This window comes from Nocardia sp. NPDC003183 (genome assembly GCF_053590715.1).
The window spans coordinates 230687-288357 of the sequence record NZ_JBSFTG010000005.1 but is presented as its reverse complement, the minus strand read 5'-3'; the positions used below and the strand labels follow the sequence as shown (position 1 = coordinate 288357).

Sequence of the window (57671 nt, the reverse complement as noted above, 5' to 3'; positions counted from 1 at the left end):
TCTACCGCCGTGGCCTCGGCTTCGAACAGCTCGGCACCGGCGCCGACGGCGAACAGCGCTGGGCATTCCTCGGCCGGGGCGGTGCGCTGGTGCTCACGCTGTGGCAGCAGAGCAGCGGCGAGTTCTCCACCAGCACGCCGGGCCTGCATCACCTGTCGTTCCAGGTCGACGACGTCGACACAGTGCGGGCCGTCGAGTCGGCGCTGCGCGCGGTCGATGCCGAGTTCTTTCACGACGGGGTGGTCGCCCACGGTGAGGGCGCGTCCTCCGGTGGCATCTTCTTCGCCGATCCCGATGGCATTCGCCTCGAGGTGTTCGCGCCGCTGGGCGCCGATACCGCTCCCGCGCCGGCCGGACCCGCCCCGACGTGCGGATTCTTCTGACCCACGGGCAATTCACGTCGTAGACAGGGAGGGTGAGGATGTTTCACTCCGGAGAACTGGCTGTGCAGCAACGCCTGGGGCAGGCCGACGCGGCTGCTCGCGTCGGCCGTTCGATCCGAACCGGGATTCCGGCGGTCGCCGCGTCCTTCCTGGCCGAGCAGCCGATGGTGGTGCTCGGTGCCGCCGATCCGGCGGGGCGGCTGTGGGCGAGCCCGCTCACCGGTCCCGCCGGGTTCGTGCACGCGATCGATGACGCGACCATCGACATCGACACGCTGCCCGAGACGTCGGATCCGCTCTCGGCGGCGATGGCGGGTGACGTCGACGTCGGGCTGATCGCCCTGCAGCCGCAGCGCCGCAGGCGGATGCGCGTCAACGGCACATCGGTGGTGCGCGACGGTGGACTGCGGATCACCACCGAGCAGGTCTACGCGAACTGCCCGAAGTACATCTCGCGCAGGCAGATTCGGGAGGTGTCCGCCGCCGGGGAGCCCGGCCCGGTGTGGCGTGGCACGGCGCTCACGCCCACCGCGGTCGAGATGGTGGGGGCCGCCGACACCTTCTTCGTCGCCACCGCCGACAGCGACGGGCACGCCGACGCCTCACACCGCGGTGGCAATCCCGGTTTTCTGCAGGTGCTGTCGCCGACCCGGTTGCGCTGGCCGGACTATCGCGGCAACTCGATGTTCATGACGCTGGGCAACCTCGCCGTGCAACCGCGCTGTGGGTTGCTCGTCGCCGACTGGTCGACCGGCGCGCTGCTGCAGCTCACCGGCCGCGCCGAATTAGTCTGGGACAGCGCGGCATTCACTACCGGCGCGCAGTGTGCTGTCGACTTCACCGTCGAGGAGGCGATCGAACGGCCCGGTGCGCTCGCTGTGCGCTGGGGGCCGCCCGAGCTCTCCCCGAACAACCCCTGATCACATCGAAAGGTCTTCCATGCGTCCGCCATTGCCACCCTTTGATCTCGACTCCGCGCGCGCGAAGGTGCTCGCCGCCGAAAATGCCTGGAACACCAGGGATCCCGAACGCGTCGCCGCCGCGTACACCGAGGATTCGGTCTGGCGCAACCGCGACGAGTTCTTCACCGGCCATGCCGCGATCGTCGACTTCCTCACCCGTAAATGGTCGGCCGAGAACGGCTACGCGCTGCGCAAGGATCTGTGGGCTTTCCACGACAACCGCATCGCCGTGCGCTTCCAGTACGAATGGCACGACGAATCGGGGCAGTGGTGGCGCAGCTACGGCAACGAGCAGTGGGAGTTCGCGGCGGACGGGCGGATGGCACGGCGCGAGGCCAGCATCAACGACGTGCGCATCGAACAGTCGCAGCGGCGGATCTTCGGGCCACGCGCCGAGGGCGACGACTCGGTGCTGCCGCAGCGCTGACGACCGGTATCGCTCCCGGATTGCTGGTCGGAGCGGCTGCTTCGCGTGTTGCCGGGCGCGTCGCTTGACTCGAATGGGTGTTCGACTAACCTGGGCGCCAGAACTTGTCGGTGCCGGCCTCTACTGTGGGCGCCAACCAGAGAGACACTCACCTCGAGAAGGGGCACACATCATGGCACCGCAGGCCTACGATCGCGACAAAGCGCTGGAACTGGCACTGGCGCAGGTGGAGAAGAGCTTCGGTAAGGGCGCGGTCATGCGCCTGGGCGAAGAGACCCGCCAGCCGATCGCGGTCATCCCGACCGGCTCCATCGCGCTCGACGTCGCGCTCGGTATCGGTGGGTTGCCGCGCGGTCGCGTCGTGGAGATCTACGGCCCGGAATCCTCGGGTAAGACCACCGTCGCGCTGCACGCCGTCGCCAACGCCCAGGCCGCGGGCGGTGTCGCCGCCTTCATCGACGCCGAGCACGCCCTCGACCCCGACTACGCCCGCAAGCTGGGCGTCGACACCGACGCGCTGCTGGTCTCCCAGCCCGATACCGGTGAGCAGGCCCTGGAGATCGCCGACATGCTGGTGCGCTCCGGCGCCATCGACATCCTCGTCATCGACTCCGTCGCCGCCCTGGTGCCGCGCGCGGAAATCGAAGGCGAGATGGGCGACAGCCACGTCGGCCTGCAGGCCCGCCTCATGAGCCAGGCGCTGCGCAAGATGACCGGTGCGCTCAGCAACTCCGGCACCACCGCCATCTTCATCAACCAGCTGCGCGAGAAGATCGGCGTCATGTTCGGCTCCCCGGAGACCACCACCGGTGGTAAAGCGCTGAAGTTCTACGCCTCGGTCCGCCTGGACGTGCGCCGCATCGAGACCCTCAAGGACGGCAGCGACGCGGTCGGCAACCGCACCCGCGTGAAGGTGGTCAAGAACAAGGTCGCCCCGCCGTTCAAGCAGGCCGAGTTCGACATCCTCTACGGCCAGGGCATCTCCAAGGAGGGCTCGCTCATCGACATGGGTGTCGAGCACGGCTTCATCCGCAAGTCCGGCTCCTGGTACACCTACGAGGGCGACCAGCTGGGCCAGGGCAAGGAGAACGCCCGCAAGTTCCTGCTGGAGAACACCGACGTGCGCGACGAGGTCGAGAAGAAGATCAAGGAGAAGCTGGGCATCGGCGCCGTCCTGACCGCCGAGGCCGACGCGCCCGCCGACTTCTGAGCCGATGACCACGCCGAGCCCCGGCGGCCACCGCGATTCGGCCGACCCGGTCGAACAGATGCGCAGGCAGCTGGCTCGCCTCGGTATCGAGGTCGAGCCGGAGCCGGTCATACCGCCCGCGGTAAGGCGCGGCAGGGGCACGGCCGATGAACTCGTCCGGTCGGCTCGTGACACACGAGCCGACCCGGACGCGGAGAGGATTCGGTCGGGTGCGGGCGATCCGCAGCGCGCGCACCCGACCGGATTCACCGATGGTGACAAACCACCGCGTTTCGCTGCGCGGGTTGGTGATGATCATGAAGAGTGGGGGAGCGAGGGTCGGCGACGACCCCGCGGCGCACGACGCGAACGCAAGTCCGCGCGGCGCGACGAAGTCTCCCTGTCGACCGTCGTCGGTGGTGACGACGGACGGCAGGCGGATCCGGTGGCGGCCGGATCCCAGCCGGGAGAGCCCGACAGGCGGGCCGGCGCACGCCGGCTCGCCCCGGGCGACCGTCCCGATGCGACCTTGGAGCAGGCCAAGGACGTGTGTCTGCGATTGCTCTCGGTACGTGCTCGCAGCCGCGCGGAATTGGAGAAACGACTCGGCGAGAAGGGCTTCCGTATCGAGGTGACCGAGGCCGCTCTCGAGCGGTTCACCGAGATCGGCCTGATCAACGACGCCTCGTTCGCTGAACAGTGGGTCCACGAACGGCACACCTACTCCGGCCGGGGCAAGAAGGCTCTCCACCGTGAATTGCGCGAGAAGGGCGTCGCCCCGAGCGACGCGGAAGAGGCGTTGTCGATGGTCACCGACGACGCCGAAAACGCTCGCGCCGCCGACCTGGTCCGCCGAAAACTACGCACCCTTCCCCGGGAGATAGAACGCGACAAGGCAGTCCGCCGACTCGTCGGCATGCTGGCCCGCCGCGGCTACGACCAATCCACCGCCTTCGCCGTCGTCACCGCCGAGTTGGACGAAGCGGGGTTCGAACGTACCGCGCCCCGCCTCCCTCGTGCTGCCGGCGAGGGGGAGCAGGCGCCGCCGGCCGACGCGGCAGGTGGCTCGTGGCAGACACGCCGTTCGCTGTCGCGCGGTGCTGGTTTTTCGGACGCCGACGAAACCGCCGGTGAGACGGACGAAGCGGATAGCGCCCGCCCCTCGCGCCCGGCTCCCGGCGACGAACAGGCCGCGATCGACCTGGTTCGGCGCAAACTCCGTTCCATGCCCGCCGATCTGGACCGAACCAAGGCGACACGACGCCTGGTCGACATGCTCGCCCGCCGCGGCTACAGCTCGTCAACGGCCTTCGCGGTGGTGAAAGCGGAACTGTCGCAGGCGGATCGGTGAGGTCCGCGGAGACAAGCGCCGAACTGCCGCGAGGGCGGTACGCGGCGCGTAAGATGATCACGCTTGGCGAAACCTGTTTCAGCGCAGGCTGATTCGCCGCGTCGGTGACGATGCGGATGTGGGGAAGGGATGTTTCACCCGGTTCGGGGTGGGAAATCCGGGGAGCAGGGCCGTAGGCGGCCGCCGAACGACGGGGAGGTGGACCCTGGACGCGTTGTGGTCGTTCGTGGTGAACCGGCGGGAGCAATTGCTGGTCGATTCCTATCTGCATGTGTCGGCGGTGGTGCAGTCGCTGGTGCTGGCGACTGTGATCGCGGTGGCACTCGGGATACTCGTGTATCGAAGTCCGCTCGGGTCAGCTGCCGCTACCGCAATGGCGGGGGCGATTCTGACGGTGCCCTCGTTCGCGTTGCTCGGGTTGCTGATTCCGTTTCTCGGGCTCGGCGTCGGGCCCACGATCGTGGCCCTGGTGCTCTACGCGCTGTTGCCGATCCTGCGGAACACGGTGCTCGGGTTGTCGTCGGTGGATCCGGCGGTGACCGATGCCGCGCGCGGTGTCGGGATGAACCGGTTGCGCCTGCTGACCAAGATCGAACTGCCGCTGGCATGGCCGTCCATTCTCACCGGAATGCGGGTCAGCACCCAGATGATCATGGGCATCCTGGCACTGGCGGCCTACGCGAAGGGGCCCGGCCTCGGCAATCTCATCATCGCCGGGCTCGGTCGCCTCGGTAGCCCGAACGCGGTGCCGCAGGCACTCACCGGCACCGTCCTCATCGTCGTGCTCGCACTCGCACTCGACGGCGTCCTGGTTCTGCTCGGACGGCTCACTATTCCGAGGGGAATTCGTGACTGACATCGAAACCACCAACGCGGCACGCGCTTCCGCGGTCTCCGGGGTCGAGATCGTCCTCGACCGGGTCACCAAACGCTATCCCGAACAGCCCGAACCCGCGGTCGAGGAGGTCTCCATGACCATCCCGGCCGGGGAGATCGTGGTGCTGGTCGGCCCGTCCGGCTGCGGCAAGACCACCACCATGCGGATGATCAACCGGCTGATCGAACCCACCTCGGGCACCGTCACCATCGGCGGCCGCGACGCGGGCGCGATCGACGCCGACGAATTGCGCCGCGGCATCGGCTATTCGATTCAGCAGGCCGGACTGTTCCCGCACATGACCGTCGCCAAGAACATCGCCACGGTGCCCGGCCTGCTCGGCTGGGACCGCCGCCGCACCGCCGAGCGCACCGACGAGATGCTCACCCTCGTCGGCCTCGACCCCGGCACCTACCGCAACCGCTACCCCCGCCAACTCTCCGGTGGACAGCAGCAGCGCGTCGGTGTGGCCAGGGCACTGGCGGCCGACCCGCCGGTCCTGCTGATGGACGAGCCGTTCGGCGCGGTCGACCCGATCACCCGTGGGCTGCTGCAGGACGAATTGCTCCGGCTGCAAAGCGAACTCGGCAAGACCATCGTCTTCGTCACCCACGACTTCGGGGAAGCGGTGAAGCTGGGCGATCGTATCGCCGTCCTCGGCGACCGCTCCCGCATCCTGCAGTACGACACCCCCGCCGCGATCCTGGCGGCCCCCGCCGACGAGACGGTCGCCGGGTTCGTCGGCGCGACAGCCACCATCGACCGCCTCGGCCTCACCGTCCTCGCCGACCTCGACCTGGACCAGGGCATCACCGCCACCGACGACACCACCCCCGCGGCCTTCACCGCCGCCCTGCGGGACGCGGACCGCACCTGGGGCATCGTCCTCGACGCCCAGCGCCGCCCGCTCCGGCGAGTGACGACCGATGAACTCGCCCACGCGGATTCGTCGCGCGACCTCGGCACCCCGATCGGCGCCACCCTCCCCGCCGACGCCACGCTGCAAGACGCGCTGGCCGCGCTGCTCACCGAACGCACCGCTTCCGCCGTCGTCGTCGACAACACCGGGACCTACGCCGGAACCGTCACCGTCGACACCCTCATCAACCACCTCGCCGCCACCGAATCGGCGCCGGCATGACGACCGAATCGCATCGATGGCCGGCCTCCTACGAACCTGCGGTGCCCGCAGGCTGTGCCGCGCATGATCGTGGTCCACACAGGGTGTGCCTGGTTCTCGATGGTTCGGTGTCGGCGGGCCGAACCAACCAGATCCCGGGTGTCCGTGGTGTCGGAGCACAGTGGTCAGCGCTACGGTCACCGGTCGAATCGGACCGGGTGAGGAGATCGATATCGTGACGAATTCTGTTGCCACCTCTTCGCGTTCGATCGTCGACGTCCCCGCCGCGACCGCTGCCCCCGCCACCCAGCGTCGCGCGGAATACCTCCGCCTGCTGGCTCAGCCGGTGATCGTGCTGATCCTCACCGTCGGGGTGCTGGTCTGGGCGTTCCGGCGCGATCTCACCGTCACCCAGCAGGCCAGCATCAGCGTGCGCAATGTCGCCCAGGTGACCTGGCAGCACATCTTGATCACGGCGGCGGTCGTGCTCATCGTCGTGGTGCTGGCCGTGCCGCTCGGGACATTGCTCACCAGGCACCGATTCCGCCGTCTGGCCCCGATATTCGTCGGCATCGCCAATATCGGGGCATCGGCGCCGGCGATCGGCCTGATCGTGCTGTGCTACCTGGTCACCCGCACCACCGGGTTCTGGGTGGGTGTCGCGCCGATCGCGTTCTGCTCGCTGCTGCCGGTGCTGCGCAATACGATCCTGGGCTACCAGGAGGTCGACCCCGCCCTGATAGACGCGGGCCGGGGACAGGGCATGTCGGCGGGACTCGTGTTGCGCCGCATCGAGTTCCCACTCGCGGTGCCCTACATCCTGGCCGGCCTGCGGACTTCGTTGGTGCTGGCCGTCGGCACCGCCACCCTGTCGTTCATGGTGAGTGCGGGTGGACTCGGCATTCTCATCGACACCGGTTACAAACTGCGCGACACCGTGACTCTGACGCTCGGCGCGGTGCTCGCCGTCGCGCTGGCGCTGTTCGTCGACTGGCTGGGCGCGCTGGCCGAACAGTTTCTCGGTCCGAGGGGGTTGCGGTGAGATTCACCGGATTGTTGCGCGGACTGGTCCCGGTGCTGAGCGTCGTGGTGCTCGCGAGTTGCGGTCTGCAGTCGGGCGGTTCGGTGCCGCTGCCCGTGGGACCGGGCAGTATCGAGCAGGTGCCGGAACTCGACGGTGTCGCGGTCACGGTGGGCTCCAAGGACTTCACCGAGGCCAACATCCTCGGCTACATGATCGAATTCGCCTTGACGGCCGCGGGCGCGAATGTGCGTGACCTGACCAATATCCAAGGCTCCAACAGCCTGCGCGACGCGCAACTGAACGGCCAGATCGACATCGCCTACGACTACACCGGCACCGGCTGGATCAACTACCTCGGCAAGGAGAAGCCGATCCCCACCGAGGCGGCGCAGTTCGACGCGGTCCGCGACGCCGACCTGGCCGAACACAACATGGTCTGGGCGGCGATGGCGCCGATGAACAACACCTACGCCCTGGTCACGAGCAAGGGCACCGCCGAGGAAACCGGCGTGCGCACGCTGTCGGACTACGCGAAACTCCTCGCGAAAGATCCCGCTGCGGCGGCCACCTGCGTCGGCACCGAGTTCAACGTCCGCCCGGACGGCTATCCCGGTCTGGCTGCCGCCTACGGGATCGACCCGGGCAAGGCCCAGCGCCAGATCGTCCAGGACGCGCTCGTCTACCAGGCCACCGCCGACGCGAAGCAGTGCCGCTTCGGCTCGGTCGCCGCCACCGACGGCCGCATCCCCGCGCTCGAACTGGTGCTCCTCGAAGACGACAAGGCCTTTTTCCCGAAGTACAACGCGTCGCTGGTCATGCACCGCGATTTCGCCGACGCGCACCCCGAGGCCGTGCAGGTGATGGCACCGATCTCCGCCCGTCTCACCAACGAGGTGATCACCGAACTCAACCGTCAGGTCGACATCGACGGTCGCGAACCCGCCGATGTCGCCCGTGACTGGATGGTCGCCGAGGGCCTCGTCACCGCCGGCTGACCCACTGTGCCGGTTTGCCGAACTGTTACCAGTATCTGCCCGAGATGTCCGGAACGCGTGGGTCGCTCACACCAACGCCTCAGCTTCTCGGTCCATGATGGACGGCGGTAGAGACACCGGAAACCAGGACGCGCAGCGGTGGGGGTGCCCGCGTCCAGACTGGGAGGCTGACGCATGACCATCGAATTCCGCAAGGTGACAGTCCTCGGGACGGGGGTGCTCGGATCCCAGATCGCCTTCCAGACCGCCTTCCACGGGTTCGACGTCACCGCCTACGACATCGACGACGCGGCGCTCACCGCCGCACGCACCCGATTCGATGGACTCGCCGCGGTGTATCAGCAGGACGTGGCAGGCGCCGATGCGAGCAACACCGCGGCGACCGCGGCGCGCATCACCCTGACCACCGATCTGGCCACCGCGGCGGCCGAGGCGGACCTCATCATCGAGGCGGTGCCGGAGGTACTCGAGATCAAGCGCGACCTGTACGGCAAGCTCGGTGCGCTCGCGCCCGAACGCACCGTGTTCGCGACGAATTCCTCGACGCTGCTGCCCAGCGACATCGTCGACTACACCGGGCGCCCCGATCGGTTCCTGGCGCTGCACTTCGCCAACCACGTCTGGAAGTTCAACACCGCCGAGGTGATGGGCACCGAGCAGACCGATCCGGCGGTGTTCGCCGCCGTGGTGGAGTTCGCGAAAGCGATCGGCATGGTGCCGATCGAATTGCACAAGGAGAAGGCGGGTTACGTCCTCAACTCGCTGCTGGTGCCGTTCCTGAATTCCGGAATCGAGCTCGCCGCGGGCGGATATGCCGAGCCCGCCGCGGTCGACGAGACCTGGCGCATCGCCACCGGCGCACCCATGGGCCCGTTCCAGATCCTCGACATCGTCGGCCTGACCACTCCGTACAACATCCTGATCAACGGCAGCGCCGCCCACAAGAAGCTCGCGGCCTGGCTCAAGGAGAACTACATCGACAAGGGCAAGCTCGGTGCCGCCACCGGAGAGGGGTTCTACCGCTACAGCGCATAGTCCCGCTCGACTTTCCGGAACGGACAGAGGAGACGGATGTACTACAGCAGTGGCAATTACGAAGCGTTCGCCCGGCCGCGCAAACCCGAAGGGGTGGACGCCAAATCGGCCTGGTTCGTCGGTGCCGGGCTGGCCTCGCTCTCCGGCGCGGCGTTCCTCATCAGGGACGGGCAGCTGGCGGCCGACAAGATCACCGTGCTGGAGCGGCTGGCTCTGCCCGGCGGCGCGCTCGACGGCATCAGGGAACCGAAGAAGGGGTTCGTCATTCGCGGCGGGCGCGAGATGGAGAACCACTTCGAATGCCTGTGGGACCTCTATCGTTCGGTGCCGTCGATGGAGATCGAGGGCGCCAGCGTGCTCGACGAGTTCTACTGGCTCAACAAGGACGACCCGAACTTCTCCCTGCAGCGGGCCACCGTGCAACGGGGCCAGGACGCGCACACCGACGGCTTGTTCACGCTCACCGATCGTGCGCAGAAGGACATCGTGAAGGTGTTCCTCGCCACCCGCGAGCAGATGGAGAACAAGCGCATCGACGAGGTGTTCGGCCCGGACTTCCTGGCCAGCAACTTCTGGCTGTACTGGCGCACCATGTTCGCGTTCGAGGAATGGCACAGCGCGCTGGAGATGAAGCTGTACCTGCACCGGTTCATCCACCACATCGGTGGCCTGCCCGACTTCTCCGCGTTGAAGTTCACCAAATACAACCAGTACGAGTCGCTGGTGCTGCCGCTGTACCGGTGGCTGCTCGACCAGGGTGTGCGATTCCGCTTCGACACCGAGGTCACCGACGTCGACTTCGACATCAGCGGGCCGCGCAAGCAGGCCACCCGGCTGCACTGGGTGTCCGAGGGTGTCGAGGGCGGGGTCGACCTGACCGCGGACGACCTGCTGTTCGTCACCATCGGCTCGCTCACCGAGAACTCGAACGAGGGCGATCAGCACACTCCCGCCCGGCTCGACGAGGGACCTGCCCCGGCCTGGGATCTGTGGCGGCGCATCGCCGCCAAGGACCCCGCGTTCGGCCATCCGGAGGTCTTCGGCGGCCACATCCCGGAGACCAAATGGGAGTCGGCCACGGTCACCACCCTCGACGAGCGCATTCCCCGCTACATCCAGAAGATCTGCAAGCGAGACCCGTTCAGCGGCAAAGTGGTCACCGGCGGCATCGTGACGGCGAAGGACTCGTCCTGGCTGATGAGCTGGACGGTGAACCGGCAGCCGCACTTCAAGCAGCAGCCCGCCGATCAGATCGTGGTGTGGGTGTACGCGCTGTTCGTCGATCGGCCAGGCGATTTCGTGAAGAAGTCGATGCAGGACTGTACGGGTGCGGAGATCACCCAGGAATGGCTGTACCACCTGGGTGTTCCCGAAGCCGAGATCCCGGAGATGGCCGCGGACGCCGCGACGTGCGTCCCGGTGATGATGCCGTATGTCACCGCGTTCTTCATGCCGCGCCAGGCCGGTGACCGCCCCGACGTGGTGCCCGCGGGCGCGGTGAACTTCGCCTTCATCGGCCAGTTCGCGGAGACCACCCGCGACTGCATCTTCACCACCGAGTACTCGGTGCGCACCGGTATGGAAGCGGCCTACACGTTGCTCGGTGTCGAGCGGGGAGTGCCGGAGGTCTTCGGCTCCACCTACGACATCCGGTCGCTGCTCGCGGCGACCAGCAAGTTGCGCGACGGCGAGGAGATGAGCCTGCCCGGACCTGAGTTCGTCCGCAATCGACTGCTGAAGAAGCTCGACGACACCGAGATCGGGCCGCTGCTGCGCGAATTCGGCCTCATCGGCGAGGACTAGGTAACAACGATCGGGGCCCGATCCGGACGGATCGGGCCCCGATCGTCGTGGGTGGGACTACTTCTTGGTGATGTCCACGCCGGGCGCGGCGTCGGCGAGGATCGAGTCGGCAGCCAGCACCGCGCCACCGCTCTTCTTCCGCGACCGCAACCGCTTTTCCAGGGTGGTGGCCAGGAAGCTCAGCGCCATGTTGAGCGAGATCATGATCAGCGCGATGACGATCAGCGCGGGGATCGTGTTCTGCAACGACGCGCCTTCTTGCTGACCCGACCGCACCAGCTCCACGTAGGTGATCTGGTAGCCCAGCGCGGTGTCCTTGAGGACAACGACCATCTGCGAGACCAGTGCGGGCAGCATGGCCGTGATGGCCTGCGGCAGCAGGATCAACCGCATGAGCTGGTTCTTGCGCAGCCCCAGCGCCACGGCGGCTTCGGTCTGTCCCTTGGGCAGCGACTTGATGCCCGCGCGCACGATCTCGGCGATGACCGCGGAGTTGTAGATGATCAGCGCGATGACCACCGCGGCCAGCGCGAGCTGATCGGACGGGAACAGGTCGTAGTCGCCGAACACCGCGAACAGGAAGATCATCAGGATCAGCACCGGGATCGCCCTGGCGAACTCGACGATCGTGCCCGCGACCCAGCGCACCCACGCGTGGTCCGACAGGCGCAGGATCCCGAAGATCATGCCGAAGAACACCGAGCCGATGATCGAGATCACGGCGGCGGTGAGGGTGCCTTCCAGACCGGGCAGGAGATAGGTTTCCCAGATCTCGGACTCGAGGAACGGCTTCCACTTGGCCGCGGTGAACTGGCCCTTGTCGGCGAACGCGTCGTAGAGCCACCAGCCCGCGCCGACCAGCACGACGACGACCAGAACCGAGTACAGGTTGTGACGCAGCCGCGCGCGGGGCCCCGGAGCGTCGAACAGAACCGAAGCGCCGCTCATCGTGCCACCTCGTATCGCTTGGCCAGCCAGCCGAACAACAGCCCGGTCGGCAGGGTGAGGACGACGAAGCCGAGCGCGAAGATCGCACCGATGGTGAGAATGGCGGCTTCGTTCTCGATCATCGCGCCCATCAGGTACGCGGCTTCGGCGACGCCGATGACGGAGGCGACCGTCGAATTCTTGGTCAGCGCGATCAGCACACTGCCCAGGGGCGCGATCACGGCCCGGAAGGCTTGGGGCAGCACGATCAATCGCAGGTTCTGGGCGAATCCGAAGCCCAGCGACCGGCCCGCTTCGGACTGGCCGAGCGCGACGGTATTGATGCCCGAACGCAGCGATTCGCAGACGAAGGCGGCGGTGTAGACGCTCAGGCCGATGATCGCCCAGCGATAGTTGATGACCTTGATCTCGTCACTGCCGAGTTTCCACCCGAGGGTGCTGTACAGGCCGAGCGAGGTGAATACCAGGATCAGGGTGAGCGGAGTGTTGCGGAAGACCGCTACATACGCCGCGCCGACCCAGCGCGCGACCGGAATCGGGGATACGCGCATGCCGGCGACGACGGTACCGATGACGAGCGCACCGATCGCCGAGAAGAAGGTGAGTTTGATGGTTACCCAGAACGCATCGAGGATTTGGTTGTCATACCTCGAGATCAGGTCGAACACGGACGCGCGTCCTCCGATCGGTGTGAAAGCCAGCAGGACAACACCGCATCGGTGACCCGGGAAACCCCGGGCCACCGATGGTCAGTGGTTGATCAGTAGCGGTCGACGGTCGGCGGTGCCGGCACCGCGATACCGGTACCCGCGAAGTTCTTCTCCTGCGAGGCCTTCCACGAACCGTCATCGATCATCGCCTGGATGGCGTCGTTGACCTTGCCGCGCAGCTCCGAATCGCCCTTCTTCAGGCCGATGCCGTACTTCTCGGTGGTGAAGGGCTTGTTCACCAGCTTGAAGGTGCCCGGCGACTGCGCGGCGTAACCGGCCAGGATGACGTTGTCGGTGGTGACCGCGTCGATCGCGCCGCTACGCATCGCCTCGATGCACAGCGAGTAGGTGTCGTAGGTCTGCAGCTGCGCCTGCGGGTAGTTCTTCTCGATGTTCTGGGCCGGGGTGGAGCCCTTCACCGAGCAGACCTTCTTGCCCGAGAGGGAATCGGGGCCGGTGATGTCGGTGTTGGCGGCCGGGACGAGCAGGTCCTGGCCCGCGATGTAGTAGGGGCCGCCGAAATCGACCTTCTCCTTGCGCTTGTCGTTGATCGAGTAGGTGGCCACGACGAGGTCGACCTGACCGTTCTCGATCAGCGTCTCGCGCTGCGCCGACGGCGATTCCTTGAAGGTGAGGTTCTCCGGCTTCACGCCGAGCTTGTCGGCGACGTACTTGGCGACGTCGACGTCGAAGCCGCTGTAGGTGCCGTCGGTATTGCGCAGGCCCAGACCCGGCTGGTCGAACTTGATGCCGATGGTGAGCTTGCCGTCCTTGGCGTTGTCCAGCGCCGACTTGTTGTCACCGCCACCACAGGCCGCGGTGACGGTGGCTGCCAATACCAGTGCCGCTGCGCCGATTCCGACGCGCATCGCACGATTGATCCTCATGGGTTTCCTTCTCCTTGTGACAATGGTGCTGCGACTCAGTGACTGAGAATTTTGCCGAGGAAGTCCCTGGCGCGTTCGGATTTCGGTGCGGTGAAGAACGTTTCGGGCGCGGCGTCTTCGACGATCTCGCCGTCGGCCATGAACAGCACGCGGTCGCCCGCACGGCGGGCGAAGCCCATCTCGTGGGTGACCACGAGCATGGTCATGCCTTCCTTGGCCAGCGCCACCATCACGTCGAGCACCTCGTTGACCATCTCGGGGTCGAGCGCCGAGGTCGGCTCGTCGAACAGCATGACTTTGGGATCCATGGCCAGTGAGCGGGCGATCGCCACGCGCTGCTGCTGGCCGCCCGAGAGCTGGGCCGGGTACTTGTCGGCCTGGTTGGCGATGCCGACCCGCTCGAGCAGGGCGAGGGCGTGCTTGCGCGCCTCGTCCTTCTTCTTCCCGCGGACCTTCGTCGGCGCCAGCATCACGTTCTCGAGGATGGTCTTGTGCGCGAACAGGTTGAACGACTGGAACACCATGCCCACCTCGGCGCGCAGCGCGGCGAGAGCCTTGCCCTCGTCGGGCAGTGCGACGCCGTCGATGGCGATGTCACCGGAGTCGATCGGTTCGAGGCGATTGATCGTGCGGCACAGGGTGGATTTCCCCGAACCCGACGGGCCCAGGACGATCACGACCTGCCCACGGGGCACTTCGAGGTGGATATCGCGCAGGACATGGAGCTCACCGAAGTGTTTGTCCACGTTGCGCATCGAGATCATCGGCGGAGCAGCGGTGGTGGCTGCGGCGTCGGCGTTCCCGTTCGCGGGTGCGGCGTCGTCGGTCATGGTCAGAAACCTTATGTCCATTCTGGAGAATTGCCCGGCTTTCGAAGACATGCCGTGACGGCACGCCGAAACGACACCTGCTGGTAACCCGGCGGCTGCCCGTTACCTTTGCGTATTATCGCGCGAACGCAACCGTGACGCGCATCACATTCAGGGCTGCCCGTACCCTGGACAGGTGGATTCGACGGTTCAGGACGCGACTGAGGGCGCGACGCAGCACAGCTCTGTGGCGCAGCGCAGCTATGAGGTTCGCACATTCGGCTGCCAGATGAACGTGCACGACTCCGAACGCCTGTCCGGGCTGCTCGAGGACGCGGGCTATGTCAAGGCCGCCACCGGAGAGACGCCCGATCTGATGGTGTTCAACACCTGCGCGGTGCGCGAGAACGCCGACAACAAGCTCTACGGCACACTCGGTCAGCTGGTCCCGGTCAAGCAGGGGCGCCCCGGTATGCAGATCGCCGTCGGCGGCTGCCTGGCGCAGAAGGATCGCGAGACCGTGGTGCGCAAGGCGCCGTGGGTCGACGTGGTGTTCGGCACCCACAACATCGGTTCGCTGCCGGTGCTGCTCGAGCGGGCCCGTCACAACGAGCAGGCGCAGGTGGAGATCCTCGAATCGCTCGAGGCTTTCCCGTCGACGCTGCCCGCCAAGCGGGAGTCGGCCTACGCGGGCTGGGTGTCGATCTCGGTGGGCTGCAACAACACCTGCACGTTCTGCATCGTGCCCGCACTGCGTGGCAAGGAAGTGGATCGTCGTCCCGGAGACGTGCTCGCCGAGGTGCAGGCGCTGGTCGACCAGGGCGTGCTGGAAGTGACCCTGCTCGGACAGAACGTCAACTCCTACGGCGTGAACTTCGTCGATCCCGAGCAGCCGCGCGACCGTGGCGCGTTCGCGCAGCTGCTGCGCGCGACCGGACAGATCGAGGGCCTCGAACGCGTGCGGTTCACCTCCCCGCATCCCGCGGAGTTCACCGACGACGTGATCGAGGCGATGGCGGCCACCCCGAACGTCTGCCCGCAGCTGCACATGCCGCTGCAATCGGGTTCGGATCGGGTGCTGAAAGCGATGCGCCGTTCTTACCGCAAGGAGCGTTTCCTCGGCATCATCGACAAGGTGCGCGCCGCGATGCCGCACGCGTCGATCACCACCGACATCATCGTGGGCTTCCCCGGCGAGACCGAGGAGGACTTCCTCGAGACCCTCGACGTGGTCCGGCGCGCCCGCTTCACCAGCGCCTACACCTTCCAGTACTCCAAGCGTCCCGGAACTCCGGCCGCCGACCTGCCCGATCAGCTGCCCAAGCAGGTCGTGCAGGAACGCTTCGAACGCCTGATCGCCTTGCAGGACCAGGTCTCCTGGGAGAACAACCAGGCGCTCATCGGCACCGAGGTGGAACTGCTCGTCGCCGAGGGTGCGGGCAAGAAGAACGCGGTGACCGCGCGGATGAGCGGTCGTGCGCGCGACGGCAGGCTGGTGCACTTCCGGCCCGGCGACGTGACCGGCATCCGGCCGGGCGACATCGTCACCGTCGACATCACCGAGGCGGCGCCGCACCATCTCATCGCCGACAGCGCGGTGAAATCGCATCGACGTACCGCCGCCGGTGACGCGCACGAACGCGGCATCACGCCCAAAACGGCGCCGATCGGTGTCGGTCTCGGGTTGCCCCGGATCGGCGCGCCGATCATCGAGACGGTCGAGAGCGGCTGTTCGACGGGGTGCTCGTCGTGAGCGACGACAAATCTACTACCGGTCGTAGTGGGTCGGATGCGAACGGCGCGTCCGGTGATGGCACAGTGGGACCCGCCAACGACCAGCCTGTGGACAGGAGCGGACACGCGGTGAACCCGGCGCGCAACGACGAGGATTTCGAACAATTCCGCGGTGAGCTCGACGCGGTCGAGCGCCGCATCGCCGGTGAGATCGACCCCGGCGCGCGAGCGCTGGTGGTGGCGGGCGCGGTCTTCGCGCTGCTGATCTCGCTGGTCCTGCCGACCGCCGGTACGGCGCGCGGCTTCGACGTGCTGCTCGCCACCGATGCGGCGGGGGTCGAACACATCGGCCTGCCGTCGCGGATCTTCGTGTGGCTGGTCATCGTCTTCGGTGTCGGCTTCTCGCTGCTGGCGCTGACCACCCGTCGCTGGGTTCTGGCCTGGATCGCCTGCGCGGGGTCGGCCGTGGGCTCGGTGTTCGGTGTGCTCTCGATCTGGCACCGCCAGACCCCGGGCCTGGGCAACTACCAGGGCGCGGGTCCGGGGATCGGCCTCATCCTGGGCACCCTCGCGATCATGGTGCTCACCTTCCACTGGGTTCGGGTGGTGTGGAGCCGCACCGCCGTGCAACTCGCCGCGGAGGAACAGCGTCGCACCGCGGCCCGCGAAGCCGAGGATCGCGACCGCAAGCGACTCAGCGGCGAATAGTCCTGCCAGACAAGAAAACCCCCGACCGAATCGGCCGGGGGTTTCTTTCTGTCGCGCTCACAGATTGCTGACTGCGCCCTCTGCGGCTTCGGCCCATTCGCGCCACTGCTGTGCCTGCTCGAGCGCCTTCTCCGCATCGCGCTTCTTGCCCGCCGCGGTGGCCTTGGCGGCCTGCTCCTCGAACTGGGCGACCCGCTCACGGAACTGCGCGGCTCGCGCGACGGCCTCGGGATCGGAACGACGCCACTGCTGATCGGCCGCGTCGCGAACCCGCTTCTCGATGGCGCGCAGCTTGGCTTCGAGTTCCTGCATGCGCTCGCGGGGGACCTTGCCGATGGCGTCCCACTTGTCCTGCAGCTCGCGCAGCGCGTTGCGGGCGGCGTCCACGCCGTTGGCCGGGTCGATGTGCTCGTAGGCGGCCAGCAGTTCCAGCTTGGCGGCGGCGTTGTGATCGAACTCGGCGTCGCGTTCGCTGACCGCCGCGTTGCGGGCGGCGAAGAACACATCCTGGGCGCTCTTGAACCGTCGCCACAGCGACTCGTCGGCCTCGCGCGGTGCCCGGCCCGCGGCCTTCCACTCGGTGAGCAGGTCGCGGAACACCGCGGCGGTGCCGGTCCAGTCGGTGGAGTCGGCCAGCTCCTCGGCGCGCACGCACAGCTCTTCCTTGCGCGTCTTGGCGGTGGCGCGTTCGCGGTCGAGGTCGGCGAAGTGGGCGCCGCGCCGGCGGTTGAACGCCTCACGGGCCTTGGAATAGCGCTTCCACAGCGCGTCGTCGACCTTGCGGTCGACCCCGCGGATCGACTTCCACTCGTCGAGGATCTCGCGCAGCCGGTCGCCCGCGGCCTTCCACTGGGTGGATTCGGCGGCGATCTGCTCGGCCTCGGCGGCGAGAGCTTCCTTGCGCTCGGTGTGCTCGTGGCGGGCGCGGTCCTTCTCCTCCTTGGCGTGCGCGGCGGCTTCCTCGGAGTGTTCGGTGATGACCTGTAGCCGAGCGGCGAGGCCGTCGATATCGCCGATGACGGCCGCCGTCGGCAGCGTCTCGGCCAGTGCCAGCGCGGCGGCCTTGGTCTTGCGGGCATCGGCCCCCGCGGCCAGCCTGGCCTCGAGCAGCGCGACCTCGGTCGCCAGATCGTCGAAGCGGCGGCCGAAGTGCGCCAAGCCCTCGGCGACGTCGCCCGCCTGCCAGGAGCCGACGATCCGTTCGCCATCCGCGGTCCGCACCCAGGCGGTGCCGTCTTCGTCGACGCGACCCCACTTGCCCGGGTCGGTGGCACTGGGCACGATCACGGCGTGCGGATGCGGTTGATCGGGGCCCGGCGCCGGTTTCACGGCATGGGGTTTCGGCGGACGCGGAGCATTCCCGCCGGGCTTGGGGGTACCGGACGGTCGCGGGGCCGGACCTGGGGTGGGCTTCGCGGTTCCGTTGCTGTCGGTCATTGCTCTCCGTCCCTGCCGCGCGTCACGGCTGCCTGGTTACGCCCTAGCACATCCCATTGAACCCGGTTCGAGCCGCGGAAACCATCGATCCGGAGGATCGAATAGCGGATTTCCTGGGATTTCGTCCCGGACGACGTGGGTAGTCGCACCTGAAAACACTAGCAATCTCGGCGGGCATCCCTACGCCGGACACTCGCAGACCGCCGCGCGCCCGCGCCGCGCCGGATGTGGGCCCCGGTGCGCGCTGCGGCTACGGTTACCGCGTGTTCTCGATAGCGGCCCTGGTCCCGTCGCCGCCGATGCTGGTGCCCGAACTGTGTGGGCGAGTCCCGGTGTCCGGCAGCGATCCCGACGATCCGACCGTGGTGCTGCGCGCGGCCGCCCTCGACGCCGCCGCGGCCCTCGCCGAGGCCGCCGACCGGTGGGTCGTCGTCGGAGTCGGTAGCCATGACCTGACCTACGGTTCGGCGACCCGGGGGACCTTCCGTGGGTTCGGCGCCGACGTCGTCGTCGGGCTCGGCCCGGCGGGCGAGGACCCCGGTCCAGCAGACGCTCAGCTTCCCCTTCCGGTACTGGTCGCCGGATGGTTGCGGGAGCAGGTCGCGCCCCGGATCTCGGTGCGGGCCCGGCTGTTCGCCGCGGGCACGCCTGCCATCGATTGCGCCGCGGCGGGCGCCGCGCTGCGCGCCGAACTGGACAGCGAGCAGGACCCGTGCGCGGTGCTCGTCGTCGCGGACGGTGCCGCGACGTTGACGGTCAAGTCGCCCGGCTATCTCGACGAGCGGGCCACCGCTGTTCAGCACGACCTCGACGCGGCGCTGCGCACAGGTTCGCGGGCAGGCTTGGCCGCGCTCGAGCCGGACTTGTGCGCGGCGCTGCTCGTCGACGGACGCGCCGCCTACCAGGTACTCGGCGGTCTGTTCGCCGCCGATTCGGCCGATCCGCGGGTCCGTACCCTGTACCAGGGCGCACCCTACGGCGTCGGCTACGACGTGAGCGTGTGGCAACCGGGTGGACGGGAAGGGATCGACGAGTGACGAGCAGACCGATCGCGGTCGTCGGCCCCACCGCCACCGGGAAATCCGACCTCGCCCTCGATCTCGCCACCGAACTCGGCGGCGAGATCGTCAACATCGACGCGATGCAGCTCTATCGCGGGATGGATGTCGGCACCGCGAAACTGCCGCCCGACCAGCGACGCGGTATCCCGCACCACCTGCTCGACGTGCTCGACGTCACCGAGACCGCGACCGTCGCCGCCTACCAGAGCGCGGCCCGCGCCGTCGTCGAGGACATCATGGCGCGCGCGAAGACCCCGGTCATCGTCGGCGGTTCGATGATGTACGTGCAGGCGCTGCTCGACGAGTGGGATTTCCCGGCCACCGATCCCGAGGTCCGCGCCCGCTGGGAAGCGCTCCTGGAGGAGGGCGGGGTGCAGGCGCTGCACGCGGCGCTGCGCGAGGCCGACCCGGTCGCCGCGGCGACCATTCTGCCCACCGACGGGCGGCGCATGGTGCGCGCGCTCGAGGTGGTCGAGCTGACCGGTCGCCCGTTCGCCGCTTCGGCCCCGACCATCGGCGCCCCGCGCTGGAACACCGCGATTCTCGGCGTCGACCGGGAGACCGCCGCCCTCGATGCCCGCATCGAGACCCGCACCGCCCTGATGTTCGAACACGGTCTGGTCGACGAGGTCCGCGGTCTGATCGACCGGGGCCTGCGCGAAGGCCAGACCGCCCGCCGCGCGATCGGCTACGCCCAGGTGCTGGCCTACCTCGACGACGAATACGACCTCGGCCACGCCCGCGAACGCACCCTGATCGGCACCCGCCGCTATGTGCGACGGCAGCGGTCGTGGTTCCGCCGTGACCCCAGGGTCTCCTGGGTCGACGGGGCCGATCCCGAGCTCGCCGCGACCGCGCTGGCCCTGCTCTCCGAAGCGAATACCGACCCGATAGGACGGACAGCGCAGTGACGCGACGAGTGAGTACCCGCAACGCCTCGGTGCAGGTGTGGCAGGCATACCTCAACAACCGGACAAAACGTCATCGTGACGGCCGGTTCCTCGTGCAAGGCGTGCGCCCGATCACGCAGGCCCTGGCCAATGACTGGCCGCTGGAAACCCTGCTCTACCGGCTCGGTGGCCCCGAACTGTCGAGCTGGGCGCGCGAGATCCTCGACACCGCCGACGTGCCGCAGGTGGGCCTCGTGCCCGAGCTCATGGCCGATCTGGGAGAGAAGGCGGCGAGCGCACCGGAGATCGTGGCGGTCGCGGTGTCGCGACACCGCGATCTGGCCGACTACGCGCCCGGTGAGCCAGGGGAGGACGCCCCGGTGGTCGTCGTGTTCGATCGCCCGAACTCGCCCGGCAACCTCGGCACCTTGATCCGCTCGGCCGACGCCTTCGGCGCTTCCGGGGTGATCGTCACCGGCCACGGCGCCGACCAGTTCGACCCGCAGGCCGTGCGCGCCTCGACCGGCTCGCTGTTCGCCGTGCCGGTGCTGCGCGCGGCGGGCCCCGGTCAGGTGCTCGAATTCCGCGACCGCCAGGCGGCGCGCGGCATCCCCACCCGCATCGTCGGCACCGATGAACACGCGCCGGGCACCATCTACGACCACGACTTCACCGAGGCGACGATCCTGGTCGTCGGCAACGAGACCACCGGCATGAGCTCGGCCTGGGCCGACGCGTGCGACGACCTGGTCACCATCCCGATGGGCGGCACCGCCAGTTCGCTCGGCGCGCCGTCGGCGGGGGCGATCAGCCTCTACGAGATCGCCCGGCAGCGGCGTACCTTCGCCCGGTAGTGAAACCGTCGACGGCGCAGAGGAGAATGGCCGACGTGTCCGACATCGAATTCAGCAAGGGCCACGGCACCCAGAACGACTTCGTGGTGCTGCCCGACCTCGAGGTGCGCCTCGACCTGACGGCCGACCGCGTCGCCGCACTGTGCGACCGGCAGCGTGGCCTCGGCGCCGACGGCGTGTTGCGCGTGGCGAAGGCCGGTGCGTTGCTCGCCGCCGGTGTGCTGGAAGCGCTGCCGGAGGGCGTCGGCGCCGAGGACTGGTTCATGGACTACCGCAACGGTGACGGGTCGATCGCCGAGATGTGCGGCAACGGCGTGCGGGTCTTCGCGCACTACCTCGGTGCCACCGGGCTCGAACAGCGCACCGAATACGTCGTCGGCAGCCGTGCGGGCGCCCGTCCGGTCGTGGTGCACGCCGCCGGTCGGACCGACGGTGACGTGACGGTGGACATGGGCGTCGTCCGCGAACTCGGCCCGTCCACCGCGACCCTGGCGGGCTGGGCCCTGGCCGGAATCGGCATCGATGTCGGCAATCCGCATCTGGCCTGCGTCGACGACAGTCTGACCGTCGACGCGCTCGCCAAACTCGACCTGAGCGTTTCCCCCGGCTTCGACCCCGACCTGTTCCCGCACGGGGTGAACGTCGAGATCCTCACCGCGCTCGACGCGGACAACAGCGTCGACATGCGCGTGTACGAACGCGGCGTCGGCGAAACCCGTTCCTGTGGCACCGGCACCGTGGCCGCCGCCGCTGCCGCGCTGACCGCCGCCGGTGTGTCGATCGGCACCGAATCCGGCGAGGTCACCGTGCGTGTGCCGGGCGGGCAGGTGCGTGTCGGGATCGCCGACGGACGTGCCTGGTTGCGCGGTCCCTCGGTCCTGCTGGCCTCGGGAACGCTGTCGCAGTCCTGGTGGGACGCGCAGTAGCACCGATAACCGCGTGCACGCTGTCACCCGGACGTGGCAGCATAGAGAACGTATGACGAAACCAGTAGAACCCACAGAATCCACATCGGCCGAGCACACCACCGCGGCCGATCCCGACGTCGCCGCCGATCGCGGTGACGTCGATGATGCGCTGGCCCGCCACGCGGCCCGCATGAAACAGCCCGGTTGGGCGGCCGATCCGACCGTCGGCGAGATGCAGCTCGACGAGCGCTCGTCGCTGCGACGCGTCGCCGGGTTGTCCACCGAGCTCACCGACATCACCGAGGTCGAGTACCGCCAGCTGCGCCTCGAGCGCGTGGTGCTGGTCGGTGTCTGGACCAGCGGCAGTTCGGCCCAGGCCGAGGGGAGCATGGTCGAACTGGCCGCGCTCGCCGAGACCGCGGGCTCGGAGGTCCTCGAGGCGCTGATCCAGCGCCGCGACAAGCCCGACCCGGCCACCTACATCGGCTCCGGCAAGGCCGAAGAGCTGCGCACGGTCGTTCTCGACACCGGTGCCGACACGGTGATCTGCGACGGTGAACTCACGCCCGCGCAGCTCACCGCGCTGGAGAAGGTCGTCAAGGTGAAGGTCATCGACCGGACCGCGCTGATCCTCGACATCTTCGCCCAGCACGCCACCTCTCGCGAGGGTAAGGCGCAGGTCGCGCTGGCGCAGATGGAGTACATGCTGCCGCGCCTGCGCGGCTGGGGTGAGTCGATGTCGCGTCAGGCCGGTGGCCGGGCGGGCGGCGCCGGCGGTGGCGTCGGCACCCGCGGTCCCGGTGAGACGAAGATCGAAACCGATCGTCGCCGGATCCGCGAACGGATGGCCAAACTGCGCCGCGAGATCCGGGAGATGAAGACCGCCCGTGACACCATGCGCGCGCGCCGCACCGAGAGCGGAGTGCCCTCGATCGCGATCGTCGGCTACACCAACGCGGGCAAGTCCAGCCTGATGAACGCGCTCACCGGCGCAGGCCTGCTCGTGCAGAACGCGCTGTTCGCCACCCTGGACCCGACCACCCGCCGGGCCGCGCTCGACGACGGCCGCGAGATGGTGTTCACCGACACCGTCGGCTTCGTCCGCCACCTGCCGACCCAGCTGGTCGAGGCCTTCCGCTCGACCCTGGAAGAGGTCACCGGCGCCGATCTGCTGCTGCACGTCGTCGACGGCGCCGACCCGCTGCCGCTCGAACAGATCAAGGCGGTCCGCGAGGTGATCACCGATGTGATCAGGGAGCAGGGCACGCCGGCGCCGCCGGAACTGCTGGTGGTCAACAAGATCGACGCCGCCGACCCGAACGAGCTCACCCGGTTGCGCGGCATGTTGCCGCAGGCGGCGTTCGTCTCCGCGCAGACCGGCGCGGGCGTGGACGAGTTGCGTGAGCGGCTCTCGGAGGTGCTCGGCGGACTCGATGTCGACATCAGTGTGCTGCTGCCCTACAGCCGTGGCGACCTGCTCGCCCGCATCCACGCGGACGGCCGGATCGTCACCGCCGAGCACGAGGAGGGCGGTACCCGGGTTCGCGCGCGCGTGCCGCACGCGTTGGCCGCCGCCCTGTCCGAGTACGCGCACTCCGGTCCCGCGGAACCGGTGCTCAGCTGATCTTTTTCGCTGATTTGCCCGCCGGTTGCGGACAAATGTCGATGCGACACAGGGATTTTCGAACGCTATGGTCGAATATCGACAGCAGGAGGGTGTTATGTCGAACGACCATCAAGGTACGGAAAAAGTGATGGAGAACAGGGTTGCGGTGGGCGACCCTGTTCTCTCGGATGGGGCGCCGCTGAACCCGGCGCCGAGTGAATGGGACATCCGCGCGTTCGAAGCGGTGCTCGCGCCGCTGCGGGCGTGGACCAGTCCGAAGTTCTACGGTCTGGACAATATTCCGGCCGAAGGGCCGGTGCTGATCGTGGCCAACCACAATCTGCTCGGCGGGATCGACGCACCGCTGATCATGCCGGAGATCCTGCGCCAGCGCGGCAGGCTGGTGCGCGGTCTGGCCGAGCATGTGCTGATGGTGCCCGGCGTGCGGGATTTCCTGCATCATTTCGGTGCGGTGCGCGGTACCCGCTCGAACTGCCTGGCGCTGCTCGAGCGCGGGGAGGCGGTGGTGGTGTTCCCCGGCGGTGGCCGGGAGGCGATCCGCCGCAGCGGCGAGAAGTACGAGCTGAAGTGGGAGGGCCGCACCGGGTTCGCGCGGATGGCGATCCAGGCGGGGGTGCCGATCGTGCCGCTGGCGATGATCGGCATCGACGATGCCTACGACATCGTCGTCGACGGTCAGCACCCGGTGATGTCGCCGCTGCGCTGGACCTGCCGCCTGCTCGGGATCAATCCCGAGTTGAGCCCGCCGCTGGTCAAGGGAGTCGGCCCGACGCCGCTGCCCCGCCCGGAACGGTTCTACTTCTCGGCGGGTGCGCCGATCGACCCCACACCGTGGATGGACGCCGACGACATCGACGGTGCGTCCGCCGATCTGCGTGATGTGGTGCGCAAGGGCCTCGAGGAAGAACTGCAGTTCCTGTTCAACGAGCGCGACCGCGACAGCGGGCGCACGCTGGTCGGCCGCCTGCGCAACGCGCTGCCCTGGTGACCGCAACCGCCTGATCGGCTGGATCGGCGCCGCAGGGCAGACGCGCTCGTGCGGGTGCGGAATGCCCGCGGCGCCGATCTCGTTACCCCAGTTATACGGACTAGGGTCCGGATAACGAGAGGGTGGCGATGATCGTGACGGAACAGGTCCAGGTCGTGCCCGGCGCCGACCGCAGGCGCTGGCGCAACGAATGGCTCGACTCGCGCCAGTCGTTCCCGGTCACCGGCAACTTCGTGCTCGAGGACTCCGCGCACGGGCTGCTGCTCGTGCACAACGAGGACATCGTCGACCCGGGCGAGGGCTTCGACACCCATCAGCACCGCGACACCGAGATCCTCACCTGGGTGCTGGAAGGCACCGTGGTGCATCAGGATTCGGCCGGACACTCGGGGGTGATCCGTCCCGGCCTCGCGCAGCGGATGAGCGCGGGCGCTGGCATCCTGCATTCGGAGCGCAACGGGGCGGGCTACCGGGAGAAGGAGCGCCTGCACGTCGTGCAGATGTGGATCCCGCCGGACGCGACGGGTGTCGCCCCGAGCTACCAGGAACTCGACATCGAGGGTGACCTCGCCCGCAACGCGCTGGTGCCGGTGGCGTCCGGTATGGCGCGCCATCGCGGCGAGGCGGCGATCGGGATCGGTAACCGCCACGCTGCCTTCCACGTCGCGCGGCTGGACCCCGGCCAGGCGATCACCGTCCCCGATGCGCCCTACGGTCACGTCTTCCTCGCTCGTGGCACCGCCGACTACGAGGGCTACGGCACCCTGGAGCAGGGCGACGCCGTCCGCCTGACAGCGACCGGCGGCCACCGCGTCACCGCGGTGACCGCCGCCGAGTTGCTGATCTGGGAGATGACCGCGACCGCGCGCCGCTAGACCTTGCGGATGACGGTGACGACCTTGCCCAGGATTTGCGCGTCGTTGCCGGGGATCGGCTCGAAGTGCGGGTTGTGTGGCATCAGCCACACGTCCTTACCGCTGCGTTTGAAGGTCTTCACCGTGGCCTCGCCGTCGATCATCGCCGCGACGATGTCGCCACCCTCGGCGACATTCTGCTGACGTACCACCACGAAGTCACCGTCGCAGATGGCCGCGTCGACCATCGACTGGCCGACGACCTTGAGCAGGAACAGTGATCCCTCGCCGACGAGTTCGCGCGGCAGCGGGAACACATCTTCCACGGCCTGCTCGGCCAGGATCGGGCCACCGGCGGCGATCCGGCCGAGGACCGGGACGAAGGTCGGAGTCGGGCGGCTCGGGTCGACCTCGTCGGTCTGCTGGGACAGCGTGGTGACCGAGCGAACCGCCTCGTCGAGTCCGCGGACATTCACCGCGCGCGGCCGGTTCGGGTCGCGACGGAGGTAGCCCTTGCGTTCGAGGGCGCGCAGTTGATGAGCCACCGAGGAGGTGGAGGTGAGGCCGACCGCGTCGCCGATCTCACGGATGCTGGGCGGGTAGCCCCGTTCGGTCACCGAGGAGCGGATGACATCGAGGACCGTGCGTTGACGCACGGTGAGATCCGTCCCGGATCCCGATGTGACGGTGCCGGTGCCGCTTTCGTCACCCGTGTCGTCTGTGTGGGTCACCGTGTCCCGCCCTTCCAGTTGTCGAATTCGCCATCTCGAGGCTAGTCGTGCCACGCCGAACTATCAAACATCTGTTCGAGCATGTCGGGCGTTTCGTGCTGACAGCGGCGCGGGGATCTGGTAGAAATCGAACATCAGTTCGTCGCACAGGTGTTCGAACGGCGGGAGGCATTGCCGCCTCACCAGTACTTTCTCGCAGCAGCGGAGCACACCACCCCGGAGGTTCTTCCGATGAGCACAGCAACCAGCGCCCTGCGTTCCACAGACCCCACCGCCGCTCCGGAGCCCGTGCTCCGCCGCCGCCGGTCCGCCCGCACCCCACGACCTTTCGCCGTGGTTCGATCGGCGATGTCACGCTCGACGGGCATCGAACGCCAGGCCGTCGAAGCATCGTCGACCGCGCCCATCGCAAGCCCCGCCTCGCCTCGCCCGGTCGCGACCGCGTCCGCGAGCGGGGCACGCAGTATCGTCCGCTCCGGCGAGTTGAGCCCACCCGCGAACGGCCTGCCCGCGACCGAAGCCGCCGACATCGTCCGCGTCCCCCGGCGGATCGACCTCACCGACGCCGAACTCGATCTCGCCTTCGCCACCGTGCCCCGCAGCGCACCGGCGCGCCGTTCCCGTGAGATCGTTCGCCCGCCGGCGGCGGACCGCGGCCCGCGGCACCGCGCGCCGCACAGCGATCTCGCGCTCTATGCCCGCGGTCCCGTGCGTACCGGCCGCGCGCGGGGCGTCCACCCGCTGCGTCGAGTCGAGCAGGCCAAGGCCGGGTTCGCCGCGCTCGCCGTGACGGCGCTGGTGACCGCGCTGATCGTCGTCGCCTTTCTCGGGCTCGCCCACGTGCGCGCGGGTAGTTTCGCCGACCACCTCGACTCGACGACGCCCGGAACTTCGGAGCAGGCGGGGTTGGAGTCCGGAGCGCAGTCCGAGCCGGGGCGATGAGTCGAAAATCGCTGCGCGGAAGCATTTTCAGCGCGGGTTCCGGCGGTGTGCGAGATCATCTGTATCGACGAATCACACCCTGAAACTAGAACACGTTGCTACGGTGACGAGCATCCTGAATCGGGGCGGGGGCCCCGGTCGAACCCGGATGCGAGGTCTCGGTGCGCCGCTGCTCGATCGCTCTACTGCTCGGTGTGGTGCTCGGCGCCCTACTGGCACCCGCCGCGCACGCGGCTCCCGGCTACACCGAGTACCTCGATCTCCCCGCGCTCAACGGTGTGGGCGAATACGGTGGCGGGCTGCACCCGGCGCTGCCCTCGGCGCAGCAACCCCTGCGGGACGCACTCACCCAGGCGCGCGACGACGGCATCGACCCCGCGCGGTACGCGACGCTGCTGCACCAGTACTGGCTCGTCGTCGCCACCGACAATGCCGCGATCGACCTCGAAGCCTGGGCGCCCGAGCGTGGCGTCGCGGCTAATTCCGCCACCTTCAGCCAGGTGTACGTGAACTACTTCCGCCTCGCCGCCACCCGCTCCGATCTCTACTGGGCGGGCATGGCGGGCATCGCGGGCGCGTCCTTCGCCGCCGGCTTCTTCGACGTCGGTGACGTCGCCGCCGGTGTGTCCGTGGGCGGAATCCACGAACTCGGCAACGCTGTCGCCGACCTGTTGCGTGCCACCCCGCCGGAACTGCTCGCCGGCGTCCCGGCCGATATCAGTGGTCTGGCGGCCCTCGGCCCTCGGCTGACCGCCGCCGACCTGGCCTGGTATCAGACCCGGCTGATGATCATGCAGAAGCACATCTTCATCGACCTGGTCCCGATGCACGAGGCCTATCTCGCCGACGGGATGGCGGGCATCGAGGAGATGTCCGCGGCCGGCCTGCTCGACGACGGCATGCGGACGGCCTGGGCCGGGATCGACGGCGGCACCGAAGCGGGTCGCGGCGACGCGCTGGTCGCGATGGCCGATCGGGAACAGAACCAGATCATCGCCGACCAGTGGGATGTGACCGCACGCGGTCGTGCCGGGATGGGTCGGGTGCTCACCTACGTCACCACGGTCGCGGGCAAGCCCGCCGTCCCCGGCACCCGCGCCCCCGGCGTGTACGCCCCGGTCACGGTGTGGTCGCCGATCGCCGCGGGGCGGCCGCTAGGTCTGCGGACGCCACTGCCCGCGTTCAACTGGGCCGACCGGGAGACCCGCTGGGACTACATCGCCGCCGACCTGCTGCCGCGTCATCTCGACCTCGCGACCGACGCGGCACGCGCGGGGACGGTGTATCGCGAACCGTTCACCGTCAAGCTCGACCGGGGCCGGATGCTCGCCCGGCTACCCGACATCATCGCGGACCTGGCCACGCAGTGGCAGGTTGTGCCATCCTGACCGGTATCCTGTCAAGAGCCATGGAATAGAAATGCGCATCGACGAAGGAACCCTCGGATGCATTGCCCGTATTGCCGACACCCCGACTCGCGCGTCGTCGACTCGCGGGAAGTCGAGGAGGGCACCGCGATCCGCCGCCGTCGTTCCTGCCCGAGCTGTGCGCGCCGATTCACCACCGTCGAGACCGCGATCCTGTCGGTGGTCAAGCGCAGTGGCGTGACCGAGCCGTTCAGCCGCGAGAAGGTGATCGTCGGTGTGCGCCGGGCCTGCCAGGGCCGTGAAGTCGACGACGACGCCCTGAACCTGCTCGCCCAGCAGGTCGAAGACGCGGTGCGCGCCAAGGGATCTCCCGAAGTGCCGAGCCACGAGGTCGGCCTCGCCATCCTCGGCCCCCTGCGCGACCTCGACGAGGTGGCCTACCTGCGTTTCGCCTCGGTGTACCGATCCTTCACCAGCGCAGCCGATTTCGAACGCGAGATCACCGAGATGCGTGCTGCGCGCGCGGTCGCCGCGACCGACTGATCCACGCCCCGGCGCCGCCTCGGCAGCGCATGTCTCAGCGCCAGATCGAGGTGATCGCCTTCTCGATGCGTTTGGCCGACACCGGATACGGCGTACCCAGCTTCTGGGCGAACAGGCTGACTCGCAGTTCCTCGATCATCCACCAGATCTCGGTGACGTCGCGCGCGTTCTTGCGCGCCGGGGGCAGCGCGGCGACGAGCTTGTCGTAGGCGGCGAGCATCCGGTCCACCTCGACCATCGCCTGCCGGTCGCGCACCGCCGAACCCGGCAGTGACTCCAGGCGCTGGGCCGCCGCGAGGAGGTAGCGCGGGAGTTCGCGCAGCCGCACCCGGCCCCACTCGGCGACGAAGCCGGGGAACAGAAGGTCGTCGAGCTGCTGACGCACGTCGCCGGCGATATCGGCTTCGAGGGTGTCGGCCAGCGCGGCACGCGCCTGCTGAGCGGCGGCCAGGACGGGCACGACAGTACGGATCAGCGCGACGACCGCCGCGGACAGTTGCGGACGGACGGCGGCCACCAGTTTGTCGAACTCCTCCGGCGAGCGCACCGGGCCGCCTGCCTTGGCGATCAGTTCGTCGGCAGCGGCGATCCGGCAGTCCTCGACCAGCTTGTCCAGGGAACCGTCGGGGTTCTGGCTCAGCGCCAGCCGATCGCGGGCGGGCAGCCCGGCGGTGACCGCCCGCGTCGAGGTGGGGATCGCGGCGAGCAGCAGGGTGCGTACGCCCGCTCGCATCGCGGCTGCCTGTTCGCCGGGCGAGCTCAGGACACGCACCGCGACGCCCTCGCCCTCGGGCACCAGTGCCGGGTACCCGGTCACGGTCTGGCCGGCGACTTCGCGGCTCACGGTCGGCGCGACCGAACCGAGCGACTCCGAGGTCCACACTGTCGCGGGCGCACGCTCGGCACCGGCGGTCGCCCGCGCGACCGACGCCGAAACCTGATCGGCCAGTGTCGCTTTGAGCTGTTGCAGGCTCTTGTTCTTGGCCAGTACCTTGCCGCTCAGATCGACCGCGGCGAAGGTCATCCGCAGGTGATCGGGCAGTGCGGTGGGGGAGAGGTCGTCGGTGGTGATGGTGACCGCACCCAGCCGGGACAGTTCCCGTGCGAGCCCGGTGCGCAGCGGTTCGGCGCGCGGTGTCAGCCCGCGCAGGGCCGCCGACGCGAAGTCCGGCGCGGGAACGACCGCGCGCCGCAACGTTTTCGGCAGCGTTTTGATGAACGCGGCGGCCAGCTCCTCACGCATACCGGGCACCAGCCAGTCGAAGCCGACCGCCCGCACGTGCGCGAGCTGTTCCACCGGGATCCGCGCGGTGACGCCGTCGTCGTCCTGGCCCGGCTCGAACTGGTAGGTGAGCGGGAAGCTGAGTTCACCCTGGCGCCAGGCGTCGGGGAAATCGGTCGGGTCCAGGGTGGCGACACCGGCATTGACCACGGTGTCGGTCGAGAAGTCCAGCAGTGCGGGGTCATCGCGCTCGGCCTTGCGCCACCAGCTGTCGAAATGGCGCACCGACACGACATCGGCGGGGACGCGCTTGTCGTAGAACTCGAACAGCACTTCGTCGTCGACGAGGAGGTCGCGGCGCCGTGCCCGATGTTCGAGGTCGGCCACATCGTCGATCAGGGCGCGATTGCGGGCGAAGAACCCGTGCCGTGTCTGCCATTCGCCCTGCACCAGGGCATGGCGCAGGAACAGTTCGCGCGACAGTTCCGGGTCGATGCGCCCGAAGTCGACGGGACGTCCGGTCACCAACGGCACGCCGTACAGTGTCGCGCGTTCGTAGGCACGCGCCGATCCGCGCTTGGCCGACCAATGCGGTTCGGAGTAGGTACGTTTCACCAGATCACCGGCGAGCCGTTCGGCCCACTCCGGCTCCACTTTCGCCGCGATCCGCCCCCACAGCCGCGAGGTCTCCACCAGTTCGGCCGCCATCACCCAGCGCGGCGCCTTCTTGGCCAGCGACGACCCGGGGAAGATCATGAACTTCGCATTGCGGGCCCCGAGGAACTCGCGCGATTCCGCCTCGCGCACGCCGATGTGCGAGAGCATGCCCGCCAGCAGCGACTGGTGGATCTGTGCGCTGGGCCACGGCATCGCGTCGTCGGCCGAATCCGAGGACCCGCCACCGGATTGCTGCCCACGCGTGGCAGTGCCACCGCCGCGCCGAGACCGTCCACCTGCCTGTCGCGAATCGGTGCCCTTGGTATCGGCCCGACCGGCGGTGGCGTTCGTTTCGGCCGCACCGGCGCTCGGCTCTGCCACCGCGCGTTGGCTGTTCCCGCGTCCGCGGCCACGGCGTCCGCGACTGCCCTCGGAGCCGTCGGCACCGCCCGCAGTGGTGCGGGAGTCCGTCGGTCCTCGGCTCGTGCCCGCGTCGTTCCAGCCCATCCCGCGGGCGATGGTGCGCAACTGGCCGTGCAGGTCCTGCCACTCCCTGATGCGCAGGTAGTGCAGGAACTCGTCGCGGCACATCCGCCGGAACTGGTTGGACGACAGCGATTTGCGCTGCTCGGTGAGGTAGTCCCACAGCCGCAGGTAGGCCAGGAAGTCCGAGCCCTCGACGACGAAGCGCGCGTGCTGGGTGTCGGCCGCCTGCTGGTGCTCGACGGGTCGTTCGCGCACATCCTGGATCGACAGCGCCGCGACGATGATCAGCACCTCGTCGAGGCACCCGTTGCGCTGGGCCTCGACGAGCATGCGCGCCATCCGCGGATCCACCGGCAGCTGCGCCATCTCCCGCCCGATCGGCGTGAGTGTCAGATGCTTACCCGAATCAGCTTCGCCGTCAACAGATTTCGTGCTGCCGTGCGCCAGTGCGCCCAGTTCTTCGAGCAGGGCGATACCGTCGCGGATGGCCCGGCGGTCGGGGGCTTCCACGAACGGGAAACTCTCGATATCGCCCAGCCCCAGCGCCGTCATCTGCAGGATGACCGCGGCGAGGTTGGTGCGCAGGATCTCCGGCTCGGTGAACGCGGGCCGGGCCTCGAAATCGTCCTCGGAATACAGCCGGATACAGATGCCGTCCGCCACGCGCCCACAGCGACCCGATCGCTGCCGCGCCGAGGCCTGCGAGACCTCTTCGATCGGCAGGCGCTGCACCTTCGTCCGCATCGAATAGCGCGAGATGCGCGCGGTGCCGGGGTCGATCACGTAGCGGATACCGGGCACGGTCAGCGAGGTCTCGGCGACATTGGTGGCCAGCACCACCCGGCGACCGGTGTGCGGGGCGAACACCTTGTGCTGCTCGGCGGCCGACAGGCGCGCGTACAGCGGCACGATCTCGGTGCGGGGGAGTTTCAGGTCGCGCAAAGCGTCGGCGGTGTCGCGGATCTCGCGTTCGCCCGACAGGAATACCAGCACATCACCGTCGCCCTCGGCGAACAGTTCCACGACCCCGTCGGCGATGGCGTCGGTGGGGTCGCGGTCGACGACCCGGGTGTCCTCGTCGTCGTCGTCGGAGCCGGGCAGTTCCAGCGACAGCGGCCGGTACCGCAACTCCACCGGATACGACCTGCCCGACACTTCCACGATCGGCGCGGGTGTGCCGTGCGCGTCGGCGAAATGGCGGGCGAACAGTTCGGGATCGATCGTCGCCGAGGTGATGATCACCTTGAGATCGGGCCGCTGCGGCAGCAGCTGCTTCAGATACCCGAGCAGGAAGTCGATATTGAGGCTGCGTTCGTGGGCCTCGTCGATGATGATCGTGTCGTAGCGGCGCAGCATCCGGTCGCGCTGGATCTCGGCGAGCAGGATGCCGTCGGTCATGAGTTTGACCAGCGTGCGATCCGAGGCCTGATCGGTGAAGCGGACGGTATAGCCGACCACGTCGCCGAGTTCGGTGCCCAGTTCCTCGGCGATGCGTTCGGCCACGGTGCGCGCGGCGAGCCTGCGCGGCTGGGTGTGACCGATGGTGCCGCGGATTCCGCGACCGAGTTCGAGGCAGATCTTCGGGATCTGGGTGGTCTTGCCCGAGCCCGTCTCACCGGCCACGATCACGACCTGGTTGGCGGCGATGGCGGCGGCGATGTCGTCGCGGCGCGCGGAAACCGGCAGTTGTTCGGGGTAGGTGATCTGCGGAAGCGCCGCGCGGCGATTGGCCACGCGGGTCTCGGCGGTGGCGATCTCGGCCTCGACGGTGGGCAGGTCGTCGGGGCGCGCACGGTCGAGCTTGCGCCGGAGCCGATGTTCATCGCGCAGCGAGACCTCCGCCAGGCGGGTGCGCAGCGCGCGGGTTCCGGTGCTAGCTGTCCTGGTCATTGCGCCTACCAGCCTAGCGAAGCCCGCCACCGGTTTTCCCGCGCGTCGCCCGCTCGCGCCGTCGCGGAGACCAACGACACACCACGGCACCCGCCCGTCACCGTCCGCGCGTCCGGTCGGCACCGCGCGACGCGATGACCGTGCGCACACGAACTCCCGGTCAGCGGGGGTCCGTCATGCGAGGATCCGGGCATGAGCGGTCAGCGGGCACCTCGGGTTGCCAGGCGGGCCGCCCGACCATGCGAAAGGGGCACAGCATGAGCGTTTCGGTGCGAACGGCGTGGTGGATCAGGGCCTGTCGGCTCGGTTTCGGGCTGCTCGGAATCCTCGCCCTGGTCTGGATCCCGGTGCGGAACCTCGACTCGGCGACGTTCTCGCTCACGAACTATCTGAGCTACTTCACCATCGAGTCCAACATCTTGGCCGTGATCGTGCTGCTCGTCGGTGGCCTGACAGCGCCGCAGAGCCCGCGCTGGCAGATATTTCGCGGCGCGGTCACCCTGTACATGCTCATCACGATGGTCGTCTACGCGGTTCTGCTGGCCGATGTCGACGTGATGCTCACCGACAAGTGGATCAACGATGTCCTGCATCGCATCGTGCCGCTGGTCCTGCTGCTGGACTGGCTGTTCGTCGCGATGGCGCAACGCTTGCGCCCCAGCCTCGAACTGATCGGCCTGTGGCTGATCTTCCCGGTCGCCTACGGCGTCTACAGCCTGATCCGCGGCCCGATCGTCGACTGGTACCCCTACCCGTTCATCGACCCACGGACGCAGGGATACGTGTCGCTGACGATCGGGTTGGTGGTGTTGCTGGTGGTGTTCGTCGTGCTCGCGGTCGCGATGGCCGGCTTGGGAGATCTGCCCGCTCGGTGGCGCGAACGCAAGTCAGCAGGCTGACCCGGCGGCGGGCCAGGTGCGCGCCTGTCGGCGCAGTGGGGTAAATGTGGAGCCATGAATGCGCTCTGGCATGGATTCGCCGATATGGGTGCCGTCGATCGTGACGGTGCGTTCGTTATCGCTCGCGGCGAGGGCGCCTACGTCTTCGACACCGCGGGCAAGCGGTACCTCGACGCCACCGCCGGGCTGTGGTTCGCCAACGTCGGACACGGCCGTGGCGAGATCGCCGACGCCGTCGCCGACCAGTTGCGCACCATCGCGCACTACTCCAACTTCGGCGACATCACCGAAGCGCCCACCCAGGAACTCGCCGAGAAACTCTCGTCGATCGCCCCTGTTCCCGGCAGCAAGATCTTCTTCACCTCCGGCGGCTCCGACTCGGTGGAGACCGCGGCGAAACTGGCCCGCCGCTACTGGCACGAGCAGGGCCGCACCGACAAGAAAATCCTGGTCGGGCGGCGTCTGGCCTATCACGGCATGCATTACGCGAGCACCGCGCTCGGCGGTCTGGCGCCGAACAAGGAGGGCTACGGCGTGCTGGTGGACGACACCCGCACCGTCGAATGGAACGACGCGAAATCGCTGCTCGCCCTGATCGAAGAGGTCGGCGCCGAGCGGATCGCCGCGTTCTTCTGCGAACCGATCATCGGCGCGGGCGGGGTGTACCCGCCGCCGCAGGGCTACCTGGCCGAGGTCCGCCAGATCTGCCGTGACCACGACATCCTGTTCGTCGCCGACGAGGTCGTCACCGGTTTCGGCCGCATCGGCGGTTCCTGGTTCGCCTCCACCCGCTTCGACCTGCAGCCCGATCTGATGACCACCGCCAAGGGCCTCACCTCCGGCTACCTCCCGATGGGTGCGGTCTTCATCGCTCCCCACCTGGCCGAGCCCTTCTTCGCCGGCGGCACCTGGTTCCGCCACGGCTACACCTACGGCGGCCACGCCGGCGCGGCCGCCGCGGCCCTGGCCAACCTCGCCATCGTCGAACGCGAGGGCCTCCTGGAGGAAGCCGCCCGCCTCGAATCCACCCTCCACACCGCGTTGGCGCCGTTGGCCGACCACCCCCGCGTCGCTGAGGTCCGCAGCGGACTCGGCGCGGTGGCGGCCGTGCAGCTCGCCGACCCGTCCGAGGGCCCCGCCCTGGTGAAAACCCTGCGCGAACACGGCATCTCGGGCCGCGCCGCCGGTGCGGGTGCCATGCAGATCTCGCCGTCGTTCGTCATGACCGACGCCCAGGTCGCCGAGCTCGCCGACGGATTCGCCCGCGCCCTGGGCTGATTCGGGAGTCGATCGACACCGGGCCCGTCGGCGAAACTCGCTGGCGGGCCCGGAGTCGTCCGGGCTAGCCTGCTCTGTTCTGATCGAACAGGGGAGGACCTGCGTGCAAGCATCGGTGACCGTGACACCGGACCAACTACCGGAATTGCTGCTGCATGTCGCGGTGGTGCGGCCGGTGTTCCTGTGGGGTGCGCCGGGAATCGGTAAGAGCTCGCTCGTGCGGACCTTCGCCGATTCGCTCGGCCTGGAGTGCGTCACGCTCCTCGGCACCCAGCTCGCCCCCGAAGACCTGATCGGTGTCCCGCAGATCGTCGATGATCGCAGCCGCTTCGCACCGCCGGAGCTGATCGCGCGACCGGAGCCCTACTGCCTGTTCCTCGACGAACTCAACGCCGCCTCACCGGAAGTGCAGAAGTCGTTCTACTCGCTGATCCTGGACCGCCGGATCGGGACCTACGAATTGCCCGCCGGTTCGGTGGTGATCGGCGCGGGCAATCGCGCCACCGACAACGCGCTCGCCCGGCCGATGGCCTCGGCACTGGTCAACCGGATGGTGCACCTGCACCTGCGCGCCGATGTCGACGACTGGCTGCAGTGGGCCACCACCCACGACATTCACCCCTGGATCATCCGCTACCTCACCCAGCGCCCCGATCACCTGTGGTCGGCGCCGCCCAAAACTGAGGCACCTTTCTCCACGCCGCGCGGCTGGCACATGCTCTCCGACGCCCTGCACTCCCGCGGCGACGACATCGACGACACGACCCTGCAGGTCCTCGCCGCGGGCACGCTCACCCTCGGCCACAGTTCCGGTTTCCGCGCCTTCGTGAAAACGATCCGCCACGCCTACGACCTGGACGCGGTGCTCAAGGGCGACGCCGGGTGGCCGCGTGACCCGGCCGACCGTGACCTGCTCTATTTCCTGTCCGAGACGATGCGCGTCCGGTTGATCAAAGATCTCCCCGGCGACCGCGCGCACACCTCGCCGACGGTGCAGCGCTTCGTGATGCGCGCCAAGTCGCTGCTGGTGGAACTCGCCGAGATCTCGGTGGAGTGCGCGCAACTGGTGATCGCCTCCGATGCCGAGGGCATGCCGGTACTGCCGTCGTGGTTCCTCATCGAGGTGTCGCGGGATCTGCCGCGCCTGGCCGCGCGGCGCTGAGCATGGCACGCAAGCGGCGCACGGTCGCGGATCCGTGGCAGCAGGCGGTCGACGACGGCTGGAAGGCGGCGTGCGCCCACCCGGCGTTGCGGCCACTGGCCACCCAGCTGTACCGCCTCGACGAGCGGACTCCTCGTGCGGTGTGGGCGCGGCTGAGCGGCAGCTACGTGGGCTATCACCCGAAACGCCGGGCCACCGCACAGGAATGGGCATGGGTGTTCGCGCATTGCCTGCTCCACGCCGGATTCGGTCACCTCGATCCGCGAAACACGGTGCCCGCCAACATCACCGGCCTCGATCCGGGAGACCCCGAGGGCCGGCGCGACGTGCGCGCACCGCATCCGGCCTACCGCGCGGCGTGCTGTGCCGCCGTCGACACCTACCTGACGACGATGAAGATCGGCACCCGCCCCACCGACATCCCGCCGACGCCCGAGTTGGCCGACGAGCACGCTGCCGCAGCCCGGTGGCGCGATACGGCAGTGCCGGATGCCTTCGCGCGCACCGGGTTCGCCGACTTCCTGCTCACCTCGGCCGAGACCGCGAAACGCGTCGACAACCCCGCCCGGTTCGCGCGGGGTATCGCGGCCGCCGCCCGTGCGGCGCTGGCCACCGCGGGCGGCGAGCGCACCGCCGACGGCGTACTGCGCCACCGCACCCCGTGGGACAGCGCGCTCGGTTGGTTCGTATCGTCGTTTCCGTTGCTCGGGGCCCTCGCCGCGGGCATGACCGTCGTCGCCGACGCGGAACTGGCACGCAGCTGGAATATTTCGATCGCCGCGGTGAATGCCGAAGCCGCCGAGATCTACGTCAACCCGCTGATCGGATTCGGTGAGGAGCAGTGGCGGTTCGTGCTCGCCCACGAAATGCTGCATGCCGCACTGCGTCACGGCGAACGCGCCGACTGGCGCGACCACTACCTGTTCAATATCGCCTGCGACTATGTGGTCAACGGCTGGCTGGTCGAGATGAATGTCGGTCAGATGCCGGAGGGTCTGCTCTACGACCCGGCGCTGAAAGGCTGTTCCGCCGAGGAGATCTACGACCGGATCGCCGTCGACCTGCGCAGGCTCCGCAAACTCGCCACCCTGCGCGGACGTGGCCTCGGCGATGTCCTCGGTGAACCGCTGGCCCACCCCGGCAGCGCGGGCCGTTACGTCGACCTCGACGAGTACTACCGCAGCGCGCTGATGACGGGGTTGGCGTACCACACCGGCAGTGGCCGCGGATATGTCCCGGCCGCGCTGGAACAGGCGATTCGCGCGCTCGACCAGCCACCGCTGCCGTGGGATGCGCAGCTGGCCCAGTGGTTCGACGAACACGTTCCCACCATCGACAAGCGGCGCAGTTATGCTCGCGCCTCGCGCCGACAGGCCTCGACACCCGGCATCCCGCGACCGGCGTGGGTGCGCCCCGAGGAGAACGTGCGGTTGCCGACCTTCGGGGTAGTCCTCGATACGTCGGGTTCGATGGACGTAACCCTGCTCGGCAAAGGGCTCGGCGCGATCGCGTCCTACGCGCTGGCCCGAGACGTGCCGCGAGCCAGAGTCGTCTACTGCGATGCGGCCGCCTACGACGCGGGCTACCTGCCGGTGGAGGAGATCGCCGCGGGCGTGCGGGTGCGCGGTCGCGGCGGCACGATCCTGCAGCCCGGCATCCGCCTGCTCGAACGAGCCGAGGACTTCCCGGTCGACGGCCCGATTCTGGTGATCACCGACGGGCAGTGCGACGCGGTACGGATCCGCCGCGAACATGCGTTCCTCGTCCCCGCGGGCGCTTGCCTACCGTTCGCCCCCCGGGGCCCGGTCTTCCGCCTGCGCTGAGCCGACAGCGTGGCGTAGCCGACGCCGATCCGGGATCAGCGAGGATCGAGCCGCAGGGTGAAGAAGCGGCTCAGCGGGTCGATCGAGTAGCTGCCGAACGGGCCGCATTCAGCGAACCCGTGGCGCAGATACAGGCGGCGGGCCGGGGCGAAGAAGTCCTCGGCGCCGGTTTCCAGGCTCAGCCGCCGGTACCCGCGTTCTCGGCTCACCGCGACCAAGTGGGCGAGCACGGCGGCGGCCACACCGCGGCCGGTATGCCCGTCGGCGGTGCGCATGGACTTGATCTCGGCGTGCTCGGCGTCGAGTTCCTTCAGCGCGCCGCACCCGACGAGGTCCTCGCCGGACCATGCGCTCCACACCGTGACCGCGGGATCGCGCAGGGCGGCGAGGTCGAGGGCGTGCATGCTGCAGGCGGGGGTGGTGTCCGCCATTTCCGCGTGGTGGGCGGCCAGCAGGCCCCGGATTTCCGTGCCGGTGAGATCATCGGCCACCACGCGAAGCTGGTCGACCGCAGCAGTCGGGTTATCGGTCATAGGTCCAGTTTGCCGATCGATGCCGCGGCCCATCGATCCGGGTCGGCCACGGTGGCAGTGAGCTCGCCGTGCTGAGCGAGCGGTGCCGAGGGCACGGCGCGAGGGCCTCGCGGTGGTGTCCGCTTCCACGAGGCATCTGGACGAGGCGCGCCCCGACCGCGGAAAACGCCCCGGGGCACCAGCACGGGTGCGAGCATGGTGACGCGGGTGTCGACTCGAAAGTGGTGGGGTGTGGCCGATTTCGTGCAGCAGTATGCGTTCGTGCGGTGGCCGGTGGTCGCCGCGTTCGTCCTGGCATCGCTGATCGTGGCGACCCGGCTGACCGGGCGAACCCGGTCGGCGCACCGGATCGATACCGCCTCCGACAGCGCGCACCTGCTCATGTGCCTGGTGATGTTGGCCATGCTGGTGTTCCCCGCCGCGACCGACCCGCACGCGATGCGCGCGATACTCACCGCCCTCACCGTGGCGTTCGCGATCCTGCTCGCCGAACGTGTCATGGAGTGGCGCACCGGTTCGGCACCCGACGGTGTGTTGGCGCTGGGCTATCACACCCTCGCGGCTGCGGCGATGCTGTACGCGATGGCCGGGCACGGGGCCGTGCACGACCCCGGTGGGGCGCGCTGGCCCGCCGTCGGGCTGGCGGTGCTGTTCGGCCTCGATGCGCTGCTCGTCCTCGGTACGGCCGGTCACCGGTCACGCTGGCACCGCGTCGTTCATCCCGCCGGTTCCCACCCGCTGACCTCGGCGCTGGTGCCCCATGTGGTGATGGACATCGGGACCGCGTTCATGCTGATCGCCGCGATCGGCCGGTGAATACCGATCCACAACCGCTCGCGCTGCGAATTGCCTTAGTGCGGGCAGGAATTCGACGATGAGTGGGCAGCGCGGTCCCCAACCGCCGCCGGGGTCGCGCGGCGCCGGTCCGCGGATACCCCCGATCGTGGCCGGTGCCGACGATCGCGAGGAGATGCGCGCGCTCTACCGCGCCACCGGCGCCGCCGCGTTCGGGCTGGCCCTGCGGGTGCTGCACCGCCGCGGTGCCGCCGAAGATGTGGTCCGCGAAGGCTATCGACGGGCGAGATCGGCGCAGTGGATCGCCGACGAGGACGACGCCGGCCGGGAACCCGATTTCCCCGCCGCGGAATCCGGGGACGACCACACCGAGCCAGCTCCGCTGTCGCGTCCCGGGCCGGACCTCGGGACACCGTGGGGGCGTTCGGCGTTCGTCGCGACCGAACAACGATCAGACCTGGCCCCCCACACCTACGGTGCGATGGATGTCGCCTTCGGTCGCGGCGCCGTCTACTCCCACGAGGGTTCCCGCCTGCCCGACCGCGCGAGCACCGAGGCAGGCTCTCGCTCCGAGACCCCGGATCGCCTCGGCACCGACCACCCGGACCGACGTTACGAGGGCACAGACGACGCAGTACATGGTCTGCCCGGCGCCCACGCGGACCACCCATCCGAGGTCACCGAGCCGGGCAACACCGGTACCGACCGTCTGAACGCCGACCACGCCTTCGGCCACATCGATGTCGATCGGTCGGGCGCGGTCGGCATCGACACCGAATGTCTCGGGACGGATCGTTTCGGCGCGCCCTCCCGGATCGCCCACGACGGCCCGGCCTTCACCCCCGACCAATCCTGGCTGCTGGCCCAGATCCATCGTCTCGCGGTTCAGCGCGCGCGTCTGGACCGCCGCGGCGGCGACGACATGCCGTGGCTGGCGGCCGCGGCCAGACTCGGGTTCGACGACCCCCTCGACAGCCACTGCGAGATCTTCGTCCTCGCCTACTACGGCGGCCGCACCTACCGCGCCATCGGCCGTGAACTGGGCCTGCGGGTACCGATGGTGACGAGGCTGCTGGGCGAGGGCATCGAACGGCTCGCCGAACAGCGGATCCCCCGGTGGACGGCCAGGCAGTCGTGGTGCCCGCCCGGCTCGGTCCTGTCCCTGGCCGACGCCTACGCGCTCGACGCGGTCGCCGAACTCGAACACCACCACATCGAGAACAGGCTCACCGCCACCACCCCGAACAGTCTGTCGCAGTTCGCCACCCGCGTGCGCGGTGTGCACGAAGTGCTCGCGCTGCTGGCCGCCGACGACCAGCAGACCCCGCCCCGTGCGCTCGAAACCCGCATCCTCGCCGACCTGGGCGCCGCGCCACAGCGACGCGGCCAGTGGGTGGCCAGACCGCCCTGGTTGCGCCGCTTCGGCGGTCAACCGGAGAGTTAGAGCACCACCACGTGGTCTTCGGCGACCCGTCCGCCGAGGCGAACCCACCCGTCGGAGTCCCACTCGGTGTAGAGCTGTGAGCCCTGCCCCTGGGTGATGATCAGCCCGCGGCGCAACTGGGCGGTGAGTGCGACCGCCGCCGCCCCGGTCGCCTCGTCCTCGGCGATGCCCATGGCGGGCGCGAACATCCTGGCGCGCAGCGCGCCACGTGACTCGTCGGTCCAGGCCCAGAAGAAATGCTGGCCGTCGGTGAAGTCGACGGGGGCCAAGGCTGCCAGCTCCTGCACCGAATCCAGTTGCTGGAAGGCGAACTTCGGTGCCCACTCGGCGCGCGCGGTGATCCAGGTCAGACCGTCGGTTCGGTTGACGGCCACGGGCCCCGCGGGCACCCGCAAGGTGTGCACCGGCGTGCGTTGTACGTCGAGCCACCACGCGGTGCCGACGGTGGGATGCCCGGCGAAGGGCAACTCGACGGCCGGGGTGTAGATGCGGACGTCGGCGATGCCGTCGACCGGATCGGAGACGACCGTGGTTTCGCTGAACCCCAGCCGTGCCGCCAGTTCCTGCTTGTCGAGGGCGACGACGTCGCCCGCGCGGGCGATGCCGAGCGCGTTGCCGAGGTTTCCGGCCGGATCGGTGAACACTCGGACGACCTCGACCTGGACGTTCGGGGCATCGGGCACATCATGTGCGTTCATGATCGCGAGCCTACCGGGCCGCTGTGCGAGGCCCACCGACCCGCGAGCCCGCCAAGACACGTCCGCTCCCAGCACGGCAGCGGCCCCGATCCGGAATCCGGATCGGGGCCGCCGGGCCTCGAAAGCAGGCGCGAAACCGACGAATCAGACGGCAGCCGAAGCCAGCGCCTCGGTGGACGCGACCGCCTGGCCGACACCGGCGACGATCGCCGCCGCACGCAGTGACTCGAAGATCACCTCACGTGACACACCGGCCTCGCGCAGCGTCTTCTCGTGCGCCTCGAGGCAGTGCGCGCAGCCGTTGATCGAGGACACCGCGAACGACCACAGCTCGAAGTCGGCCTTGTCGACGCCGGGGTTGCCGATGATGTTCATCCGCAGGCCCGCGCGCAGATCGTCGTAGCGACCGTCCAGGAACGCCTTACCGCGGTAGAACACGTTGTTCATGCCCATGATCGACGCGGCGCCCAGCGCGGCGTCGTAGGCCTCGGCCGAGAGCACGTCGGCAGCCTCTTCGGCGACCTCACGCAGGGTGGTCGCCGAGCGCGTGGCGGCGGCCGAAGCGAGCAGGGTGCCCCACAGCTGCTGCTCGTTGAGCACCGTGGTGCGGGCCAGCGAGGACAGATTGAGCTTGAGGTCCTTGGCGTACTCGGGAAGAGAGTTCTTCAGGTTCTCGATGCTCATGACAGTGGGGCTCCTTCAGGGTGTTTCGGTGGGGAAGTGGTTCAGACGCTGGCGGTGAGCAACTCACCCGCGTTGATGGTCGGGTCGCCCTTCTTCCAGTTGCAGGCGCACAGCTCGTCGGACTGCAGGGCGTCGAGCACGCGCAGCACCTCGTCGACGTTGCGGCCGACCGAACCGGCGGTCACCGAGACGAACTGCACCTCGTTGTTCGGGTCGACGATGAAGGTGGCGCGATCGGCGACGCCGTCGGCGTTGAGAACGCCGGAGGCGGTGGCCAGTTCACGCTTGAGGTCCGACAGGATCGGGAAGGGGAGGGTCTTGAGATCCTCGTGCTGTGCGCGCCACTGGAAGTGCACGAACTCGTTGTCGACCGAGGCGCCGAGCACCTGCGCGTCACGATCGGCGAACTCCTCGTTCAGCTTGCCGAACGCGGCGATCTCGGTCGGGCACACGAAGGTGAAGTCCTTGGGCCAGAAGAACACGATGCGCCACTTGCCGGCGTGGTCGTCGCTGGTGATCTGGGTGAAGTAATCGTCGGGCTGCTGCGCGTCGACCTTGGAGAGGTCGCCTCCGATGACGGCCTTGAGGTTGTATGCCGGGAACTGGTCGCCGATGGTCAGCAGAGCCATGCTTCGTCTCCTCATTCGTGGTGTGGTTGATGTCAGCCTACTGAAAGGTAAAGCCGATTGCTGGTCGTACACTGATAGGCGTGAGTGATCAGACTTATCAGCCAACCCTGTCGCAGCTGCGTGCGTTCGTGGCCGTCGCCGAATACCGGCATTTCGGCACCGCCGCAGCGCGTTTGACTGTGAGTCAACCCACGTTATCGCAGGCACTGGCATCACTGGAAAACGGACTCGGGCTCCAGCTGATCGAGCGCAGCACCCGCCGCGTGCTGGTGACCGCCGCCGGAATGCGACTGCTGCCGCAGGCCATGGCGACCCTGGAAGCCGCCGATCGATTCGTCGCCTCGGCGACCGGCGACACCCTCGGCGGCACACTGCGCGTGGGCATCATTCCGACCGTCGCCCCGTACGTGCTGCCCGGACTGCTGCCCGAGTTGCGCCGCAAACTGCCCGGGGTGCTACCCCAGGTGGTGGAAGACCAGACCGCGCGGCTGCTGGACGGGTTGCGCACCGGTGTGCTCGACGTGGCGGTGCTCGCCCTGCCGACCGAAGCCAACGGCCTGGTCGAGATCCCCCTCTACAGCGAGGAATTCGTGCTGGTCACGCCCCGCGGGCACGAGCTGGCCGGCCGCACCGACCTGGCCGCGCCCGCGCTCGCCGACCTGCCGCTGTTGCTGCTCGACGAGGGTCACTGTCTGCGCGATCAGACTCTGGACCTGTGCCGCTCGGCCGACGTGCAACCCGGGACGGTCGGCGATACCCGTGCTGCCTCGCTGACCACGGTCGTGCAGTGTGTGGCCGGCGGGCTCGGGGTGACGCTCATCCCGGAGATGGCCGTGGCCGCCGAGACCGCGCGCGCGAATCTGGGCACCGCCCGCTTCACGGCCCCCGCTCCCGGTCGCACGATCGGGCTCGCGTATCGCGGGTCTTCCGCGCGGGCCGCGGACTACGAATACCTCGCGGCGGTCATCCGATCCAAGCGCCCTTTCTGATCTGCGTGCTGCTCGGACAATGCTTGTGTGACAGTGGGCTCGTTATCGAGCCAGGCGAATTGTCATAGCTGCGGAATAAATTTCGCAAAATGGACTTTTCTCCGCTCGCCACCGGAGGGCGAGCGGATATTTAGCATCGCAAATCAAATAACTTCTGGACGATCCGGCGATGCATCGGTTTCTTCGACCAGCGCTAGAATCATTGCAGTTAACTATTGGCATTCACGTGTTCGGGAATGCTGCGGCCGGGGATTCGGTCCACAGCCCCCACGACACGGTATAGCGATCGGAGCGGTGCGGCAAGTGTCTGCGCCACCTTTGTGGATCGATTCCGAATCGTGCTGAATTCGGTACCCGATGCATGTACCGCGGGTGATCCGACTCTGGGCGGACGGTCGGGACGGCCCATCGGAGAGGATGTCGAACAGGGGTCGGCCAGGTCGGGGTGCCGATCGCCACGGCGGCGACGTCCTAAACGTCCTTTCTGTGTTCGTGACCATGTTGAAAGGTTCCGGAAATCGGATTCGGCAACTTTGTGGCTATATAATCGACATCTTGAAGTGAGCTGTAAGAGGGGAGGTCGAAATGGGCCGAAAGAGTCGCATCGATGACAGCCAGGACCGGTCGAAGCGGTTGGAAATCGGCTCATTCCGCTATTCCCAAAAAAAGGACTCCGGTAACGGTTCCGGTGCTGGGTCCAACGGCAGCGGACACCCGTCATTCGAAATCTTTCCGCTGACGGCGGCGCAGCGGGGGATCTGGTTTGCCCAGCACCTCACCGAATCGTCACCGATTTCTGTGGCCCAATACGTCGAGGTCGTCGGAGAGGTGGACGCCGAACTGCTTGCCGAGGCCTGCAGAACCGCCAGTCGCGAGTTCGGATCCGGGCATACGCGACTGATCGAGGTCGATGGAGAGCCCTGTCAGTTCGTCGACGAGGACCGTGGAGGTCCGGTATCGGTCGTGGACCTGCGCCATCATGCCGATCCGGTGGCGACCGCGCGCGCGATGATGGCTCAGGACTATTCCGCTCCGCTGGACATGCTGAACGACGACCTCGTGACGAGCATCGTGTTCCGGGTCGGCGAGGACCATGTCCTGTGGTACCAGCGCGCGCACCACATCGCGCTCGACGGATTCGCCGCGGTAACGATGCTGCACAGGATGACCGAGCTGTACAACGCTTGGGTGAAGTCCGAGGAACCGGCATCGTGCGCGGCGCAGGACCTGGAGGTCATCGTCGAGCAGGACCTGGCGTACCGGGGTTCGACACGTTTCGACAACGACCGCAACTACTGGCTGGAGCATCTGGCAGGCGCGCCGCCCGCCGTCAGCCTGGCCGGTCGCGTCAGCAAGCCCACCATCCATCCGGCGCTGGTCAGCACAGAGCTGCCCGACGCCACCGCGCGTCTGCTGACAAGCGTCGCGCTCGAACATGGTCAGAGCGTGGCTCCGACCATCGTCGCGGCGTTCGCCGCCTATCTCGCGCGGATGACCGGAAGCGACGAAGTGATGCTGAGCCTGCCGGTTTCGGGTCGGCACTCCGCCGTGCTGCGCCGTTCCGGGGGGATGGTGGCGAATGTGGTGCCGCTGCGGGTGCGGGTGGCCGGCCGCAACGTCGGTGAACTGATCGCCGCGGTGCAAAGTGAGTTGACGAGTGCACTGCGGCGGCAGCGCTACCGCCAGGAGGACATATTCCACGATATGGGGATCGCGCGCGACGAGGCGGCGTCCTTCGGGCCTGCCGTGAACCTGATGCTGATCGAGAACGAGGTTGTGCTCGGCAACACGACAGGCCGCCTCAACGTCCTCACCTCAGGCCCTACCGCCGACCTTTTCGTCAATATCTACCCGGGTGCGGGCAAAGACAGTACGCATATCGACTTCCAGGGAAATCCGAACGCCTACACCCCGGACGAGCTCGCGGGTCACCACCGGCGGTTCCGCATGTTCCTGCACGAGTTCCTCGCCGGGGGAGCGGAATGTCGAGTCAGCGGATTGTCGCTGCTCGACGTACACGAGCGGTCCACCCTGCCGCGGGTGCGGGGGCCGAGCGGAGTCGAAACACGGCTGCTTCCCGAGATTCTGACCGAGAGCGCGCGCCGGGATCGCAGTGCGTGCGCGATCGTCTCGGCCGGGCAGACGATGACCTACGGCGAGCTGGACGACAGATCCTCCCAGCTGGCCCGGCATCTGATAGCTCTGGGTTGTGGCCCGGATGCGGCGGTGGCGATCATGCTGCGACGCTCGGTCGAATCCGTGGTGGCGACATGGGCGATCGCGAAATGCGGGGCCGCGGTGGTCCAGCTGGCCCCCGAGTACCCGCGCAAGCGGGTAGAACACATGGTCGCCGACAGCGGCGCGACCGTGGCGATCACGATCGACGACTTGCGCGACCGAGTCCCACCGGCCACGCGGTGCGTGGTTCTCGATGATCCCGCGACCCTGGGGGAAGGCGGCGCCGACAGCGGGCCGATTTCCGACGACGACCGTATCCGGCCACTGCGCCCGTCCAACATCGCCTACATCACCTATACCTCGGGATCCACCGGAACGCCGAAAGGCGTTCAGGTCACGCACACCGGCCTCGCGAATCTGATTGCCGACCGCGCCGCCACCTACGGAATAGACGCGACCTCTCGGGTGTCGTATGCGCTCTCGCCCAGTTTCGACGCCTCCATGGAACAGTTTCTGACCTGCTTTGCGAGCGGATCCGCGCTGGTGATCGTGCCGCCCGAGGTGACCGGCGGCGAGCCGCTCACGCGACTGCTGGCCGACGAGCACGTGACCCACCTGACCCTGACGCCCACGATGCTGGCGACCGTGGACCCGCATCCGGCGACCGACGTGCGCGTGCTCGTGGTCGGCGGCGACGTCTGTCCACCGCACGTCATCGAGCGGTGGGCGTCGTCGTTGTCCATGTACAACGAATACGGTCCCACCGAGGCCACCGTGACCGCCGCCGGCGGCGTGCTCGGACCCGGTCACGCCCACCTGGTCGGTGGCCCCCTTCGTGGCGTCGCGGCGATGGTGCTGGACCGAACGCTCCAACCGGTGCCGAACGGCACCGCGGGCGAGCTGTATCTCGCCGGGCCGGGATTGGCCCGCGGATACAGCCATCTGTTCGTCGAAACCGCCGCCCGGTTCGTCGCGGACCCGTACGGCGGCGCGGGCGAGCGGATGTACCGCACCGGCGACATCGCGCGCTGGACCGGCGACAACGCCGAGATGGCGCTGGAATTGCTGGGACGCGGCGACTTCCAGGTCAAGATCCGTGGCTACCGGATCGAACCGGGTGAAATCGACACCGCGCTCACCACACACGAGGACGTGGATCTTTCCGTGACGGTGCCGGTGCACAACAACGCGGGCACGACCGTGCTGGCGTCGTATGTGGTCCCGGTCAGCGGCCGTCGGATCGAACCGCTCGAACTCCAGCGCTTCGCCCGTGATTCGCTGCCGCCGCAGATGGTTCCGGCGGTGATCATCGCGTTGGACAGCCTCCCGGTGAACGCCTTCGGCAAGCTCGATCGCAGCGCTCTGCCGAAGCCGGAGTTCGGGACCGCGCCGGTCGGCAGGCCGCCGGCCACCGCCAGGGAGAAGGCGATCGCACGGCTGTTCACCGAGGTGCTCGGCGTGCCTCTGGTCGGGGCGGACGACAGCTTCTTCGCCCTGGGCGGCGACAGCATTCTGTCGATCCAGCTGGTGGCGCGGGCCAAAGCCGATGGCCTGAGTTTCTCCACACAGGATGTGTTCGTGCACAAGACCGTTGCGGGCTTGGCGGCCACGGCGACGAAATCAAGCGATACGCCCGAGTTGGCCGAGTTGCCCGGCGGCGGCGTCGGGCCGCTGCCGTTGTCGCCGATCATGTGCGCGATGCTGGATCGGGGTCATTACGACCGATTCGCGCAGGCCGCGCTCGTGCAGCTGCCCGATGGGGTCGATCGAGCGGGCCTCGTGCGCGCAGTGGGATCCCTGCTGGACCGCCACGACATGCTGCGCGCGGTCTTGCGCGGCGATTCGGTTGATCGCTACGTCGAGGTACTCGAGCCGAACGCGGTCGACCCGGACGCCGCGCTTGCCGATGTTCGCCTCGATCGACGGGACGCCGCCGAGGTCGACCGCCACCTGCAGCAGGCCGCCGATCGATTGGACCCGGGCAAGGGTGTGCTCGTTCAAGCCGTCTGGATGCGGGATCTCCACGGCTCGGGACCCGACCTGATGTGGCTGGTGGTTCACCATCTCGCCGTCGACGTGGTGTCGTGGCGCATCCTCCTCGCCGACCTCGCGCGGGCCTGGGCGCAGATCTCCGACGGCGGCGAACCGGATTTCGGCCCGATCACCACCTCGTTCCGGCGGTGGGCGCACGGCCTGGTCGAGTGGGCGCCGGGCAGACGGTCGGCGGAGCTCGACAGGTGGAACGACGTCCTCGCGCGGGGTGATCAGCTTCTCGGATCGCGCCGTCTGGTTCCGGATCGTGACGTCGGCGCCACGGCGGGCCGGGTCCACCAGCGCATTCCGGCAGCGGTCACCGAGGCGGTTCTCACCACCATTCCGGACCGTTTCCACTGCAGTGCCAACGATCCGCTGATCGCGGCGCTGGTACTGGCACTCGGTGAGTGGCGGCGCAGGCGCGGTACGGAGGCGACCGCGGGCGAGCTGATCTCGCTGGAGGGACACGGCCGTGAGGAGCGGGCCGTGCCCGGCGTCGATCTCAGTGGCACCGTGGGCTGGTTCACCACCCGCTTCCCGGTCCGGATCGACTGGGACGGTGTCGATCTCGATGACGCGCTGGCCGGCGGCGCAGGTGCTGGACTGGCGATCAAACAGGTGAAGGAGCAGTTGCGCGCGGTGCCGGACAACGGCATCGGCTACCAGGTGCTGCGTCATCTCGATCCCCAGGGCCGCGCCGAGCTCGCGGACTTGCCCGAACCTCAGATCAGCTTCAACTACCTCGGGCGGGTCAGTGTCGCTGAACGCTCGATGCCCTGGGCGCCCACCACCGAGTTCACCGCACTGACCGCGACGAGCGATCCGGGGATGGCGCTGCCGGCCGTGCTCGATGTCAACGCGATCGCCGAGGAAGGTCGCGACGGGCTCGAACTCGACGTGACCTGGGAATTCGCCTCGCAGATATTGGGTGCCGAGGAGGTCGACGAGCTCACCGGGCTGTGGGCTCGCGCGCTGGGGGCACTCGCCGACCACGTCCGATCCGACACCGGCTACGGCTTCACGCCCTCCGACTTCCCGCTCACCGCCGTATCGCAGGACGATGTCGACCACTGGCTGGGGAAATACCCGTCGATGATCGATGTGTGGCCGCTCACCGCCTTGCAGTCCGGGCTGCTGTTCCACACCATCTACGACCGCGACGGCGACGACGGCTACATCGTGCAGGTGGCGCTGACCTTCGCCGGGCAGGTGGACGGTGCGCGGATGCGCCGCGCCGCGCAGGTGCTCATCGACCGGCACGACAGCCTGCGGACGGCGTTCGTCGAGAGTGTCGATGGGCCACGGCAGATCGTCCTGCGCGACACCGAAGTCGATTGGGGCGAGTCGAATCTCGCCGGCATCAGCGATGGGGGCAGGCGGGCGCGAGCACTTCGGCGACTCGCGAGGGCGGCCGTGGCTCCGTTCGACCCGGCGCATCCACCGCTGGTGCGTTTCCACCTCGTGCGCACCGGCGTCGATACTTTCCAGTTGCTGGTCACCAACCACCACCTCGTGCTCGACGGCTGGTCGATGCCTCTGCTGATCCACGAGCTGCTCTCGTTGTACACCTCCGATGGCGACACCGCCGAGCTCGCGCCCCCTCGTTCGTACCGGGAGTATCTGCGGTGGCTGCAGGCGCAGGATCGCGACGCCGCAATCGCCGCGTGGCGGGAGACGCTCGCCGGAATCGACAGTCCGACACGGGTCACGGGCAGGCCGGATCGGTCCGTCGCCGCGCACGTCGGTGAGGTCGACCTGAACCTGGACGCGGCGACCACCGCAGCGCTTCTCGATCTGGGCCGCTCACACGGCGTCACCGCCAACACGGCCCTGCAGGTGGCATGGGCACTGCTGGTGGCCGCGCTGACCGGACGGTCGGATGTGGTCTTCGGCAATACGATCGCGCACCGCCCGCCGCAGATTCCGGATGTCGAGCGCATGGTCGGGCTTCTCGTCAACACGCTGCCCGTCCGAGTCCGCCTCGAACCCGGCGAAACCGTCGGCGACCTGCTCGTCCGCGTGCAATCCGAGCAAGCAGCCATGCTGGATCATCAGTACATCGGCTTGGCGGAGCTGCAACGGGCCACCGGCATCACCGATATGTTCGACACCGCGACGGTGCTCGAGTCCTATCCGCTCGACCGGGAACTGCTGGCGCGCAATCTCTCCGACGCCGGCTTGCGGTTCGTCGAGATCGACGCACACGACGCCACGCCGTATCCACTGAGTTTGCAGGTGTCCCCGCCGCGGTCGAGTCGCGACCGGCGATCGGATGCCGCCGACGAGCCGAGCACCTACACGGTGACGCTGAAATTCGCCACCGACCGATTCGATTCGGCCGAGGTCCGTACGCTGCTCGAACGCTTCGAGCTTCTTCTCACGCAGATCGTCAGGAATCCCGCCCGCAACGTCGCCGCGATCTCCTCCTGCTGGGATTCCGAACGCGCGGAACTGCTTTCGGTCGGCAGCGAGGAGCCGCCCGCCGCGGAGCTCGTGCTGCGCGACATCCTGTGGGGGACCGCGCGCAGGTATCCGGATGCCGTGGCCCTGCGGTGCGGCGACACCACGTGGACCTATCGTGAGCTGGAGCGCCGCGCCGACGAGTTCGCACATCTGCTGGCCCGCCATGGTGCTCGCGCCGAGTCGATCGTCGCGTTGGCTGTTCCCCGTTCGGCTGAACTGGTGGTCGCCATCTGGGCGGTGGCGAAGACAGGCGCCGCCTTCCTGCCGTTGGATCCCGGCAATCCCGCCGCGCGGATCGCGGAGTTGTTGTCCGACTCCCGGACCGGTCTCGGCGTGACGACCAGCGATGTCGCACCGAGCCTTCCGGACACTGTCGACTGGTTGACGCTGGACGCTGCGGCTACGGATGCTGACGAAAATCTTCCCCGTCTGTCCGAAGTCTCGGCCGGGGCTGATCGGCTGTCGGCCGACAACGCGGCATACGTGATCTATACGTCCGGATCGACCGGCAAACCGAAGGCGGTCCACCTCAGCCATCGCGGCCTGGCCGACCTCGTCGCGGCGCAGGTCGACGCCTTCGGTGTCGGTCCGGGTTCGGTGGTGCTGCAGGTCGCGTCGCCGGGCTTCGACGCCTGCTTGTCGGAGTTGCTGTTGGCGCACGGGAGTGGCGCCGGTCTCGTGGTGTCGCCGCCGGAGGTGTACGCCGGGACCGACCTCGAGGAATTGCTTCGGTCGCAGCAGGTGTCGCACGCGATCATCACCCCGTCGGTGCTGAAAACCATGGATCCGTCCCGGACACCGTCGTTGACATCGCTCGCGGTCGTCGGCGAAGCGACCGAGCCGGACACCGTGAACCGGTGGGGGCACGGCCGACGGCTGATGAATCATTACGGACCGACCGAGTGCACGATCTGGGCGACGGGGTCGGACGCTCTGGTACCCGGCGAACTGGTGACGATCGGCGGCCCGATCCGGGGCGCGTCGGCGATGGTTCTGGACCGGTGGCTGCGACCGGTGCCGGTCGGTGTCGTGGGCGAACTGTATATAGGTGGGCCCGGACTCGCCCGCGGGTACGTCGGTCGACCGGGTGTGACCGCGTCGCGCTTCGTCGCGGATCCGCGATCGCTTCGCGGCGAACGGATCTACCGCACCGGTGATTCCGTGCGCTGGGTGCGCGGTCGCGCCGGATTGGCACTGGAATATCTGGGTCGAGGCGATCAGCAGGTCAAGATCCACGGTCTGCGGATCGAGCCGGGGGAAATCGATGCGCACCTGGCTCTGCACCCGGAGGTGGCGAGCGTCGCGACCGTCGTGGTGAAGGGGCCTGCCGACGAACCGGTGCTGGTGTCCTATTTCGTCTCCGCCTCGGGCGCCGTGGTCGACGTGGTGGCACTCGGCGACGATCTGTCGCGCACGCTACCGCGCTATATGAACCCCGCGGCGATCGTGCAGCTCGAAGAGATGCCGCGCACACCGACCGGAAAGCTCGATCGGAAAGCATTGCGGCAGAGGTCCTTCGATGCCCACGCCGCGGACGGCAGAATGCCGTCGACGCATACCGAACAGGTCATGGCGAAACTCTTCGCCGACGTGCTCCATCTCGACACCGTGTCCGCCGACAGCAATTTCTTCGCGCTCGGCGGGGACAGCATCGTCTCGATGCGACTGGTGGCGCTGGCGCGATCCGCCGGGCTCACGCTCACGCCGCGAGATGTCTTCGAAGGCAAGACAGTTGCCGCCCTCGCCGCGATGGCCGACGGCGATGGGGCCCCGCCGGTGGAACGCGCCTCGGATTCTCCGCTCGTCGCCCTCACCCAACCCGACATCGATCGGCTCGAGCAGCAATACCACGGCCTGTCCGACGTCTGGCCGTTGTCGCCCATGCAGTCCGGTGTGCATTTCCACTCGACGTTCGACCCGGATGCCGGGGACAACTACACCGTCCAGACGATGATCGGATTTTCCGGCGAGGTCGACGGTGAGCGCTTGCGCCGTGCCGCTCAGGCCGTGGTCGACCGGCACGACATCCTGCGGGCCGCGTTCGTGGAGACCGCGGGCGGGCCCCGTCAGATCGTGCTCGACCATGCCGAGATCGGATTCCGGGAGATCGATCTCGCCGGTGACCGCGACGCGGAATCCCCGGCCGACCCGGCAACGATCGCCGCGGCGGACGCGGCGGCGGGATTCGACCTGTCGGCTCCTCCGCTCCTGCGCTTGACGCTGATCCGTCTCGACGCGGGGTCCTTCCGGCTGCTCGTCACGAATCACCATGTGATCCTGGACGGCTGGTCGATGCCGCTGCTGATGCGAGAACTGCTCGACTACTACGGGTCTCCCGCCCATATCGACTCCGCCGGACCCGCACCCTCCTACCGCGACTATCTGTCCTGGCTGGGGCGCCAGGACGCCGCCGCATCCAAGGCGGCATGGGCACAGGCCTTTTCGGATGTCGATGCACCCACCCGGGTGTCGCGCGACGTGCTCGCGACGGGTTCGGTATCCGCCGCCGAAATCGAGGCCGAGCTGACGGCAGATCGTTTCGGAGGTCTCCGTCGAGTGGCAGCCGAGTCGGCCGTCACCATCAATACGGCGGTCGCCGCGGCCTGGGCCCTGAATCTTCGCGTCCTGACCGGTGAGACCGATGTGATCTTCGGATCCGCGGTGTCGGGACGGCCACCGGAGTTACCGCGGGTCGAGCAGACGCTCGGCATGTTCTTGACCACGATTCCCGTGCGAGTCCCGCTCGAACCCACCATGACGGTGCGCGAGTTGCTGACCGGCATTCAGGAGCGGCACGCTCGCATGCTGGATCATCACCACATCGGCCTGCCCGAGATTCACCGCAGCGTCGGTCTGCCCGAACTCTTCGACACCGCCGTCACCTTCCAATCGTTCCCCGTCGACCGGACGGCACTACAGCAACTAATCGAGTCGGCGGGCCTGCGGGTGGACGAACTCAGCGGTGTCGACGCGACGCCGTACCCGCTGAGCCTGGTCGTGGCGCCGAAACAGTCCGTGCACGGCGAAGCACAGGCACTGCGGATCACCCTGCGATTCCACGACCGCGCGTTCGACACCGCGGCGGCGCGCCGGATCCTCGACCGCTTCGTCGAGTTGCTCGGCCGGATCGCCGTCGACGCCGACCTACGGCTGGGTGAGCTGCCGCTCGACCAGGAACCGGGGCCGTCGTGGCCGGTTTCGGGTGCGGAACCGGAAATCCCGGACACGCTGGACCGGATCCTCACCGCGTGCGCTACCGCCGAACCCGACGCCATCGCCGTGCGATGCGGTGCGACCGCCATGACGTACCGGCGGCTCGACGAGCGATCCGCACGTCTGGCCCGGGTCCTGCTGCGGCACGGCGTCCGGCGTGGACAGGTCGTCGCCTCGGTGCTTCCGCGATCCCTGGCGGCGACGGTGACCCTGTGGGCTGTGGCGAAGACCGGTGCCGCAGTCCTGCCGATAGACCCGACCCTGCCGCCGGAGCGGATCGACTTTCTGCTGTCGGATTCGAAAGCCGTGCTCGGGCTGACCGACTCCTCCGCCGGGGCACACCTTCCCGATGGCGTCGACTGGCTGGTCCTCGACCAGGAGCAGATGCTCGACGCCGCGGATTCGGTTGCCGCGGTGCCGATCACCGATGCCGAACGCGGCGGTCCGATCCGGCGGGATCAGACCGTGTACGTGAGCTACACCTCCGGGTCGACCGGTATGCCCAAGGGTGTGCTCGTCAGCCATCGCGGCCTGGCCGATATCGTCGCGGCGCAGCGGCGGATTCTCGGCGTCGACCCGAGTTCGGTGGTGCTGCAGGTAGCCTCGCCCAGCTTCGACGCCTCGGTGTTCGAGTTGTTGATGGCGCACGGCTCGGGCGGCCGACTGGTCGTCTCGCCTCCCGATGTCTACGCCGGACCCGAGCTGGCGGATCTGATCGGGCGCGAACATATCTCGCACGTGGTGATCACTCCCTCTGCGCTGGCGACAGTCTCGTGTGACGGTCTCGACGGGCTGCGCGTGCTGGCGACAGCCGGTGAGCCGGTCGGGCCGGAACTGGTCGATCGGTGGGCGCCGCACCGCACCATGGTCAATCTCTATGGGCCGAGCGAAAGCACGATCTGGGCTACCGCCAGCGACGCACTGGCCCCCGATGCCGCGATCACGATCGGCAGGCCGGTCGGCCCCGTCGCGGTCGTCGTGCTCGATACCTGGTTGCGGCCCGTGCCGCACGGTGTCGAGGGCGAGCTGTATCTGTTCGGTCCCGGCTTGGCCGACGGGTACGCCGCCAGGACGGGGTTGACCGCGTCGCGGTTCGTCGCGTGCCCGTTCGCGGAGCCGGGCCAGCGGATGTACCGCACCGGTGACGTGGTGCGCCGTGGCGTCGACGGCGAGATGGAATTCGTGGGGCGCAACGATTTTCAGGTGAAGGTGCACGGCACCAGGATCGAGCTGGGGGAGATCGACGCGGTGCTCGATGCGCGGGCGGATGTGGCGTACGCGGTCACGGTGCCGCGCCGCGACGGCGGGCGAGCGGCGGTGCTGGCGTCCTATGTCGTGCCCGCGCCGGGGACGCAGGTATCGGGCGAGCAGTTGCGTGCGGCACTGGCCGAGGTGCTGCCCCGGTACATGGTGCCGTCCACGGTGATGGTGCTGGACGAGGTGCCGCTGACCGTCAACGGGAAGCTGGATCGCGAGCGGCTGCCCGAGCCGGTGTCCGTCACGCGAGAATTCCGGGCGCCGTCGCCGGGGTTGGAGGAGTTGGTCGCGCGGACATTCGAGCAGGTGCTCGACGTGGACCGGGTGGGAGTCGACGACGACTTCTTCGCGCTGGGCGGCGATTCCCTGAGCGCCTCGATGGTGGTGGCGCGCCTCGGCGCTGCCCTGGATACGCGAGTGCCGGTGCGGTCGGTTTTCGAGGCGCCGACCGTCGGCGGATTGGCCGGTCTCGCCGCGGCGCTCAGCGGTGGGGGCCGGTTGCCTCTGCTGCCGGGCGCCCACCCCGACTCCGTGCCGCTGTCGCTGGCCCAGCAGCGGATGTGGTTCCTGAACCGGTTCGAGCCGGATTCGGCGGTGCACAGCATTCCGGTGATGCTGCGGCTGTCCGGACGGCTGGACACCGAAGCGCTGGCTGCCGCGCTCGCCGATGTGGTCGCGCGCCACGAAGTATTGCGGACGATATATCCAGAAGTCGCCGGTGAGCCGCGCCAGGTCGTTCTCGACGAGACCGCGGTGCCGGTGCGGGCGGTGCGAGTGCCCGCGGATTCCGTCCAGGAGGTGGTGGGCGAGTTCGTGCGGCGTGGATTCGATGTGACCGTCCGGGTGCCGATGCGCGTGGGCTTGTTCGAGCTGGGCGCCGAGCGCGACAGTGACACAGGAGAATTCCTGCTGGTGCTCGTGGTCCATCACATCGCGGGCGATGGTCAGTCGATGGGGCCGCTGGCGCGTGACGTGATGGTGGCCTATGCCGCGCGACTGGCCGGGCAGGCACCGCTGTGGGAGCCGCTCGCTGTGCAGTACGCGGATTTCGCGTGGTGGCAACGGCAGATGCTGGGGGCCGCGGACGATCCGGCGTCGTTGATGTCGGAGCAGTTGGAGTTCTGGCGCTCGACGCTCGCGGGTGCACCGGACCGGCTGGAACTTCCGGCGGACCGCCCACGCCCGGCCGTCGCATCGCTGTCGGGAGGCCGGGTACCGGTGGAGATCGGTGCGAGCCTGCACGAGCGGCTGGTCGCGCTGGCACGGTCGCGAGGGTCGTCGCTGTTCATGGTGATGCACGCGGCGCTGGCAGCGGTGTTGGGGCGGCTGAGCAGCAGCGATGACGTCGTGATCGGCACCCCGGTCGCGGGACGGGGCGAGCCTGGTCTCGACGATCTGGTGGGGATGTTCGTGAACACGCTGGCCTTGCGGACCCGCGTGGATACGGGCGAGCCGTTCGCCGAGTTGCTGATGCGCACCCGGCAGACGGACCTGCTGGCGTTCGAGCACGCGGACGTGCCGTTCGAGCGGGTCGTGGAGGAGTTGAACCCGGAGCGATCGGCGGCACGACATCCGTTGTTCCAGGTGGCCTTGGCGTTCCAAAACGTGTCGACGATCGAAGTGGTGCTGCCCGACGTCCGGGTGGCCCGGGCAGAGGTGGATACCGAGGCGATCCAGTTCGATCTGCAGCTGGTGCTGTCCGATTCATCCGGCAATGCCGCGGTGGCGCAGGGCATGTCGGGAATGTTGACCTATGCTCGGGATCTGTTCGACGAGGTGACCGCAGCGGCGATCGTCCGGCGGCTGGTGCGGGTACTGGAAGCCGTCGCCGACGATCCGGCCGTAGTAGTCGGCGATATCGACTGGCTGGAAGCCGACGAGCGCTCGTCGCTCACCTCGCGGGTCGGGGCGCACACCGTGGCGGCGCTGGAACCGTCCGGATTGCTGCCGGAGGTGTTCACCTCGGCCGTCCGGGACAACGGCGACGGTATCGCCGTCGTCGCGGGGGATGCCACGCTGTCGTATACGCAGCTGGACGAACGATCGAGCCGGCTGGCGAGGGTGCTGATCCGCCGTGGCGCCGGACCGGAGAATCCGGTGCTGGTGGCAGCAGCGCGGTCGGCGGAGTCGGTCGTCGCGTGGTGGGCGGTGGTGCGGTCGGGTGCGGCATACG

General features: G+C 68.4%; 42 protein-coding genes and 1 pseudogene (2 of these 43 running past the window's edge). 32 read left to right on the top strand and 11 right to left on the bottom strand.

The window, feature by feature from the left end; all coding sequences use genetic code 11:
• The 12 genes and pseudogenes from ACWDXS_RS19595 to ACWDXS_RS19540 form a co-directional block, all read left to right on the top strand.
• Positions 1-383, top strand: partial view of a VOC family protein gene (locus tag ACWDXS_RS19595; protein ID WP_387442396.1) — the 3' portion only. It extends 79 nt beyond the left edge of the window; the window shows 383 of its 462 coding nt (coding positions 80-462); the start codon falls outside the window, past its left edge; its stop codon occupies positions 381-383.
• A 38-nt stretch (positions 384-421) separates the two neighbouring features.
• Positions 422-1303 carry a pyridoxamine 5'-phosphate oxidase family protein gene (locus tag ACWDXS_RS19590; protein ID WP_378988523.1) on the top strand — a complete coding sequence of 294 codons (882 nt, stop codon included), beginning with the start codon at positions 422-424 and terminating at the stop codon, positions 1301-1303.
• 19 nt (positions 1304-1322) lie between these two features.
• On the top strand, positions 1323-1772 hold the full coding sequence (locus ACWDXS_RS19585) for a nuclear transport factor 2 family protein (RefSeq protein ID WP_378988526.1): 450 nt from the start codon (positions 1323-1325) through the stop codon (positions 1770-1772).
• Between the two features lie 172 nt (positions 1773-1944).
• The gene (gene recA / locus ACWDXS_RS19580; RefSeq protein WP_067460620.1) at positions 1945-2982 is read left to right on the top strand and encodes a recombinase RecA; all 1038 of its coding nucleotides are present in this window, start codon (positions 1945-1947) and stop codon (positions 2980-2982) included.
• 508 nt (positions 2983-3490) lie between these two features.
• Positions 3491-3937: pseudogene (locus ACWDXS_RS19575) on the top strand (regulatory protein RecX); the annotation flags it as partial.
• Positions 3935-4312, top strand: a complete 378-nt coding sequence (locus ACWDXS_RS19570) for a hypothetical protein (RefSeq protein ID WP_449967514.1) — start codon at positions 3935-3937, stop codon at positions 4310-4312. The pseudogene ACWDXS_RS19575 and the gene ACWDXS_RS19570, both read left to right, overlap by 3 nt.
• Positions 4313-4517: 205 nt before the next feature.
• Positions 4518-5168, top strand: a complete 651-nt coding sequence (locus tag ACWDXS_RS19565) for an ABC transporter permease (protein WP_449967512.1) — start codon at positions 4518-4520, stop codon at positions 5166-5168.
• Positions 5161-6330 carry an ABC transporter ATP-binding protein gene (locus ACWDXS_RS19560; protein WP_449967430.1) on the top strand — a complete coding sequence of 390 codons (1170 nt, stop codon included), beginning with the start codon at positions 5161-5163 and terminating at the stop codon, positions 6328-6330. The genes ACWDXS_RS19565 and ACWDXS_RS19560 overlap by 8 nt, the downstream gene beginning before the upstream one ends.
• Positions 6331-6577: 247 nt before the next feature.
• Positions 6578-7351 carry an ABC transporter permease gene (locus ACWDXS_RS19555; protein WP_378989117.1) on the top strand — a complete coding sequence of 258 codons (774 nt, stop codon included), beginning with the start codon at positions 6578-6580 and terminating at the stop codon, positions 7349-7351.
• Positions 7348-8328, top strand: a complete 981-nt coding sequence (locus tag ACWDXS_RS19550) for a glycine betaine ABC transporter substrate-binding protein (protein WP_449967427.1) — start codon at positions 7348-7350, stop codon at positions 8326-8328. Before ACWDXS_RS19555 ends, ACWDXS_RS19550 begins: the two co-directional genes overlap by 4 nt.
• Before the next feature lie 174 nt (positions 8329-8502).
• On the top strand, positions 8503-9363 hold the full coding sequence (locus tag ACWDXS_RS19545; RefSeq protein ID WP_387442405.1) for a 3-hydroxyacyl-CoA dehydrogenase: 861 nt from the start codon (positions 8503-8505) through the stop codon (positions 9361-9363).
• Positions 9364-9399: 36 nt separating this feature from the next.
• Complete coding sequence (locus tag ACWDXS_RS19540) at positions 9400-11166, top strand: oleate hydratase (RefSeq protein ID WP_387442408.1); 1767 nt, start codon at positions 9400-9402, stop codon at positions 11164-11166.
• A gap of 57 nt (positions 11167-11223) precedes the next feature.
• Here the strand turns inward: ACWDXS_RS19540 and ACWDXS_RS19535 are convergent, their stop codons facing one another.
• The 4 genes from ACWDXS_RS19535 to ACWDXS_RS19520 form a co-directional block, all read right to left on the bottom strand.
• Positions 11224-12114 (bottom strand): amino acid ABC transporter permease, encoded by an 891-nt coding sequence (locus ACWDXS_RS19535; protein WP_378988536.1) that lies wholly within the window; start codon positions 12112-12114, stop codon positions 11224-11226.
• A complete protein-coding gene (locus tag ACWDXS_RS19530; RefSeq protein ID WP_378626608.1) occupies positions 12111-12782 on the bottom strand; it encodes an amino acid ABC transporter permease in 672 nt (223 codons plus the stop codon). The genes ACWDXS_RS19535 and ACWDXS_RS19530 overlap by 4 nt, the downstream gene beginning before the upstream one ends.
• A gap of 92 nt (positions 12783-12874) precedes the next feature.
• The gene (locus ACWDXS_RS19525) at positions 12875-13711 is read right to left on the bottom strand and encodes a glutamate ABC transporter substrate-binding protein (protein ID WP_378988538.1); all 837 of its coding nucleotides are present in this window, start codon (positions 13709-13711) and stop codon (positions 12875-12877) included.
• Between the two features lie 35 nt (positions 13712-13746).
• Positions 13747-14475, bottom strand: coding sequence for an amino acid ABC transporter ATP-binding protein (locus ACWDXS_RS19520; protein ID WP_378655486.1), 729 nt, complete (start codon positions 14473-14475; stop codon positions 13747-13749).
• Between the two features lie 241 nt (positions 14476-14716).
• Here ACWDXS_RS19520 and miaB point away from each other — a divergent pair, with 241 nt between their 5' ends.
• Both miaB and ACWDXS_RS19510 read left to right on the top strand, forming a co-directional pair.
• Positions 14717-16273, top strand: a complete 1557-nt coding sequence (gene miaB / locus ACWDXS_RS19515) for a tRNA (N6-isopentenyl adenosine(37)-C2)-methylthiotransferase MiaB (RefSeq protein ID WP_378988540.1) — start codon at positions 14717-14719, stop codon at positions 16271-16273.
• Between the two features lie 89 nt (positions 16274-16362).
• On the top strand, positions 16363-16962 hold the full coding sequence (locus ACWDXS_RS19510; RefSeq protein ID WP_378988542.1) for an Rv2732c family membrane protein: 600 nt from the start codon (positions 16363-16365) through the stop codon (positions 16960-16962).
• Positions 16963-17019: 57 nt separating this feature from the next.
• Here ACWDXS_RS19510 and ACWDXS_RS19505 read toward each other — a convergent pair whose 3' ends face one another.
• Positions 17020-18399: a DUF349 domain-containing protein gene (locus ACWDXS_RS19505; RefSeq protein WP_378988544.1), complete on the bottom strand. Its 1380-nt coding sequence runs from the start codon at positions 18397-18399 to the stop codon at positions 17020-17022.
• 263 nt (positions 18400-18662) lie between these two features.
• On the opposite strand from ACWDXS_RS19505, the gene ACWDXS_RS19500 reads away from it, so the two are divergent.
• From ACWDXS_RS19500 to ACWDXS_RS19470, 7 genes are all read left to right on the top strand, one after another.
• Complete coding sequence (locus ACWDXS_RS19500; RefSeq protein WP_449967419.1) at positions 18663-19436, top strand: hypothetical protein; 774 nt, start codon at positions 18663-18665, stop codon at positions 19434-19436.
• The gene (gene miaA, locus ACWDXS_RS19495; protein WP_449967416.1) at positions 19433-20371 is read left to right on the top strand and encodes a tRNA (adenosine(37)-N6)-dimethylallyltransferase MiaA; all 939 of its coding nucleotides are present in this window, start codon (positions 19433-19435) and stop codon (positions 20369-20371) included. The genes ACWDXS_RS19500 and miaA overlap by 4 nt, the downstream gene beginning before the upstream one ends.
• On the top strand, positions 20368-21204 hold the full coding sequence (locus tag ACWDXS_RS19490; protein WP_387442418.1) for a TrmH family RNA methyltransferase: 837 nt from the start codon (positions 20368-20370) through the stop codon (positions 21202-21204). The genes miaA and ACWDXS_RS19490 overlap by 4 nt, the downstream gene beginning before the upstream one ends.
• Before the next feature lie 44 nt (positions 21205-21248).
• Complete coding sequence (gene dapF / locus ACWDXS_RS19485) at positions 21249-22130, top strand: diaminopimelate epimerase (protein ID WP_449967507.1); 882 nt, start codon at positions 21249-21251, stop codon at positions 22128-22130.
• A 172-nt stretch (positions 22131-22302) separates the two neighbouring features.
• Positions 22303-23736: a GTPase HflX gene (hflX, locus tag ACWDXS_RS19480; RefSeq protein WP_449967504.1), complete on the top strand. Its 1434-nt coding sequence runs from the start codon at positions 22303-22305 to the stop codon at positions 23734-23736.
• Positions 23737-23866: 130 nt separating this feature from the next.
• Positions 23867-24727 carry a lysophospholipid acyltransferase family protein gene (locus ACWDXS_RS19475; protein ID WP_449967411.1) on the top strand — a complete coding sequence of 287 codons (861 nt, stop codon included), beginning with the start codon at positions 23867-23869 and terminating at the stop codon, positions 24725-24727.
• A gap of 128 nt (positions 24728-24855) precedes the next feature.
• Positions 24856-25602: a pirin family protein gene (locus ACWDXS_RS19470; RefSeq protein WP_449967408.1), complete on the top strand. Its 747-nt coding sequence runs from the start codon at positions 24856-24858 to the stop codon at positions 25600-25602.
• Here ACWDXS_RS19470 and lexA read toward each other — a convergent pair.
• On the bottom strand, positions 25599-26237 hold the full coding sequence (lexA, locus tag ACWDXS_RS19465) for a transcriptional repressor LexA (RefSeq protein WP_379312155.1): 639 nt from the start codon (positions 26235-26237) through the stop codon (positions 25599-25601). The genes ACWDXS_RS19470 and lexA overlap by 4 nt on opposite strands.
• Positions 26238-26543: 306 nt before the next feature.
• Between lexA and ACWDXS_RS19460 the strand changes: the two genes are divergently transcribed.
• The 3 genes from ACWDXS_RS19460 (at position 26544) to nrdR (ending at position 29164) form a co-directional block, all read left to right on the top strand.
• Entirely contained in the window at positions 26544-27254 is a 711-nt protein-coding gene (locus ACWDXS_RS19460) for a hypothetical protein (RefSeq protein ID WP_387442424.1), read from the top strand.
• 161 nt (positions 27255-27415) lie between these two features.
• Positions 27416-28642, top strand: a complete 1227-nt coding sequence (locus tag ACWDXS_RS19455; protein WP_449967405.1) for a hypothetical protein — start codon at positions 27416-27418, stop codon at positions 28640-28642.
• Between the two features lie 57 nt (positions 28643-28699).
• Entirely contained in the window at positions 28700-29164 is a 465-nt protein-coding gene (nrdR, locus tag ACWDXS_RS19450) for a transcriptional regulator NrdR (RefSeq protein WP_378626625.1), read from the top strand.
• Between the two features lie 34 nt (positions 29165-29198).
• Here the strand turns inward: nrdR and hrpA are convergent, their stop codons facing one another.
• Positions 29199-33419: an ATP-dependent RNA helicase HrpA gene (gene hrpA / locus ACWDXS_RS19445; RefSeq protein WP_449967401.1), complete on the bottom strand. Its 4221-nt coding sequence runs from the start codon at positions 33417-33419 to the stop codon at positions 29199-29201.
• A gap of 257 nt (positions 33420-33676) precedes the next feature.
• Here hrpA and ACWDXS_RS19440 point away from each other — a divergent pair, with 257 nt between their 5' ends.
• The 4 genes from ACWDXS_RS19440 (at position 33677) to ACWDXS_RS19425 (ending at position 38581) form a co-directional block, all read left to right on the top strand.
• Entirely contained in the window at positions 33677-34318 is a 642-nt protein-coding gene (locus ACWDXS_RS19440) for a Pr6Pr family membrane protein (RefSeq protein ID WP_449967398.1), read from the top strand.
• A 54-nt stretch (positions 34319-34372) separates the two neighbouring features.
• Positions 34373-35596, top strand: a complete 1224-nt coding sequence (locus ACWDXS_RS19435) for an aminotransferase family protein (protein ID WP_378988566.1) — start codon at positions 34373-34375, stop codon at positions 35594-35596.
• 103 nt (positions 35597-35699) lie between these two features.
• Entirely contained in the window at positions 35700-36758 is a 1059-nt protein-coding gene (locus ACWDXS_RS19430) for an AAA family ATPase (RefSeq protein ID WP_449967395.1), read from the top strand.
• Positions 36759-36760: 2 nt separating this feature from the next.
• Positions 36761-38581 (top strand): vWA domain-containing protein, encoded by a 1821-nt coding sequence (locus tag ACWDXS_RS19425; RefSeq protein WP_449967392.1) that lies wholly within the window; start codon positions 36761-36763, stop codon positions 38579-38581.
• 35 nt (positions 38582-38616) lie between these two features.
• Here the strand turns inward: ACWDXS_RS19425 and ACWDXS_RS19420 are convergent, their stop codons facing one another.
• Positions 38617-39114: a GNAT family N-acetyltransferase gene (locus tag ACWDXS_RS19420; protein WP_449967389.1), complete on the bottom strand. Its 498-nt coding sequence runs from the start codon at positions 39112-39114 to the stop codon at positions 38617-38619.
• Between the two features lie 207 nt (positions 39115-39321).
• On the opposite strand from ACWDXS_RS19420, the gene ACWDXS_RS19415 reads away from it, so the two are divergent.
• On the top strand, positions 39322-39930 hold the full coding sequence (locus ACWDXS_RS19415) for a DUF5134 domain-containing protein (RefSeq protein ID WP_378988574.1): 609 nt from the start codon (positions 39322-39324) through the stop codon (positions 39928-39930).
• A gap of 58 nt (positions 39931-39988) precedes the next feature.
• The gene (locus ACWDXS_RS19410; RefSeq protein WP_449967386.1) at positions 39989-41353 is read left to right on the top strand and encodes an RskA family anti-sigma factor; all 1365 of its coding nucleotides are present in this window, start codon (positions 39989-39991) and stop codon (positions 41351-41353) included.
• Here ACWDXS_RS19410 and ACWDXS_RS19405 read toward each other — a convergent pair.
• The 3 genes from ACWDXS_RS19405 to ACWDXS_RS19395 all read right to left on the bottom strand — a co-directional run bounded on the left by ACWDXS_RS19405 (position 41350) and on the right by ACWDXS_RS19395 (position 43364).
• Positions 41350-42051, bottom strand: a complete 702-nt coding sequence (locus tag ACWDXS_RS19405; RefSeq protein ID WP_449967383.1) for a PhzF family phenazine biosynthesis protein — start codon at positions 42049-42051, stop codon at positions 41350-41352. The two genes, ACWDXS_RS19410 and ACWDXS_RS19405, sit on opposite strands and share 4 nt — an antisense overlap.
• 144 nt (positions 42052-42195) lie before the next feature.
• Entirely contained in the window at positions 42196-42735 is a 540-nt protein-coding gene (locus ACWDXS_RS19400; protein WP_378626640.1) for a carboxymuconolactone decarboxylase family protein, read from the bottom strand.
• A gap of 41 nt (positions 42736-42776) precedes the next feature.
• Positions 42777-43364, bottom strand: a complete 588-nt coding sequence (locus tag ACWDXS_RS19395; RefSeq protein ID WP_378988580.1) for a peroxiredoxin — start codon at positions 43362-43364, stop codon at positions 42777-42779.
• 80 nt (positions 43365-43444) lie between these two features.
• Here ACWDXS_RS19395 and ACWDXS_RS19390 point away from each other — a divergent pair, with 80 nt between their 5' ends.
• Positions 43445-44353: a hydrogen peroxide-inducible genes activator gene (locus ACWDXS_RS19390; RefSeq protein ID WP_378988582.1), complete on the top strand. Its 909-nt coding sequence runs from the start codon at positions 43445-43447 to the stop codon at positions 44351-44353.
• A 633-nt stretch (positions 44354-44986) separates the two neighbouring features.
• On the top strand, positions 44987-57671 hold the 5' portion of the coding sequence (locus ACWDXS_RS19385; RefSeq protein WP_449967501.1) for an amino acid adenylation domain-containing protein. It continues 5462 nt past the right edge of the window; the window shows 12685 of its 18147 coding nt (coding positions 1-12685); it begins with the start codon at positions 44987-44989; its stop codon lies off the right edge, out of view.

Coding starts and splice junctions, on each gene's coding strand:
- ACWDXS_RS19440 (WP_449967398.1), top strand. CDS start 33,677: ATGAGCGTTTCGGTGCGAACGGCGTGGTGGATCAGGGCCTGTCGGCTC.
- recA (WP_067460620.1), top strand. CDS start 1,945: ATGGCACCGCAGGCCTACGATCGCGACAAAGCGCTGGAACTGGCACTG.
- ACWDXS_RS19395 (WP_378988580.1), bottom strand. CDS start 43,364: ATGGCTCTGCTGACCATCGGCGACCAGTTCCCGGCATACAACCTCAAG.
- ACWDXS_RS19470 (WP_449967408.1), top strand. CDS start 24,856: ATGATCGTGACGGAACAGGTCCAGGTCGTGCCCGGCGCCGACCGCAGG.
- ACWDXS_RS19425 (WP_449967392.1), top strand. CDS start 36,761: ATGGCACGCAAGCGGCGCACGGTCGCGGATCCGTGGCAGCAGGCGGTC.
- hflX (WP_449967504.1), top strand. CDS start 22,303: ATGAAACAGCCCGGTTGGGCGGCCGATCCGACCGTCGGCGAGATGCAG.
- ACWDXS_RS19475 (WP_449967411.1), top strand. CDS start 23,867: ATGGAGAACAGGGTTGCGGTGGGCGACCCTGTTCTCTCGGATGGGGCG.
- ACWDXS_RS19525 (WP_378988538.1), bottom strand. CDS start 13,711: ATGAGGATCAATCGTGCGATGCGCGTCGGAATCGGCGCAGCGGCACTG.
- ACWDXS_RS19410 (WP_449967386.1), top strand. CDS start 39,989: ATGAGTGGGCAGCGCGGTCCCCAACCGCCGCCGGGGTCGCGCGGCGCC.
- ACWDXS_RS19405 (WP_449967383.1), bottom strand. CDS start 42,051: ATGAACGCACATGATGTGCCCGATGCCCCGAACGTCCAGGTCGAGGTC.
- ACWDXS_RS19540 (WP_387442408.1), top strand. CDS start 9,400: ATGTACTACAGCAGTGGCAATTACGAAGCGTTCGCCCGGCCGCGCAAA.
- ACWDXS_RS19545 (WP_387442405.1), top strand. CDS start 8,503: ATGACCATCGAATTCCGCAAGGTGACAGTCCTCGGGACGGGGGTGCTC.
- ACWDXS_RS19460 (WP_387442424.1), top strand. CDS start 26,544: ATGAGCACAGCAACCAGCGCCCTGCGTTCCACAGACCCCACCGCCGCT.
- ACWDXS_RS19590 (WP_378988523.1), top strand. CDS start 422: ATGTTTCACTCCGGAGAACTGGCTGTGCAGCAACGCCTGGGGCAGGCC.
- ACWDXS_RS19400 (WP_378626640.1), bottom strand. CDS start 42,735: ATGAGCATCGAGAACCTGAAGAACTCTCTTCCCGAGTACGCCAAGGAC.
- ACWDXS_RS19585 (WP_378988526.1), top strand. CDS start 1,323: ATGCGTCCGCCATTGCCACCCTTTGATCTCGACTCCGCGCGCGCGAAG.
- ACWDXS_RS19505 (WP_378988544.1), bottom strand. CDS start 18,399: ATGACCGACAGCAACGGAACCGCGAAGCCCACCCCAGGTCCGGCCCCG.
- ACWDXS_RS19420 (WP_449967389.1), bottom strand. CDS start 39,114: ATGACCGATAACCCGACTGCTGCGGTCGACCAGCTTCGCGTGGTGGCC.
- ACWDXS_RS19520 (WP_378655486.1), bottom strand. CDS start 14,475: ATGATCTCGATGCGCAACGTGGACAAACACTTCGGTGAGCTCCATGTC.
- ACWDXS_RS19435 (WP_378988566.1), top strand. CDS start 34,373: ATGAATGCGCTCTGGCATGGATTCGCCGATATGGGTGCCGTCGATCGT.
- nrdR (WP_378626625.1), top strand. CDS start 28,700: ATGCATTGCCCGTATTGCCGACACCCCGACTCGCGCGTCGTCGACTCG.
- ACWDXS_RS19535 (WP_378988536.1), bottom strand. CDS start 12,114: ATGAGCGGCGCTTCGGTTCTGTTCGACGCTCCGGGGCCCCGCGCGCGG.
- hrpA (WP_449967401.1), bottom strand. CDS start 33,419: ATGACCAGGACAGCTAGCACCGGAACCCGCGCGCTGCGCACCCGCCTG.